We start from the raw sequence: 51773 nt of genomic DNA, 5'->3' as shown, positions 1-51773 counted from the left end.
CGAAGCCCGCGGAGACGCCGGAGGTGAGGACCTGGTCGCTCCAGGGGGGTGGGAGCTGGCCGGTTTTGGCGAACTGGGCCTTCTCCAGCGGGCCCATCGACACCGACGACGACACCTCGAAGCGGCCCACCCTGGACGCCTTCCGGAAGCGGACCGGGATCTCCGTCCGGTACACCGAGGAGATCAACGACAACGACGAGTTCTTCGGCAAGATCAGCCCGTCCCTGATGAACCACCAGGAGACCGGCCGCGACCTGATCGTCGTCAGCGACTGGATGGCCGCCCGCTTCGTCCGCCTCGGCTGGGTCCAGGAGATGGACCGCGCCGCCCAGCCGAACGTCGCGAAGCACCTCAACCCCCAGCTGCGCGAGCCCGCCTTCGACCCCGGCCGGCTGCACAGCGTGCCCTGGCAGTCCGGGATCACCGGCATCGCGTACAACCGGAGGAAGCTCGGCCGGGAACTGCGCTCCACCAAGGAGCTGTGGGCCGACGACCTGCGGGGCAAGGTCACCCTGCTGTCGGGGCTCGACGAGTCCTTCGCCCTGCTCATGCTGGGCGAGGGCGTCGACGTGACGCGGTGGACCGGCGACGACTTCCACGCCCTGTGCGAGCGGATCGAGGGACTCGTCCGGAACAAGCACATCCGGCGCTTCACCGGGAACGACTACATCAAGGACCTGTCCACCGGCGACGTCCTCGCCTGCCAGGCGTACTCCGGCGACGTCATCCAGCTCCAGGCCGACAACCCGGACATCGAGTTCGTCGTCCCCGAGGAGGGCGCCGAACTGTGGGCCGAGTCCCTCATGGTGCCCAACCTCGCCCGGCACAAGTCCAACGCCGAGAAGCTCGTCGACTACTACTACGAGCCCGAGGTCGCCGCCGAACTCGCCGCCTGGGTCAACTACGTCTGTCCCGTCCCGGCCGCCCAGGACGTCCTGGCGAACTCCGGCGACGAGGAGCTCGTCGCGCTCGCCGAGGACCCGCTGATCTTCCCGGACGCCGACATGAGCGGCCGGCTCGCCATCGCCCGGGACATCACCACCGAGGAGCGCCAGGAGTTCGCGAAGCGGTGGAACTCGATCGTCGGGCTGTGAGACCCCTCCTCTTGAACGCGCTCAAAAAACACCGCCCTGACTTCTGAACGCGTTCAAGAGGGGCGTACGCTGACCCCATGAGCGACACGAACGGGCCGAGAGCCCTTCTCACACGCATCCGCGTCTGGCTGATCGTCTTCGTCGTCTGCCTGGTCCTGAGCGGGGCCACCGCCTTCCCGCTCGTCACCGAACTCCGGCTCCTCGACTCCGCACTGGCCGGCTGGGCCTCGCCCGCGGCCGACCTGCTCCCCGGCCTCGCCGAATGGATCCACCGGGTACGGGAGGGAGTCGCGGCCGCCGACGCGCAGGCCCCGTACCTGCTCTACGGCACCGACTGGCTGGCCTTCGCCCACCTCGTCATCGCGGTCGCCTTCCACGGCCTGTACCGCGACCCGGTCCGCAACATCTGGGTGATCGAGTTCGGCATGATCGCCTGCGTCGGCATCGTCCCCCTGGCCCTGATCTGCGGACCGATCCGGGACATCCCCTTCTGGTGGTCGGTCGTCGACATGTCCTTCGGCGTCATCGGCATCCTGCCGCTGCTCCACGTACGCCGGATGATCAAGCGCCTTGAGGCGCTCACTCCGACGGCGCTCCGAACGTCGCCAGCATGAGGCGCAGGGCCGTCGGGTTCATGTCCTGGCCCTTGGCGTCCGTGGAGTTGACGCTGTAGACGAGCGTGCGGGCGCCGTCGCGGGTCGAGGCGATGGCCGCGTTGTAGCCCCAGCGGCCACCCGTCTTGCCCCACACCTCCCGGCCGCCGAGCTTCTTCATCGACAGGCCGGCGGAGTACGCGGCCGGGTCGCCGGTCTTGAAGTCGGGAACCTTCGGGAGCGTGAACATCTCCTCCAGGAGCGGACCGCGCACCACACCGCCCGCGAACAGGACGCGGGTGAAGCGCTCCAGGTCCGCGGTGGTGGAGACGAGGTCCCCGGCCGCCCAGCCGTCCGTCGTCCCCCACACCGAGACGTCACGCAGCCCGGTCGAGCCGTCGTCGAGCCTCATCGTCTGGTAGCCGTGGTTGTACGGGCCGCGGATCTCCGGGTCCGCGCCCGGGAAGTACGTGTCGCGCAGCCCCAGCGGCCGCAGGATCCCCCGCTCCACCTGGTGCTCGTACGAGTCGCCCGTGACCCGCTCCACGATCAGGCCCGCGATCGTGTACCCGATGTTCAGGTAGTGCTGCCTCGTGCCCGGCCGGAACTCGCGCGGCTTCGCCGTCGCCGAGCGGACCATCTCCTCCGGGCTGTGGACGACGAAGCGGTTCGCGTACCACTCCTCGACCGTCTCGCCCGGCATGTCGGCGGCCGGGATGCCGTGGGTGTGGTTCAGGAGCTGACGCACGGTCACCCGGGCGTAGCGGCCGGGGATCAGGTCCGGGAGGTACGCGCGGGCCGGCCGGTCCAGATCGATCCGGCCCTCCGCGGCCAGCTGGAGGACGGTCGCCGCCGTGAACACCTTCGTCACCGAACCGGCCCGGAAGCGGGCGGCCGGGTCCGCCGGGGCGTTCGTCTCCAGGTCGTGCACGCCCGTGCTGCCCCGCCAGGAGCCCTCGGTGCCGCCGACCCGGACCAGCGCGGCCGTCGCGTCGGCGCGGGGGAGGCCCGCGATGACCGCGCTCAGGTCCGGCCCGGACGTCCGTGTCACGGCCGGGGAGGTGGCGGCGAAGGCGGGGGTGAGCGCGGGCCCGGCGGCGACGCCCAGGACCAGGGCGGCGGCGAGCAGGGCGCGGGTGGACTTCCGCATGGTCAACTCCGGTGGTGTGAGCCGTTGTTCTCGATGGCTCCATCCTGCTGACCGGCGGCGACCGGCGGATCGCCCGCACCGGCGGTCTTCGCCGGGTCAGTTCCTCCCCGGCGCGGGGGAGGAACCCCCGCCCCCGCCTCCCCCGGGCGGGGGAGAGCCCGCCGCGACCAGACCCGTCTCGTACGCGCAGATCACCGCCTGGATGCGGTCCCGCAGCCCCAGCTTGGCCAGCACGTTGCCCACGTGCGTCTTCACCGTGTGGTCGCTGACCACCAGCTCCGCCGCGATCTCCGCGTTCGACAGGCCCCGGGCGAGCAGCAGCAGGGTCTCGCGCTCCCGCCCGGTGAGGACGTCGAGCCGGGGATCGGTCCTGCGCGGTCCGCCCGACGTGTACTGCTCCACGAGCCGTCGCGCCACGGACGGCGCGAGCAACGAGTCGCCCGCCGCCACCACCCGTACGGCGTGCACGAGGTCGTCCCGCCGCACGTCCTTGAGGAGGAAACCGCTCGCGCCCGCGTGCAGCGCCTCGTACACGTACGCGTCGGTGTCGAAGGTCGTCAGCATCACCGTCCGGCAGCCGGACTCCGCGCTGATCGCCCGGCAGGCCTCGATGCCGTCCGTCCGGGGCATCCGGATGTCGAGCAGCGCCACGTCCGGCGCGAGCCGCCGCACCGCCTCGACGGCCTCCGCCCCGTCCCCGGCCTCCGCCACCACCTCGATGTCCGGCTGCGCGTCCAGGATCATCGCGAAGCCGCTGCGCACCAGTTCCTGGTCGTCCGCGACCACCACCCGGATCGTCATCCCTTCCCCTCCTGTACGGGCAGCAGGACCCGCACCTCGAAACCCCGGCCGCCGGGACCCGGGCCCGTCTCCGCCGTCCCGCCGTGCGCGGCGGCCCGCTCCCGGACGCCCATCAGGCCGTGCCCGCCCGGACCGCCCTGCGGGCCGCGCCCGTCGTCGGTCACCGTGACCCGCAGGACGCCGTCGGCGTGGGCGAGCCGGACGTCGACCGTACGGGCCTGCGCGTGCTTCACCACGTTCGTCAGCGCCTCCTGCACGATCCGGTAGACGCTCGCGCCGGTCGCCGCGGGCAGCGCCCGCACCCCGCCCTCCGTCGTGTACCCGACGGTCAGACCGCCGGCCCGCACCCGCTCCAGGAGGCCCGGGAGGTCGGCGAGGTCCGGCTGGGGCTCGCGGGGCGCCGCCTCCCCGCCCTCCCGCAGCAGTCCCAGCATCTGCCGCAGCTGGACCATCGCCTCCCGGCCCGTCTCCGAGATCGCCTCGAACGCGGCCTCCGCGCGCTCCGGCGCGGTCCGCACCGCCACCGGGCCCGCCTCCGCCTGCACCACCATCAGGCTCACCGCGTGCGACAGGACGTCGTGCATCTCCCGGGCGATCCTGGCCCGCTCCCGCGCCGCCGCCCGCTCGGCCTCCACCCGCTGCGCCCGCTGCCGGGCGTCCGTGAGCCTCCCGAAGACATAGGCGGCGCCGAACACGAAGAGGGAGAAGGTGAGTTCACGCGCCGACTGGGTGTTGAGCCACACGGAGGCCGGCACCGCCACCACCAGGAGCCCCGCCGTCGTGAACCGCTTCCACGCCGGCGACAGCGCGGCGATCGTGTAGACGCCGACGAGCCCGGTGTACGGCAGCGGCTGCCCGGGGCCCTCCAGGGCCAGCTTGTACAGCGCGCTCGCCGCCAGGATCGCGAGCAGCACGGCGAGCGGCGCGCGCCGCCGCCAGACCAGCGGCACCACGGTCAGCGTCGTCAGCCCGTACGCCGGCCAGGTCGCCGGTTCGAGCTCGGGCCCGCGCGGCACCACGAACGGCATCGTCATCGCCGCCTGCACGAGCAGCGCGATCCCGGTGTCCACCGCCCACGGGTTCGCCGCGCCCCAGGTCCGCGCCCGCTCCCACCCGCTGCGTACGTCCCCCCGTATGCCCATTACGGCTTGCGGCCCACCGCGCCGAACTGCGCCACCACGTGCGCCTCCTCGGAGGAGGGCCGCCAGCGCGAGCAGGAGACGATGCCCGGCTCCAGGAGGTCGAGGCCGTCGAAGAAGGAGGCGAACTCCTGCCGGGTGCGGGCGGTGATCGGCGGGGTCGCGTTCTCGTTCCAGAAGGCCATCGCGGCCTTGTTGCCCTCGCCGCCGAGCTCCGGCTCCAGCGTCGGATGGGTCATCACCAGATGGCTGCCGGAGGGCACGGCGGCCATCAGGGTCCGCACGATCGACCGGGCCTCGTCGGTGTCCAGGACGAAGTTGAGGATGCCGAGCATCATCACCGCGACCGGGCGGGACAGGTCCAGGGCCCCGGCGGCCGCCGCGACGATCCGCTCCGGGTCGTGGGCGTCGGCGTCCACGTACTCGGTGACGCCCTCCGGCGCGCCGGTCAGGAGGGCGCGGGCGTGCGCCAGGACGATCGGGTCGTTGTCGACGTAGACGATCCGGGCGTCGGGGGCGATCCGCTGCGCCACCTCATGGGTGTTGTCCGCGGTCGGCAGCCCCGTACCGATGTCCAGGAACTGGCGGACGCCCGCCTCGGCGACCAGATGGGTCACCGTCCGCCCGAGGAACGCCCGGTCAGCGCGTGCCACTTCGCCGATGCTCGGGTAGAAGCCGGTGACGGTGTCGCCGACCGCGCGGTCCACCGGATAGTTGTCCTTGCCGCCCAGCCAGTAGTTCCACACCCGGGCGTTGTGGGCGATGTCGGTCCTGATCCGGTCGTTCACGCGCGGGCCTTTCGCAACAGGGCGGCGAGGGTGTCGACCCGATTCGTGGTGATCGCGTCGACCCCGGTCAAGATCAGCTTACGCATGGTGCGCGCGGTGTCCGCCGTCCAGGTCGAGACGAGCAGCCCGTCCCGGTGGACCCGCTCGGTCAGCTCCCGGCTCACCAGACCGAAACGGTAGTTGAGCCACCGCGGCCGCACGGCGTCGAGCAGCACCGGCCGGGGCGGGGCGAGCGTGGTCCAGGTCAGGGCGATCTCGGCGGCCGGGTCGGCGGCCCGCACCTGGAGCATGGCGACGGCGCCCGCGCAGTAGTAGACGCGCTCCCCGGCCTCGCACTCGCGGACCGTGCCGACGATCCGGCGGACCGAGTCCTCGTTCCCGCCCGGCAGGTCCAGCATCAGCCGGCGGTCCCCGGCGACGAGCAGCGCGTCGCGGAGGGTCGGCACCTCGCCGCGCGTCAGCTCGCGCAGCCGCTCGTGCGTGAGGCCGGCGAGCGGCCGGTCGTGGCCCCACAGGCGCTTCAGGGTGTCGTCGTGGAGCAGGACGGGCACCCCGTCCTTCGTCAGCCGGACGTCGACCTCGACGGCGTCCGCCCCCCGCTCGATCGCCGAGGCGATCGAGGGGAGCGTGTTCTCGCGGACGCGGTACGGATCGCCGCGATGGCCTACGACAGTGACGGAGCGCATGGCCCCATTCTCGTCGCCGTCAGCGCGCCAGCCAGTCGTTCGTGTACGTGTCGATCTCGGCGGCGATCCGGGCCTTGCCGGCCGCGTCGAGGAACGAGGCCTCCACCGCGTTCTTGGCGAGGGCGGCGACACCGCGCTCGTCGAGGCCGAGGAGACGGGCGGCGACGGCGTACTCGGTGTTGAGGTCCGTGCCGAACATCGGCGGGTCGTCGCTGTTGATCGTGACGAGGACGCCGGCGTCGACGAACTGCCGGATCGGGTGCTCCTCCAGGGTGGCGACGGCCCGGGTCGCGATGTTCGACGTCGGGCAGACCTCCAGGGCGATGCGGTGCTCGGCGAGGTACGCGAGCAGTTCGGGGTCCTGGGCGGAGCTGGTGCCGTGGCCGATGCGCTCGGCGCCCAGCTCGCGGATCGCGTCCCAGACGGTCTCGGGCCCGGTCGTCTCGCCCGCGTGCGGGACGGAGTGCAGGCCGGCCGCGCGGGCCAGGTCGAAGTACGGCTTGAACTGCGGGCGCGGCACACCGATCTCCGGGCCGCCGAGACCGAAGGAGACCAGGCCCTCCGGGCGCAGCCCGTCGGTGGTGGCGAGCCGCGCGGTCTCCTCGGCGGCGACGAGGCCGGCCTCGCCGGGGATGTCGAAGCACCAACGCAGGATCGTGCCGAACTCGGCCTCGGCGGCCTTGCGGGCGTCCTCGATCGCCGCCATGAAGGCGCGCTCGTCGATGCCGCGGCGGGTGGAGGAGTACGGGGTGATGGTCAGCTCGGCGTAGCGGATGTTCTGCCGGGCCATGTCACGGGCGATCTCGAAGGTCAGCAGCCGGACGTCCTCGGGCGTGCGGACCAGGTCGACGACCGACAGGTAGACGTCGATGAAGTGCGCGAAGTCCGTGAACGTGAAGTAGTCGGTGAGGGCCTCCGGGTCCGTGGGGACCTTGGAGTCCGGGTGCCGGGCGGCGAGCTCGGCGACGATCCGGGGGGAGGCGGAGCCGACGTGGTGGACGTGCAGCTCGGCTTTGGGGAGGCCGGCGATGAAGGGGTGGAGATCGGTCATCGGGTCATCGTAGGCCGGGCGGTTCCCCCGCAGGGGTGAGGTCGTAACATGGCGTGACCATGATGGGGGAGGCCCATGTCTGACAACCGAGACCAGTCGCAGGGCGGTTACGACCCGACGGACCCCTGGGCTCCGCCGAACCGCGACGGGGTGGAACTGAGCAAGCCGGCGACGCCGTCGCCCTCGCCGGTGCACGACCAGCCGACCATGACGTCCTTCCCGGCCGCGCCGGGCGGAGACGTCCCGCCGCCCCCGGTCGCTCCCGGCGGCCCGGCGGCCACGCCGGGGTACGGCTATCCGGCGGCCACGTCCGGCGGCTACGGCTACCCGACGGCGGCCACGACCCCGCCGACCGCCCCGGGGTACGGCTACCCCGGGTATCCGGGATACGCCCAGTCGGGGCAGCCCGGTTGGGCGCAGCCCCCGTCCAACGGCATGGGCACGACGGCGATGGTGCTCGGCATCATCTCGGTCGCGGGCTTCTGCATGTACGGACTGGGGGTGATCCTCGGCATCCTGGCGCTGATCTTCGGCATCATCGGCATGAAGAAGGCGGGCCGGGGCGAGGCGACCAACCGGGGCATGGCGCTGGCCGGCGTCATCCTCGGCTCGATCGGCATCCTGGTCAGCGCCGTCTTCCTGGGCTTCATGATCTGGGCGATCTCCCAGGACTCCTCGTCCTTCGACGACTCCTACGACGAGGACCCCTTCGCGTCGAGCCTGGTGGTCGAGAGCGGCCGCTGACGTCCGCACGCGCGCGAAGGGCCCCGCACCCCCCCGAGGGGGTGCGGGGCCCTTCACGTGCCCTCATGCGCCGGAGGCGTCAGTCCACGGATTCCCGAGGCTCGTAGCTGCGGTTGTCCGTCGCCCACCGAAGGAGATCGGCGAAATCACCGAAGAACGAGCTGTCTCCTCCACCCGTCCACCAGAACCTCTCCGGTGCCGCCCCCTTCGAGTCGACCAGAAAGATCGCCTGGTCGCCTTCCGGTGTGACGGCCACGGGGAAGAGCGAGGACGACGCAGGAAGTCCGACATCCTGGAGGAACTCCGCGTCGTCGACGACGCGCAACAGGGCCAGCGCCCGGCCCGCACGAGACGAAGGCCTGTCGAACCAATCGCTACAGCCCAGGACGGAGAGGTTGAGATAGAACCCCTCCATGCCGTCCGAGAGGAGGAGGAACTCCTCGTATCGCGGCTCAAGGGGCTGAGCGGCACGCTCGGCCAGAGCGGCGATCTGCTCCGGAGTGGCCGGTGGACGGAGTGACGGCAGCGGCGAGGAGCCGATGGGGGAATCGGCCAGGTACTCCCGGATTCTCAGTGCCGTCAAGTCGGCCACCACATCACGCATGGTCATTCTTTGCTCCCGCTGTTCGTCAAGGCCGTTGTATCTGGCAGATTCCGTACGGTCCCCTGGAGACCGAACCGGACACCCGCTCCGTCGTATAAGTGCCAGGGGAATTTCTTACGCCGGCGTAGTAGAACCCGGTGGGTCGATAGCCTTGCAGATACTTGTTTGCATAGGCACCCACAAGGCTGTTCACAGCGCCGTCCTGCTGATGCCAGCAGAACGGACTCGCCTTGCCCGACCACGTGGTGTCCGGCAGGTGTCCCGCCACGTTGCCGCGGTACTCGTAGGGGGTCCCCTTCACGCTTCCGATGTGGAGATCCTTGTACTTCTCCGCGACCTCCTCCAGCGTGATGACCGAGCCATTGGGCTTCACGCCCATCGGCTCCCCCCGAGGAGAGACCCTTCCCTTGGGCGACCAGTACTGCGGCACCGCGTTGAGCGCCGCCACGTGGTCCCTCAGTTCTTCGATCTGCGCCGGGGTCGCACCGGCGGGTGCGCGGAAGCAGACGGGTCCTGACAGGCCTCGTTGGGGCCTGGTCTTGCGGAGGTGCTCCGTGCAGTCCTCGCTGTCGTCGTCCGTGTTCTGAGGCCGTCCCGTGCCCTGACCAGGTGCGGTTTCGAACCTGTCCAGTGCATCAGGGACGAACTGCTCTCCGTTGTCGACGAGCTGCAGCAGTTGCACGGCACCGAAGACGATGTTCCAGCCGTCTCCGGGCTTCCACCCGTTGTTCCTGAGCCCACCCCAGTCGATCTTCGGCGGCTTGAGAGTCGGGGCCGGCTTCGGGTGTGCGCCGTCGTTCGGGTTCTGGTCGATGGGAGGCTTCGGCGGGCGCACCACCACCTGCGCGAGGGCGCCACCGCCCGCGGCTGCAGCCGGGTACCAGCCGGCGCTGGAGGACGAGCCCCCGGTCGAACTGCTCCCCCCGGTTCGCAGACCGGCCGCCTGCGCCCTCAGTGCTCCGGACAGGCCCGTCGCCGAACCGGACAGCGTGCTGGTTCCCGAGTACGAGAAGGTCGTGGAGGTGGAGTCCGACCAGGACCAGTCGAACGACCAGTCCGACGTGTCCACCTGTTGCAGCTGGTACGACGCGTAGCCCGCGAGGAGTGCAGTGCCGGCGGCAAGGAGGTAGCCCTCACCCACACAGACGTCCCAGAAGCAGTGTCCGCTCGGGTCCGTGCCGTTCAGCGGCTGACCGTGCCCGTAGAGGTATCGATTCGCCTGGATCGACGGCACCGGGGACAGCTGCCATGTGTCCCGGGAGACGAAGCCGCCCGAGGCCGGCCGATACCAGCGCGATGCCATGTTGACGTCGCCCGACGCGGGGTCGGTCCAGCCCGACTGGAAACCCAGGGAAGCGCCGATGCCCGCCGTCGCCGTCACTTCACCGAACGGCGAGTAGGCCGTGGAGCCCAGAACGGTCCCGCCATCGGGGGAGAGGGTCGCCACCAGGTCGGTGTGACGGTCGGTGACCGCCCATCGCGCCGACGTGCCGGACTTCACAGCCTGAAGAGAGCCCTCAGGGTCGCGGGTGTACCGGTTCGTGCCATCACTGGTCACGTCATTGGACGTCCCGTCATAGGTGAGGACACTCCGATCAGCCCTCTGCACACGGTCCAGGGAGTCGTACGAGAGAACCGAGGAGCCGTCAGCCACCTTGCGCTCGAACGCGTCGAAGGACAGCGTGCGGGTGGCACCTTCCGCCGCAACCCCGGAGAGCGTGCCTCGTGGCGTGTACGTGTAAGTGGAGGACCCGTCCGTCATGAGTCGATTGCGGGCGTCATAGACGGATACGGCGTCTCCTGCCTTGACGCGGTTGCCCGCGGCGTCCCATTGGTAGGCGGTGGTCGTTCCGTTCCTCGACCATGAGGTCATCCGTCCCGAGCGGTCGTAACCGTAGGCGTTTTCCGCCGCTCCGGATGCCCCCTTGACGGACTTCTTGGTCAGCCGGTCTTCCAGATCGAACTCGTAGCTCGTCGAAGCGATCTCCGAGCGCTGAGCGGGATCGGTGATCCGGTCGGTCGTGAGCCGGCCCAGGGCGTCGTACCCGAAAGTCCGACGGGCGCTTTCGGTGAACCCCGTGGCGCCCTCGGGTTTCGTCGCGTAGCGCTCAAGGGTGGGGCGTCCGGCAGCGTCGAAGTCGTACCAGATGTCGCCGCCTGTCAGTGAGTCCCAAGTCCAGTCCAGCCTGCCCGCCTTGTCGTAGCCGTAGGAGGCGGTGCCTCCTGCCGTCGCACGTGAGGTCATGTTCCCGTCGGCGTCGTACGCGTAGGACGATTCGCCGCCTGGGCCGTTCGCCGATATGAGCAGACCTCGGTCGTTGTACGTGTACGTGTTCGATGACGCTGTGTCTTCCGCGCCCACGGCTGTGAGCCGACCTGCCAGGTCGTACTCGAGTCGGCGTTCGGAGGTCGACGCCTCGCTGCCCGTCCCGCTTTCCCTGACGAGACGTCCGAGCGAGTCGCGTACACGATCACGTCTGACACCACCGGGCATGAGTTCGGCGATGTCCTGGCCGACCGCGTCGTAGACGGTGGTCCAGGTCCTGTCACTCGCCGACGGATGGGCCTCGGTGGCCGGCTCGATCGTGGACTCCGGGAGATTCCAGGGCGTGTAGGTGTACACCGTGGAGTTGCCCCGACCGTCGGACAGCCGAGTCCGGTTCCCCGCGACGTCGTAGCCGAAGGACGTGGTGATCGACTGGGAGCCGTCGACCGGCTCGCGCTGCTCGGTGAGCCGGCCCAGTGCGTCGAAGGTGTACGTGGTACGCGCCTGGTTTGCCGAGGTCACAGCGACGCGATTGCCGTCCGCATCGAATTCCGCGGAGGTCGATCGCAGAGGGGTGTTCCCGGTGCCGTAGTCGCTCGACTCCGTGACGTTGCCCAAGGCGTCGTGGCGGTACGTCGTTCGGCGGCTGGTCGGATCAGTGTCCTCGACCAGCCGTCCGAGACCGTCGTAGCCGTAGCGGGCGGTGCCCCCGAGGGAGTCGGTGACGGACGTGAGTTCGCCCGCCGCGTTGTAGGTTCCGCTTGTGGCGCGACCCGCTGGAGTTGTCAGACCGATCTGATTTCCTGCGTCGTCCCAACGGAAGCGGGTCGTCAGGTTCTGGAGCGTGGGGCGGCGCTCGACCACGGTGTCCGTCACCTTGCGGCCGAGCTCGTCGTACGTGGATTCACGCCTCGCCCCCGTGGGGTCGGTGCTCGACAGGGGGAGTCCGGTCGGAGTCCACGAGTAGCGGGTGATCCCCCCGCCGTCCAGGGCGGTTTCCCCCGAACCGAGTGCCTGGAACTGGCTCTCGGCGAGTGTGGGGAGGGAGCCGCTGGTCACCACGGGATCCGTCTTCAGCGTGAGATGACCCAGCTGGTCGTAACCGAAACGGGTGGTACGGCCGAGTGGATCCGTGGTGGCAGAGATCCGGCCCGCATCGTCGTACTGGGTTCGGGTCACCGCCTTGATGACGCTGCCGCCGACGGGGACGTAGTCAGGGAGGGCGACGGAGGTGGTTCGACCCAGGTCATCGACCTGGACGTCGGTCACCCCACCCCGAGGGTCCTTGGTCTGGGTCACCTCTCCGAAGGTGTTGTAGCCCGTGAGGGTCCTCGGCCGAACCACCTGCGGCGTCCCGCCGCCCTCCTCAGCTGTGACGGGAGGGGCGATCTGCTCGACCTGTCTGCCCAGCGCGTCATAGCGGAGCATCGTGGTGAACGAGGCGGGGTCGGCTCCGGCGACGTTGCCGCGTGCGCTGACAACGGAGACGGGCAGCCCGCGATCGTCGTAGCTCCTGGTCGTGGTGCTGGTGGTGGTGTCGTCGGTGACGGTCGAGGTACGGGGATTGCCCGCCTCGTCGTATGCGGTGGACTGGACGACCTTGCGGCCGGAAGCGTCGACGGTGCGGGACTGCTGGGTCACCCGGTCGTCATTGTCGTAGCCGAAAGTGGTGACCCGATTCAGACCGGTGGGGTCCAACACGCTGCGCGTGATCCGGCCCGTCGCGTCCACGGTGTGGTTCACGGTGGTCAGACCGCCGTTGCTGACGCTCTGCGTCAGGTGACCCGCACCGTCGTACTGGCGAGACTCGAGAACGATGTCACGCTTCGTCCCGTCGGGCTGCGTCACTTCTCGAGCCGTCGTCGTGGCCGGCAGGCCGTCGTCGAAGTACGTGAACGATGTGGTGGCCCCCATCGCGTCCGTGGTCGATGCCAGCCGCCCTGCCGGGTCGTAGGCGTAGGACGCCAATACGAGAAGTCCGGAATCTTCCGAATCGCCCTTCCAGCCGGACAGGGTGGTTTCGTGATGTTGTCCGTTGGGAGTGTACGAGTAGAAGTAGAAATCGTTCATCGGGTTGACGAACGAACTGACGCGCCCGAGACCGTCGAAGTAGAAACGGAAACGTCGGCTCGTCGCATCGGTGATGACGGTGTTGAGCCCGTAGCTGTTGTACTCGTAGGTCGTGACCCGCTTCCGGTCGTTGCCGGTGACGTCTTCATGGGTCTCCGTGAGCAGCAAACCGTCGTCGTCGTAGGTTTTGCTCACCCGTGGCGCATGAGAGGCGCCGGTCACTTCGTTGGTGACGGTCGCGCCGGTCTCGGCCGTCGTCCGCGACATGGCGTCGTAGGCATAGGTGGTGGTGATGCCGCCCGGGAAGGTGTCGGACACCTGCGTCTCGGCTGTCTTTCGGCCAAGACCGTCAAAGGTGAACTTCGTGATCAAGCCGCTGGGAGACGTGATCTGTGCCAGGTCGCCGTTGGAGCGGTAGGCGTACACCGTGGTCGCACCGGCCGGCGTCTTCTCACTGGCCGTGAGGCCCGCGGGGACGGTTCCGCCTCCCACCGCGGCTTCGGTGCCGGCGGTGTAGGTCCTGCTCCGTATCCGCCCGTCGGCCAGCGTTGTCGTCGCGGGAAGTCCCTTGGAGGTGTATGTCGTCGTCGTGCGGTAGCGGTTGTCGGCCGGATGCGCGGAGCGCGCATCCCGGACCGCCACCGGCTTGTCGTTGCGGGGGTCGAGAGGGTCTGAGGCGTTGAGGTAGTACTCGGTGAACGCCGTCCAGCACGAGTCCGCGTCCCGGCACGTCGTACGAGAGACATTGTTTCCACGGGCATCATGCCCCGTGATCACTTTGTTTCCGTTGGGGTCCGTCACGGTGTTCAGGAAGCCACCGCTGTCGTACCCGTAGTGGGTGACTCCACCTTCGGCATCCGTTTCGGACACCTTGCGGTTGCCACGCAGGGAGTCGTACGTCGTCGACGTAGTGTCGTTTTCCGGGTTCGTGACCGCGACGGTAGCGCGCAGTGAGGTACTCGCCGAGTCGGTCTTGGCACGGTAGTGCGCCTTCACCTGCTGCTCGGTCAGCGCATGCTGGTAGACCGCGGGTTCGTCGATGCCGCCGGTGAGGTAGTAGGTGCCCTCGGTGACTCCCATCCAGCTCTGGCCTGCGTAACCCGCACCGAGATAGGCGAACGACATCCGCTGATCGGCTCGGGTGCCCGTGAGCGTCCCGACGAGAACGCCGTCGAGATAGAGGGACTGGGTGGTGCCGGCCGCCGACAACACGACGTGATGCCATTCGTCGTCCGTCACGACCTGCGGTGAGACGATGGGCGTGGCTTGGAGGGTGCCCGTGAGCCAGAACTCGCCCCGGAGTTTTCCGGCCTGATCGATGTTGAGTATCGGACGCCACGATGCCGGTGTCGTACCGACAGCGGTGCTCTGGGCGCCGAGCAGCACGCCGCGCGTCGCGGTCCTGAACCACATTTCTACGGCCAGGTCGGGAGCGCCTCCGAGCAGGGAACCCGGTATCTGCACGGACGTCTTGCCCTGGAACTGGACGGCGTTGCCGGAGGAAGGACCGAAGACACCCCCCGGCCAGCCGACACGGCCTGACGTCTCGTTCGTGCCCGCGGTGTCCTGGAACGTCGCGCTGCCTGGATTGACCGCCACACCACTGGAAAGCGTCGTTCCCTCTTCCTCGTCGAAGCGCCAGTAGGCGGCGGGAGCGTCACTCATGACACTGTCCCGGTACTGCTCGGCGTTGCCTTGGACGAGGCCGCTGCGGGCGCGGAAGTGCCGTCCCACGGTGTGACCACCGGCGAAGTGATCAGGGAGGGTCATCACGTAGTCAGGGGTCAACTGCATGAAGGTCACGAGCGACTTGTCGTAGAAGGCCACCTCGTCGATCTGACCGTCGAAGTTGCGTTCACCCGCAGATGCGCCGTCCCATCCGCTCGCGGACCATCCCCCTCCGATGTACATGTGCGGCAGCCGCTTGAGATCGGGATCGACCTGGGAGAGGCCCACCTGGACGCCGTCGAGGTACAGAGCTTGAGCGCCCTTCCCGCCGGTCAGGACCGCATGGTGCCACTTGTCGTCGGTGACGGTGTCGGCGGAGGTCATGATGACCGGGCCGCCGACGAGCTGTCCCCGCAGCTTGCCGGCCGCATCGACGTTCAGCATCGGTCGATAGTCGGTCGGCTGGGTTCCGAGAGGCGTGTTCTGCATCGAGACGAGGACGCCGGGGTGTGTCGTTTTGAACCAGAGCTCGATGGAGGGCGAGGTGGTCGTGCCGAGAGCCTCCTTCGGAACCTCGACCGCGGCGTCGACCGTGCCGTCGAAGGTGGCGGAGGTGTCGTCTCCGTCGGCGAAGGCTCCTGGACTTCCGAGGTGGGATCCGTCCATGTACGCGCCGTCCATGCCCTCCCCCACGGAGCTGAACGCCTCGACGCCAGTGCGCTCGCCGAGGCGCCAGTAGCTGAGTGGCCGGGAGACCTTCACGGCGGCGGCGTACAACGACGAGGCAGAGGAATAGGAAGGAGCGGAGACCTTCCATGTGCCGCCGTTGTAGTCGGTGGTCTGGGTGACACGGCCGGTGCGGGGGTCGTAGGTGATGCGGGCGTGTACGCGACCCGACGGCTTCGTCACCTTGGTCATGCGGGGGGTCTGCACACGCGCTGCGTAGTGCTCCGCGACGGTCGCCCCGTCCAGTGCGTGGTGGTAGAGGGCTACCTCGTCGAGCTGCCCGTCGAGACGCCGCACCGCCCGAGTCGCATTGCCGTCCCAAGCGGAGGACGAGAAGCCGGCGCCGAGGTAGGCATTGATCTTCTCGTGGTGGTCGATGGGCCCGGTCAGCGAGCCGACGGACTCTCCGTCCAGATAGAGGGTCTGCTCCGTTCCCGCGCCCGTCAGGACCACGTGGTGCCACTTGCCGTCCGTGACGGCGGTGGGGGTCACCATCGGCGTCACCGGCTTGCCGGTCATCTCGAACTGACCTCTCAGCTTTCCGGCCGTGTCGATGGCCAGCGGACTGTAGTAGTTCGGTGTGCCGTCTTCCAGTTCACCACCCTGGAATCCGACGAGTACGCCAGGGGACGTGGTCTTGAACCACAGTTCGAGCGAGAGGAAGGTCGAGGCCTGCAGCGCGGTCTCGGGGAGAACGGTCGAGGAGTCGCTGCCGTCGAAGGCGGCCGCCGTGTCCGTCGTCCCCGCGAGGGCGCCGGGCTGACCGAGCGTCACATCGCGGTGAAGGATCTCCTCCCTGCCGTTGGTGGACGCCGCCTCGCTGATGCCGGTCGATCCTTCGGATTCCCCCAGCCGCCAGTAGGAAACCGGGTTCTCATCGAGGACCAGACTTCGGTAGGCGGACCCCGCCTCGTATTCGTAGGTCGTGCAGGCAGTGGCGGAGGTGGGCGGACAGACCTTGGTGAGTTGGTCGCCGGCATAGGTGTACGACCACGTGTAGCCGGGGGTGGCGGCGTCGATCGCGCTAGTCGTCACGCTTGTGACGTGGCTGCCGTTCCAAGCGAAGTTCAGACGCCTGCCGGAGAGCATGTCGATCACCCCGCTCAGGGGTCCGTCGTTGTCGTGGCCGTACTGGAGGTGCTGCTCGCGTCCAGCGCTGTCCCTGATCGACCGCAGCAAGTGGTCGTAGCTGAACGAGTACGTGGTGCCGCTACGGTCGCGGAGGGTCCAGCCGCTGAACTCGGTCTCGCCGTCCTTGCTGAACGTCATTCCGCTGCCGAGGGGGCCGGCGTATCCGCCGCCGGGGTTGCCCGAGAACCGAACGCGCGAGCCGTTGCCCAGGGTGAGGAGGACTGATTGTCCGTACCCCTCCACCTGCATGCGCATGTCCCATGGGGTGGACCATCCTGCGCCGAAGAGGGTGTCCTGACGTGGGTCGAGCGCGTTATAGGTGCGCTTGACGGACAGTTCCGGTCCGACGGTGGCTATGGAGGCGTCACTGGCGACGGTTGAGTAGTTGCCGGTGAGCGAGGTGAATTCGCGCCCCCCGTCTCCACCGAGGTGACTCGTCAGAGCCGGCTGCGGTACCTGAGTGGTGAACAGTGCGGGGTACGGCCTGGCGGATGTGCCTTGACCGTCCCACACATACGAATACCAGGCGTAGTTCTTGTTCCAGGAAATCCAGCCGGCAGGGACCGCCCATTGTCGGGCCGTGCCTCGTACGCCGGACCTGCAGTTCTTACGAGTGTCCTTTCCGTCGACCTCGCAGACCTCGAACGTGTACTGAAGAGCACTCCCGGGAAAGTGGTCGGCATCCTTCCCCTCGGCCCACAGGGTGGGCGTGAGGGAGTTGAATACGGCTCCGCTGGAGGGTGATTCGCGGGTCAGCTGCGGAGGGACGTTGACGGCGGAGAACTTGATCGCGACACCGGGGACGCCCTCGGCGGTGAACTTGCGGACACCGTACTCTTCCATCGACCACTGCAGCGTGTAGGTCGCGGGAGCGAGCGGGGCTATCTTCGCGTCGAGCGTCACGCTGCCACCGGGCGGTACGTCCACCGGCATCGGCGTCCAGCGGATCTTGGCGGTGTCGGAAATCGCCTTGCCGGCGGAGTCGAACAGGCTGTAGCCGAGTTTGTAGCTTCCCCCCTTGACCCAGGTCTGCTGTCCTTGATTGGTGACGGTGACCTTGATGGTGCCTTCGGCTGTGGCCGTTACTGGCGTGACGAACCCTCCCACCTTGTAGGTCGCGCCGTACTTGGTCCAGGTGACATCCAGCCGCGGCTTCCCGTTGGGGTAGTCGTCCGAACCGAACTCCTTCCAGGCCATCGAGTCGGAGGTCGACGCCTTGACGGCCAGTCCGTAGTTCTTCTGCCGCCCGTGCGTCCAGTCATCCACCAGCTTGCGTCCGGCAGCGCCGAGCTGAAGCGACTCCCAGGCCCCGCCACAGGCCCAGGTCTCCGTGCCGGCAGGCCTCCAGCCGTGGGCGAAGCTCTTGGACACGAGTGACGCTCCGGTCGGCGGGCCGGGGTAGTTCTCGGTGGTGCTCTCCGACCAGTTGGAGGTGATCTGGTGAATGGTGACCGGACGGGGGTTGCACGAGTACGACCACGAGTTGTACAGATTCAGATTCGTGTTGAGAACCCACGCGTTCTTGAGGGTCGTCTCCAATCCGGCAAAACGTAGGAAACTCGCAGCCTTGCTGCCGCCGCCGTTGTATGTGCCGACCTTGAGAACCGTGTCCGCCGAGAAGTTCTGGTTGTAGGGGTACTCCACGTAGGTGCCGGACGTGGAACTGATACCGACCACGGAGGGGTCGACGCGGACGGGAAAGACGCGTTCAGGAGCGTTGAGCCAGGCCTTGTCCAGCGTGACGACAAGAGTCTGGCGGTCCCCGTCCTCGGCCAAGCCGAAGCGGACTCCCGATGAGACAGCCCCCTCGTTGGAGCTCTCGGACTGGTGGGAGTCCTCCATCCAGCCCGGGGGGATCCAGGCACGCTGCTGCCCCGCGCCGTCGACGAAGCTGACACCGGTTCCGCTGATGCGAGCGGTGAGGCCTTGCAGGGTGAGGGGGAAACGCCACTCTGTCGGTGCCTGAGGGCTGTGCAGCACGAGGGTCTCCTTGACCGATGTGCTGCCAGACACCAGTTCGAGATCCGCTCCTTCGCGAATGTCGCGATAGGTGATGGTGCTTCCAGCGACCTCGCCCCGAGACCGGGCCGCATCTTCCAGCGCGTATCCGACGGACTCGCTGTCACCCGTTTCCATGAGGACAAGGGGACTTGCGTCCGCGTACTCGGCGAACGCGAGCCCTGATTCCACGGCGAGGGGAGACCAGCTGTCGCCCTCGCTCATCGTCTGCATTCCGGAAGCCCGAACGAGCGTGGTGTCGATCGCGCTCCAATCGCCGTTACGACTGCGGAAGTTGACGGGTTCGTCGTACAGCTGTGTCGTGCGCGTGCCATCCGGATTCAGAAACGTCCGACTTCTGGCCTTGCGCTCGCGAAGGAGCTCCTTGCTCCGGGCCCGGTCGAACCCGCTGACTCGCGAGGGGGAGGCTACGGTTGCGGTACTGGCCTTGCCCATTACCGGCTGCTTCGCCGGCGCCAACTCAGCGTCGACGATGTGAGGCTCGGCCGGCAACTCTCCAGGGGCTCGGAGTTCGCCATGGCCGCCGGACGCCGGAGCGTCCGTGGCGGACGCGGGCGCGCGGGAATCGCGATGTGCGGCGGACTCCGTGTATTGCTGCGGTGCGTCGAGGCTGCGGAGGGCGGGAGGTGGGCTCCCTCGCTCCGCAGCCAAGGCGCCTTGTTCGCCAGCGGTCACGATGGCCATCAGAAAGGCCATCGCGATGACGAGTGGGCGCGGGGTGCGCATGTGTGTCCCCCCAAAGTGATCAAAAGAGGAACACTGTTTAACTCCCGCCACATGAACCTCACAAGTTATTCACAGGGTGAGAGGGTCATGCGTGATCAAGGTCATGTGCATTTCAGGCCATTCGGTCCTTCCCGTGTCAGTCGCCCCGCAGCCGCTCCCGCGCCTCCATCAGGGCGAAGCCCAGCAGGTTGAGGCCGCGCCAGCGGGCCGGGTCGTGGGCGCGGGGGTCGTCGGCGGCGAGCCCGATGCCCCAGACGCGGTCCAGCGGACTGGCCTCCACCAGCACGCGCTCTCCCGTGCCCAGGAGGTACGCCCGCAGCGCCTCGTCCGAGGAGAACTTGTGGACGCTGCCCTCCACGACGATCCCGAAGCGCTCCCGCTCCCAGACGGCGTCGTCGAAGCCGCGCACCAGCCGGCCCGCCTTCTTGGCCTCTGCCGGGGTACGGGCGGTCAGCGCCGCCCGCTCGGCGTCCGCGTCCTGGAAGAGGCGGGCCTTGGCGGCCATCATCCAGTGCTCGGCGGTCGCGTAGGCCACGCCGTCGACCGTGAAGGGCGCCGGCCACCACTGGCTCAGACAGCTGGCCGAGAGACGCCCGTCGGGGTGCGGACGGTGGCCCCAGAAGTGCAGCCACTTCACTCGGTCACCCCTCGTGACCTGCTGCGTCAGCTCTTCGATCTTGCTCATACATGCGAGTCTGGCATCCGCCACGGACACTCCGTACGGAGATTTTCCGGGCCCCTCGACACATGGTCGACCGATTCCGTCGCGTAACCAAAAGGCAACAACGGAATCACTTGTTGGGCGGTCGTCCCTCTGTCAGGATCGGCACTCAATTCGAGCTGGGACAACGGAGAGCGTCATGACCAACCGCTTCCAGGTGACGGACCGCTTCGCGGACGGCGCGCAGTACATCGGCGGAAGGCTCCGCGCCGGAACCTCAGGTCAGGAACACAGCGTGATCGACCCGGCGACGGGCGAGAGCGTCTACACGTACGCGCTCGCCTCCACCGCCGACGTGGACGAGGCCGTCGCCGCGGCCAAGGCCGCCTTCCCGGCCTGGGCGGGGGCCACCCCGGGCGAGCGCTCCGACGCGCTGCACCGTCTCGCCGGCGTCCTCGCCGAGTGGGCGGAGGACATCGCCCGGGTCGAGTCCCTCCAGTGCGGCAAGCCGCTCAAGCTCACCACCGAGTTCGACGTGCCCGGCACGATCGACAACACCGCCTTCTTCGCGGGGGCCGCCCGCCACCTCCAGGGCCAGTCGGCCGCCGAGTACACCGGCGACCACACCTCGTACATCCGGCGCGAGCCGATCGGCGTCGTCGGCTCCATCGCCCCCTGGAACTACCCGCTCCAGATGGCCGCCTGGAAGATCCTCCCGGCGATCGCCGCCGGCAACACGATCGTCCTGAAGCCCGCCGAGCTCACCCCGCTGACCTCGCTGATGTTCGCGCAGGCGGCGAAGGAGGCCGGCATCCCCGACGGTGTCGTCAACGTCGTCAGCGGCTCCGGGCGGGTCGTCGGCGAGCACCTCGTCGGCCACCCCGACGTCGTCATGACCTCCTTCACCGGCTCCACCCCGGTCGGCAAGCGGGTCGCCGAGGTCGCCACCGCCACCGTGAAGCGGCTCCACCTCGAACTCGGCGGCAAGGCGCCCTTCCTCGTCTTCGACGACGCCGACCTGGAGGCCGCCGCCCAGGGCGCCGTCGCCGCCTCCCTCATCAACAGCGGCCAGGACTGCACCGCCGCCACGCGCGCGTACGTCCAGCGCCCGCTCTTCGACGCCTTCGTCGCCCGGGTCGCCGAGCTCATGGAGACCGTCCGCGTCGGCGACCCCTTCGCGCCGGACACCGACCTCGGGCCGCTCGTCAGCCACCGCCACCGCGACAGCGTCGCCGGCTTCGTCGAGCGCGCCCGCGGCTACGCCACGGTCGTCACCGGCGGCGAAGCCCCTGGTGGAGAGCTCAAGAACGGCGCATACTACCGTCCCACCCTGATCACCGGCGCCGCACAGGACAGCGAGGTCGTGCAGTCGGAGATCTTCGGTCCGGTCCTGGTGGCCCTGCCCTTCGACGGCGACGACGAGGGCATCCGGCTCGCCAACGACACCCCCTACGGCCTCGCCGCCTCCGCGTGGAGCCGTGACGTCTACCGGGCCAACCGTGCCACCCGGGAGATCAAGGCGGGATGCGTGTGGGTCAACGACCACATCCCGATCATCAGCGAGATGCCCCACGGCGGCACCAAGGCCTCCGGCTACGGAAAGGACATGTCGGCCTACTCCTTCGAGGAGTACACGCAGGTCAAGCACGTGATGTTCGACAACACCGCGGTGGCGGCGAAGGACTGGCACCGCACGATCTTCGGGGACCGATAGCCATTAGCCGCCCGACCAGCGGCCCACCCATCCCGAAAGGGCACAGCGCATGGAGCAGTACGAGCCCGACAGCCTGTCCGCCGCGCAGCTGGCGGCGATAAGGCGCAGCATGACGAGCGGCCGGGGCGCCCTCAGCCGCCGTTCGATGCTGCGAGCGGGCGGCGTCGGAGCGCTCACGGTCGGCGGTCTCGCCGGTCTGAGCGCCTGTGGCATCCCGCCGGCCAAGCGGGAGGGCCAGGGGCCGGCGTCCATCGACGTGTCGGCCAAGGAGAAGACCGTCGCCTTCTCCAACTGGACCGAGTACATGGACGTCAGCGAGGACGAGAAGTCCCGCCCGACCCTGGAGGCGTTCGCCAAGCGCACCGGGATCAAGGTCAAGTACACCGAGGACATCAACGACAACGTCGAGTTCTTCGGCAAGATCAAGCCGCAGCTCGCGGCAGGCCAGGACACCGGCCGCGACCTGATCTGCGTCACCGACTGGCTCGCCGCCCGCATCATCCGGCTCGGCTGGGCGCAGAAGCTCGACCCGGCCAACCTCCCCAACGCGTACGCGAACCTCTCCGCCCAGTTCCGCCGCCCCGACTGGGACCCGGGCCGGTCCTACTCGTACCCGTGGACGGGCATCTCGACCGTCATCGCCTACAACGCCAAGGCGACCGGAGGCAAGAAGGTCGACTCGGTCACCCAGCTCCTCGACGACCCCTCGCTCAAGGGCCGGGTCGGCTTCCTCACCGAGATGCGCGACTCCGTCGGCATGACCCTGCTCGACATGGGCAAGGACCCGGGGAAGTTCACGGACGCCGACTACGACGCGGCGATCGGGCGCCTCCAGAAGGGCGTCGACAAGAAGCAGATCCGCCGCTTCACCGGCAACGACTACACCTCCGACCTCGACAAGGGCGACATCGCGGCCTGCCTCGCCTGGGCCGGAGACATCATCCAGCTCCAGGCGGACAACCCGGACATCAAGTTCTCCATCCCGTCCGCCGGTTACATCACGTCCAGCGACAACCTGCTCGTCCCCGCGCAGGCCCGGCACAAGACGAACGCCGAGAAGCTCATCGACTACTACTACGAGCTTCCCGTCGCCGCCCAGCTCGCCGCGTACATCAACTACGTCTGCCCCGTCGACGGGGTGAAGGACGAGCTCGCCAAGATCGACCCCGAGCTCGCGAACAACACGCTGATCCTCCCGGACAAGGCCATGGCCAAGAAGTCCCACGCCTTCCGCTCGCTCAGCAGCGCGGAGGAGACGGCGTACGAGGAGAAGTTCGCCAAGCTCATCGGCGCCTGAGTCCGGCCTCGTCCACCTCTCTCACTCCCTGGGACAGCAACCCATGACTGACAAGACTGCTCACACCGGAAAGAACACTGGCGGCGGCGACGTCCGTCTCACCGGGATCAGCAAGTCGTACGGCTCGTTCACCGCCGTCCACCCGCTCGACCTGACCGTCCCGCAGGGCTCCTTCTTCGCCCTGCTCGGCGCCTCCGGCTGCGGCAAGACCACCACCCTGCGCATGATCGCCGGCCTGGAGGACCCGACGACGGGCACCGTCTTCCTCGGCGACCAGGACGTCACCGACCTCCCGCCCTACAAGCGGCCGGTCAACACCGTCTTCCAGTCCTACGCGCTCTTCCCGCACATGGACATCTCCGAGAACATCGCCTTCGGCCTGCGCCGCCGCGGCATCAAATCGGTGAAGAAGCAGGTCGACGAGATGATCGACCTCGTCCAGCTCGGCGAGCACGCCCACAAGAAGCCGCACCAGCTCTCCGGCGGCCAGCAGCAGCGCGTCGCCGTGGCCCGCGCGCTCATCAACCACCCGCAGGTCCTCCTCCTCGACGAGCCGCTCGGCGCGCTCGACCTCAAGCTGCGCCGCCAGATGCAGCTGGAGCTCAAGCGGATCCAGACCGAGGTCGGCATCACCTTCGTGCACGTCACCCACGACCAGGAGGAGGCCATGACGATGGCCGACCAGGTCGCGGTGATGAACGGCGGCCGGGTCGAGCAGCTCGGCGCCCCCGCCGACCTGTACGAGAACCCGCAGACCACCTTCGTCGCCAACTTCCTCGGCACCTCGAACCTCATCGAGGCCGAGGTCCTGGAGACGGGCTCCGAGGTGGTGGTCACGGCGGGCGGCGGCAAGCTCCGGCTCCCCGGCGGCCGCTGTACCCCGGCCGTCCGCCAGGGCGGCAAGGTGCTCGTGGGCGTCCGCCCCGAGAAGATCTCGCTCGCGCACGCCGACGACGCGGGGAAGATCGCCGACGGCCGCAACCGGGTGACCGGCCGGATCGTCGACTCCTCCTTCATCGGCGTCTCCACCCAGTACGTGGTGAACTCGCCGGCGGGCGCGGAGCTCCAGGTGTACGAGCAGAACATCGAGCGCGACACGCGGCTCGTCCCGGGCGCCCAGGTCGTCCTGCACTGGAACCCGGCCCACACCTTCGGCCTCGACGCGACGCAGGACATCGACGCGGGCGTGGAGACGGTGGAGGACGCCTCGTGACCGCAACCCTGGCGAAAGAGGTTCCTCCGATAGAGGAACCGGCTCTGCGCAAGCCCTCCGCCCGCAAACGGCTCGTCCCGTACTGGCTGCTGCTGCCCGGCATCATCTGGCTGCTCGTCTTCTTCGCGCTGCCGATGGTCTACCAGGCCTCGACCTCGGTGCAGACCGGCTCCCTGGAGAAGGGCTTCGAGGTCACCTGGCACTTCCAGACCTACTGGGACGCCTTCCAGGAGTACTGGCCGCAGTTCGTCCGCTCCCTGCTGTACGCCGGGACCGCGACCCTGCTCTGCCTGCTGCTCGGCTACCCGCTCGCGTACCTCATCGCCTTCAAGGCCGGCCGCTGGCGGAACCTGCTCCTCGTCCTCGTCATCGCGCCGTTCTTCACCAGCTTCCTCATCCGCACGCTCGCGTGGAAGACGATCCTGGCCGACGACAGCGTCGTGGTCGAGGCGCTGAACGCCCTGCACTTCCTGGACGTGACCAGCTGGCTCGGCTGGACCGAGGGCGACCGCGTCCTCGCCACCCCGATGGCGGTGGTCACCGGTCTCACGTACAACTTCCTGCCCTTCATGATCCTGCCCCTCTACACCTCCCTGGAGCGGATCGACGGCCGGCTGCACGAGGCCGCGCAGGACCTGTACGCCTCCCCGGCGACCACCTTCCGCAAGGTGACCTTCCCGCTGTCGATGCCCGGCGTCGTCTCGGGCACCCTGCTCACCTTCATCCCGGCGAGCGGCGACTACGTCAACGCCGAACTGCTCGGCTCGACCGACACCAAGATGGTCGGAAACGTCATCCAGTCGCAGTTCCTGCGGGTGCTCGACTACCCGACGGCCGCCGCGCTCTCCTTCATCCTCATGGCGATCGTGCTGGGCATGGTCACCGTGTACATCCGCCGCGCCGGAACGGAGGACCTGGTCTGATGCGCTGGTTGCGGAAGAACCTCGTCGTCATCGCGGGCCTGCTGACGCTCGCGTACATGATCCTGCCGAACCTCGTCGTGATGGCGTTCTCCTTCAACAGGCCGAAGGGACGCTTCAACTACTCCTGGCAGGAGTTCTCGCTCGACGCCTGGAAGGACCCCTGCGGCGTCGCCGACATGTGCGAGTCGCTCTCGCTCTCGCTCCAGCTCGCCGCCTGGGCGACGGTCGGAGCGGTCCTCCTCGGCACGATGATCGCCTTCGCGCTGGTCCGCTACCGCTTCCGGGCGCGCGGCGCGATCAACTCGCTGATCTTCCTGCCGATGGCGATGCCCGAGGTCGTCATGGCCGCGTCCCTGCTCACGCTCTTCCTCAACATGGGGATCGAGCTGGGCTTCTGGACGGTCCTGATCGCCCACATCATGTTCTGTCTGTCGTTCGTCGTGACGGCGGTCAAGGCCCGGGTCATGTCCATGGACCCGCGCCTGGAGGAGGCCGCGCGCGACCTCTACGCGGGCCCGACGCAGACCTTCCTGCGGGTGACCCTGCCGATCGCCGCGCCCGGCATCGCGGCCGGCGCGCTGCTCGCCTTCGCGCTCTCGTTCGACGACTTCATCATCACCAACTTCAACGCGGGCTCCACCGTCACCTTCCCCATGTTCGTCTGGGGCTCGGCGCAGCGCGGAACCCCCGTTCAGATCAACGTCATCGGCACGGCGATGTTCGTCATCGCGGTACTGATGGTCATGGCCGGACAGATCATCACGAACCGGCGCAAGAAAACAGCAACAGCCTGAGCAACGGCCTGAGCGAAGGCCGTCTCAGGCACCGAAGGAGTTGGAAACCATGGCCCCAGTCGCCATGCGTCTCGCTGCACAATCTCTCTCCGACGCCCAGCCCGTCCCCTTCTGGCTGGAAGACCCCGGCAAGCCCGGAGCCCTGCCCGCCCTCACCGGCACCGAGAAGTGCGATCTCCTCGTGGTCGGCGGCGGATACAGCGGACTGTGGACCGCGCTCCTCGCCAAGGAGCGCGACCCCTCCCGGGATGTCGTACTGATCGAGGGCCGCGAGGTGGGCTGGGCCGCCTCGGGCCGCAACGGAGGCTTCTGCGCGGCCTCCCTCACCCACGGCTTCGGCAACGGGCTCGCCCGCTGGCCGGGCGAGCTGCCGAAGCTGGAGCGGATGGGCGGGCGGAACCTCGACGCCATCGAGGAGACCGTCGCCCGCTACTCCCTGGACTGCGACTTCGAGCGCACCGGCGAGATCGACGTCGCCACCGAGCCGTACCAGGTGGAGGAGCTCCACGAGTGGTACGAGGAGGCCGGGCGGCTCGGTCTCGCCGAGGGCCTGGAGTTCCTGGACCAAGGCGCCGTACGGGCCGAGGTCGACTCGCCGACCTTCCTCGGCGGCCTGTGGGACAAGCGCGGCGTCGCCATGCTCCACCCCGCCAAGCTGGCCTGGGGCCTGAAGCGGGCCTGCCTCGACCTGGGCGTACGGATCTACGAGAACACGCCCGGTCTGCAACTGGTCCCGGTGGGCGCCGGCATGGGCGTCCGCACCCCGTACGGCAGGGTGGTCGCCCGCCGGGTCGCGCTCGGCACCAACGTCTTCCCCTCGCTGGTCCGGCGCGTGAGGGCGTACACCGTCCCGGTCTACGACTACGCCCTGATGACCGAGCCGCTCAGCCCCGAGCAGCTCGCCTCGGTCGGCTGGAAGAACCGGCAGGGACTCGGCGACTCCGCGAACCAGTTCCACTACTTCCGGATCACCGCCGACCACCGCATCCTGTGGGGCGGCTACGACGCGGTCTACCCGTACGGCGGCAAGGTCAGCGCCGAGATGGACCACCGCCCGGAGACGTACCTCAAGCTCGCCGAGCACTTCTTCCGCTGCTTCCCGCAGCTGGAGGGGCTCCGCTTCAGCCACGCCTGGGGCGGCGCGATCGACACCTGCTCGCGCTTCTCGGCCTTCTTCGGCACGGCGCACCAGGGGAAGGTGGCGTACGCGGCCGGGTTCACCGGCCTCGGCGTCGGCGCCACCCGCTTCGGCGGGGACGTGATGCTCGACCTGCTCGCGGGGGAGCGCACCGAACGCACCGAGCTGGAGATGGTCCGCTCCAAGCCGCTGCCGTTCCCGCCCGAGCCGGTCGCCTGGGCCGGCATCGGCATCACCAAGTGGTCGCTCGCCCGCGCCGACGAGAACGGCGGGCGGCGCAACCTGTGGCTGAAGGCCATGGACCGGCTCGGCCTCGGCTTCGACAGCTGAGCCGGGATGTGACGCAGATCACTTCCGGCGCGTAGGCGAAGCCGCGTAAGAGAAGCCCCCGTACCCGCTCTCTCCGTGTGGACACCGCGTCCACACGGAAGGAGATCGTCGCGATGACTGGTACGGGGGCTTCTGGCACCAGGGCCGCTGTGGAGTGGCTGGCCTCGGTCGCACCGGATCCCGACGCCTGCCGCTGGGAGTGGGAGCGCAACCCCCACGGGGTCGCGCTGCTGCCCGCCGGCAGGCGCTGGGACGTGCTGATCCTGCCGGGAGAGCTCGGCCATCCCGCCCTCGACGTGCTGACCCGGCTCGTGGACCGGCCCGGACCGGTCCTGGCCGACTTCGGCGAGGCCCGGATGGGGTTCTTCGTCCCGCCGGGAACCGCCGCCCGCTGGCTCGGCACCGGCGTGCGGGGCGTGGGCTCCGGCACCTGGATCGTCGCCCCGTACCCCGGACGGGTCACCGGACGGGTGCGCTGGCTGGTGGCGCCGGACGGCCTGGGCACCCTCACCGACGCCTCCCTCCTGGAGCTGGCGATGCACGAGGCGGCGGGCCGACTGGGCGGGGAGCGGCCCGACGGGGGCGGCTGAGGGGCCTGGTGGCCGGATCCGAGGCGACGGGCCACGGGCTCGAACCGGGCCCTGCCCGGCGGGTCGCGCCTGGTCGGTCAACCGGTACCGGTACGGCCAGGGGGAGTTCAGCCGGAACTCCGACGCGTACGGCGGGAACCGGCGCCCAGGAGCAGCAGCGAGAGGCAGAGGCTGGCGAACACGTCCAGCGGCCAGTGGAAGCCCCGCAGGACCAGCCCGGCCCCCGTCACCGCCGTCAGCACGGCGGCGACGGGGAGCAGCCGGTTCGACACGAGGAGGGCCGCGCCGAAGTAGGCGACCGCGGCGGTCGCCGTGTGGCCCGAGGGGAAGTAGCCCTGGGCCCAGGGCTCCAGCGGGCCGGGGCGGGCCGTCCACTCCTTCAGCGGGACCACCAGAAGGGGGACCGCCGCCATCGCGAGGCCCGCGTGCAGGGCGGCGGAGCGGCGGCCCCGCCACACCGCGTACGCCATGGCGCAGGCGAGGACCGGAAGGGCGACCGTCATGTCGCCGAGATCGGAGGCGAGTTCGCTCAGGGGGCGGGGGACCGTGCCCACCAGGGACCGGGACACCCGCTCGTCGAGCCTGGCCAAGGGGCCGTGGACGAGCACCTGCCAGGTCACGACGGCGAGGGCGACGAGCGCCGAGAAGAGAGCCGGCCGCCCTGGAACAGGGGGGGTGGTTCCAGGGCGGCCGAGGGGATCGGGCTGCCGCGCGCCCCGGGGGGTGTGGGGCGGGCGGCCATCCGATCGGTGAGGAGTCCCGGAGCACGAGGCGCCGGCGGTGTGCTCGAAGGCACGGTGTGGGCGGGGCTGGGGAGGCTCCGCCCGGGGTGTTTCTCTCATCTGCAGAAACCGTACGTCACGGAACGGGGGGCCGACAGCGGGAAACGCGTCCCGCCATCGGCCCCCCACAGAGTCTTCACACCGTGTGCCGGATCGGTCCTCAGACGGTCGCGAGCGCGGCCTCGATGACGTCCAGGCCCTCGTTGAGCAGGTCCTCGCCGATGACCAGCGGCGGCAGGAAGCGCAGCACGTTGCCGTAGGTGCCACAGGTCAGGACGAGCACGCCCTCGTTGTGGCAGTACTTGGCGAGCGCGGCGGCGGCCTCGGCGTGCGGCTCCTTCGTCGCCGGGTCCTTCACCAGCTCGATGGCGATCATGGCGCCGCGACCGCGGATGTCACCGATGACCGGGAACTTCTCCTGCATGGCGGTGAGGCGGGTCTTCATGACCTCCTCGATGCGCTTGGCCTTGCCGTTGAGGTCGAGCTCCTTCATCGTCTCGATGGCGCCGAGCGCACCGGCGCAGGCCACCGGGTTGCCGCCGTAGGTGCCGCCCAGACCGCCGCCGTGGACGGAGTCCATGATCTCGGCGCGGCCGGTGACGGCGGCGAGCGGCAGACCGCCCGCGATGCCCTTGGCGGTGGTGATGAGGTCCGGGACGATGCCCTCGTCCTCGCAGGCGAACCACTGGCCGGTACGGCAGAAGCCGGCCTGGATCTCGTCCGCGACGAAGACGATGCCGTTGTCGTTGGCGAACTTCACGATCGCCGGCAGGAAGCCCTTGGCCGGCTCGATGAAGCCGCCCTCGCCGAGGACCGGCTCGATGACGATCGCGGCGACGTTCTCGGCGCCGATCTGCTTGGTGATGTTGTCGATCGCCTGGGCGGCGGCCTCGGGACCGCAGTTCTCGGCACCCGTGGGCCAGCGGTAGCCGTAGGCGACCGGCACGCGGTAGACCTCGGGCGCGAACGGGCCGAAGCCCTGCTTGTACGGCATGTTCTTCGCCGTCATGCCCATGGTGAGGTTGGTACGGCCGTGGTAGCCGTGGTCGAAGACGACGACGGCCTGGCGCTTGGTGTACGAGCGGGCGATCTTCACCGCGTTCTCGACGGCCTCGGCGCCCGAGTTGAACAGCGCGGACTTCTTGGCGTGGTCGCCCGGGGTCAGCTCGGCCAGCGCCTCGCAGACCTCCACGTAACCCTCGTACGGCGTCACCATGAAACAGGTGTGGGTGAAGTCCTGGAGCTGCGCGGAGGCGCGGCGCACGACGGCCTCGGCGGAGGCGCCGACGGAGGTCACGGCGATGCCGGAACCGAAGTCGATCAGACGGTTGCCGTCGACGTCCTCGATGATGCCGCCGCCGGCCCGCTTGGTGAAGACGGGCAGCGTCGAACCGACGCCACCGGCGACCGTGCCGAGACGGCGGGCCTGAAGCTCCTGCGACTTCGGACCGGGGATGGCGGTGACGACGCGCCGCTCCTGCGGGACAGCGTTCATGCGGGGCTCCTGGGGTGGTTCTGGACGCACTTGCGGGTTTCCTCCGCAGGCTAGGCGCGGGGGAGGGGGTCAGGCATGCGCCGATCGGGAGTGGTCGCGGGTGTGTCGTTGTCCGGGATGGACATGACGGCTCCGGTTCCGCACGGCGGCACGCCTCCGCGCGAGTCGGCCACCCCTCGGCCGCACGGGTGGTCGAATCCCCTCCGGGGGGCGCCGGGCCCACTAGATTGACGGTGGCACAGACGCGGCGACCTGGCTGGTCAGGGGGCAGGGGTTCATGGAGACCGACGGCACGTACGAGTCACGCGACACCAGGGGGGGCGCGGTCCCGCGCCCGGCGGCGCCGCCCGCCGGTGCACCGCCCATGCCTCCCGGCCCTCCGCCTCCGAGGCCGCCCTTCGTACCGCCATCGCCCGCCCATGCACCGTCTCGGACAGGGAGCGCCGAATGGCTTCGTATTCCCAGGCCTGCAGCCGCCCCCGGCGTCTGGCGACTTGCGCACCGGCCCCGCCCGGAGGAGGAGCCTGAGCAGGTGCCCGGGCGGAAACTCATCAGTGGCGCCTTGATCGCCTACCTCTGTGGATGGCTGCTCTGGTCACTGCTCAAGAACGGCTACCTCGACGGCTGGTGGATCTTCGTCGACGACTGGTGGGTCCTCCCCCTGCTTTGGGTGCTGCCCGATGAGTGGCGAAACACCAACAGCTCCCAGTTTGAGCTGTACATGTTCGCGACCTATCTCTGGAATGGAGTTGTCCTCGGGCTCATGGCCCTTGGCTTTGGGAGGGTCGGCAACTGGCGCGACGTTTGGCACCGCTACGGCGTGCCGGTGTGGCCGCTGTTCGTTCTCGTGCCGGGAGTCTGGCGCGAGCTGCCTCGCACGGTCACCTGGTTCACGTGGGTCTTCAACATCTACTACGTGCTGCTGGCCGCGGCCGTCGTCGCGGCCGTCGGGCGTGTGGGCACCTGGCCCGTCGTACGTCGACGCCTTGGGCTGGCTGTCGACGCCCCGCAGCCGCCACCGGCCGCAGACCCCGCCGACTGGCCCGACCTGCGTGACGCCGGACTGACCGAAGCGGCCGAGCGCCTCGCCGAGGCCACTCGCCAGGGAGTCCTCGGGGACGTCGACTATGCCCGGATCCGCCGAGCCTGGCAGGGCGCGCGGACGCGGCCGGAGCGCCTCGCCGCTTTCAACGAGGCCGTGCGCGCCCGGGGCGCCGCCGCCTGTGGCCACCCCTCGGGCCTGCGCGACCTGCCGGTCCGTACCGCCACCCACGACCTCGCCACCGGCCAGGTTCTCATCGGTACCGTCGCAGACCATCAGCGCAATCCCTATGCGCGGCGTACCACCGGCGTGGCCCTGGAGCCGGGCGTGCTCGGGACCTCGCTGCTCGCCGTCGGGCCCGCAGGGACCGGGAAGACCGTGCGGCTGGTGCGGCCCGCTGTCGAGGCGCTCTGTCTTCAGGCCCTCGCCAACCGCGCCGCAGTCGTCGCCATCACCGCCCGCGGCGCTCTGCTCGGCCCCGACGAGGCCTTCGACGTCGTCGTCTCCGTCGGCCAGCACAGGTCCACCCACGACCTTGACCTCTATGGTGGCGCCGACGATCCAGATGAGGCCGCCCGCGTACTTGCAGAGGCCCTGGTGGGGGACCTCGTCGTCGATAGCCGGCGAGCCGCCACCGCGCTCGCCCAGTTGATCGGGCCGTTCCTTGCCGCGTACGGCCGCTTCCCCGGTGTGCCCGAGCTACGAGAGCTGCTTGACGAGGCACCCGAGGCACTCGCTGCGCTCCGGGCCGCTGTCGCCGACCACCCCGCCCAGCTGCGAGAGCTGGCTGCACGACAGAGGCAGACCGAACGCGGCGACGAAGTCGGCGTCCTGCTCGCCGAGCGCATCGCCTTCCTGGACCGGCCCGCTTTCGCCGGCTTCTTCCGCACCGAGGGCAGCGCCGACGGGCCGGAGCGACCGCAGTTCTCGCTCCGGGCGCTCGAGCACCCGCTCCGTGTCCGCGTCGATCTGCCCGAGCGCGGCCACGCCGAGGCCTCCCGGATCGTTTCGCGGCTTCTGCTCGCCCAGTTCACAGAGGCCGCCCTTGCCCGCAGCGACCGTTCCCTCTTCGCCTGCTTGGTTCTGGACGACGCCACCCACACCGTCACGGGCGACTCCGTACGGGCTCTGCAGAGGCTGCGCTCCGCCAACGCCGGTGTCGTCCTCGCGCTGCGCAGCCTGGAGGACGTGCCGGAGGGGCTGCGCGGGCCGCTGCTCGGGGCCGTCGGCTGTCGCATGGCGTTCGCGGGGATCGCTTCCTCGGACGGCGGACGGTTCGCCGAGACCTGGGGCACCGAATGGGTGCAGACCCGGGACGTCACCAATCGGCAGATCATCTCGGACGAGCCGCTGACCAAGGCCCTGCACTTCATGCGGCGACTGGTGACCGGCAAAGCCGTGACTACGGAGGCCGTCACGGTGCGCGAGGTGGAGCGGCAGCGGTGGTCGGCCTCCGACCTCGCCCACGCGGTCCCGCCCGGCCATGCCGTCCTCTCGCTCAGCAATGTGCGCGGCGAGCACATGCCGCCCCTCCTCGTAGACCTGCGCAGCTGAGCCGTCTCACCCCTCGCGCGCCCGAGCGGGCTCCCGGCGGCCCTGGCACAATCGGGGGCGCCGCTCGGCTGAGCGGCGCCTCCCCGCTTCCGTGCACGGCTCCCCCCGTGCGCGGTCCTCGCTCAAAGGTCCGACGGTCCCCAATGCCGCCCACCCTCGCCTCGCTCGTGCAGCACTCCGCCCTCAAGCTCATCGTCCGCGCGGGTGAGGACCGCCTCGACACCCCCGTCCGCTGGGCCCACGTCAGCGAGCTCGCCGACCCCGTCCCCTACATGGAGGGCGGCGAACTCCTCCTCACGACCGCGCTCACGCTCGACGCGGAGGACCTGGGGGCGATGCGCCGCTATGTGCGGCGGCTGCTCGGCGCCGGGGTGGTCGGGCTCGGCTTCGCGGTGGGCGTCAACTACGAGGAGATCCCGCCGGCCCTGCTCGACGCGGCGCGCGAGGAGCACCTGCCGCTCCTGGAGGTGCCGCGCAGGACCCCGTTCCTGGCCATCAGCAAGGCCGTGTCGGCGGCCATCTCCGCCGACCAGTACCGGGCGGTCACGGCCGGTTTCGAGGCCCAGCGCGAGCTGACCCGCGCCGCGCTCGCCGAGGGCCCGGAGGCCGTCGTCGCCCGGCTCGCCGCGCACGTCGACGGCTGGGCCGCGCTGTACGACGCCTCCGGCACCGTCGTCGCCGTCTCGCCCGACTGGGCGGCGCGCCGGGCCGCCCGGCTCACCCCGGACGTGGAGCGGCTGCGCGAGCGGCCCGCGCCCGCCAGCGCGGTCGTCGGCGGTACGGACGACCGCGTCGAGCTCCAGTCGCTCGGCACCGGGCGCCGGGTGCGCGGCGCCCTCGCCGTCGGCACGGGCGCGCCCCTCGGCACGGCCGAGCGGTACGCGGTGCACTCGGCGATCGCCCTGCTCACCCTCACGACGGAACGTTCCCGCTCGCTCCAGGCGGCGGAGCAGCGGCTCGGCGCGGCGGTGCTGCGCCTGATGCTCGCGGGCCAGCCGGAGCCCGCCCGCGCGGTGGCCGGGGACCTGTACGGAGGGCTGCTCGACGCCCCCTACCGGCTGCTCGTCGCCGAGGCCGCCGGGGGAGAGCCGGCCGGGGAGCCGCCGCTGCCGGTGCTCGCCGAGGCCCTGGAGGCCGCCGCCGCCCGCGCGGGCGAGGCGGTGCTCACCGTCGCCGAGAGCGGGCAGCGGCTCGTCGTCCTCGCCGGGGACGGCGGCGCGGTCGTCGCCGCCTGCGAGGGGTACGCGGAGCGGGAGGCCGAGGACGCCGGCGTGGTGGTCGGGCTCTCCGCCCCGGCGGGCCCGAGCGGCGCGGCAGCCGCGTACAAGCAGGCCGAGCAGGCCCTCTCGGTCGCCCGGCGACGGGGGAGGGCGCTCGTCGAGCACGAGGACCTGGCGGCGGGCTCGGTGCTTCCGCTCCTCGCCGACGACGCCGTCCGCGCCTTCGCCGACGGGATGCTGCGCGCGCTGCGGGAGCACGACGCGACCGGCCGCGGCGATCTGGTGGCCTCGCTGCGCGCCTGGCTCTCCCGGCACGGCCAGTGGGACGCGGCGGCGGCGGACCTGGGCGTCCACCGGCACACGCTGCGCTACCGGATGCGCCGGGTGGAGGAGATCCTCGGCCGCTCGCTGGACGATCCGGACGTCCGGATGGAGCTGTGGCTGGCCCTGAAGGCGACGGGCGAGAGCGGGGAGTAGCCCGGGGCTCCCGGGGTCTCCGGGATCGCCGCCTTGACCTCAACCGCACTCGAGGTCCTAGCTTGGCGATCATGACGACCGCAAGCACCCCGCAGAACGGCACCACCACGCTCGGTCGGCGGCCCATCGCCCTGGTCGCCTGGGGCGCCACCGAGGCGATCCTGCGGCACTCGCAGGCTGCCCTGGCGCGCATCGACATGACCCAGCCGCAGTGGTGGGCGCTCAACAACATCGTCCGGGCCGAGCACGGCCTCACCATGGAGGAGATCCGCGCCCTGGCCGTGCCCTACGGCATGGGCGCCCAGGTGATGGTCCACGCCGCCGATGCCCTCGTGCACCGGGGCTGGCTCGGCATCGGCACGGACGGCCGGCTGACCCTCACGGAGCAGGGCCGCGAGGGCCTGGCGACGGCGAAGGAACACATGGACCGGGTGCGCGCGGACCTCCTCGGCGACATCACGGAGGAGGAGTACGCGACCGCGGTCTCCGTGCTCCAGCGCGTCACCGACAACCTCACCCGGGGGCTGGCGTGAAGGTGCTGGTCACAGCCGTTCGCCGATGGCCGCGACCGGCACGGTCGCCTCGTGGCGAACGGCGAGCCCGTCGCATCTCGTCGCCACCGCGCGGTGGCGCTTGAGCCGGTCGGTCCCACGGGCCGTATCGCTCCGGGAGATCACGCCACGGCGCGCCGGACAGGTCCTAGTCCGAGCCGCCGTCGTCGCCCCCGCCGCCGCGCACGCTCCGGCGCTGTCCGTCGCGGACCACCTCGCCGCCCAGCAGGGTGACGGTGGCGATCGCGCGGACCCAGCGGGGGCCGCCGCGTGCCGCCCAGACCACGGAGGCGCAGCCCGCGACGGCGAGGGCCAGGACGCCGATCAGTACGTAAAGGATCATGCTTACCCCCTGAGGTCATGCGGTCCCGGACATCCTCCCACCCCTCCGCAACGCCTCCGGGAGGCTCTCCGCCGTCCGAATTCCGCTAGTCCTGCCCGGATTCGGGCAGTTTTATTGGCTGTCCGGGCCCCCGCTCCCTACTCTCCTGCTCATGACAAGCCCCGCCGTCGACCCGGCCCCCGAGACCCGTCCGGCCGCCCCCGGACCCCGTACCGCCGCCCCCGCCCCCGCCCGCCGGATCACCGGCGCCGTCTGGGCCGCGCTCGGCATCGTGTACGTCGTCTGGGGGTCCACGTACCTCGGGATCCGGATCGTCGTCGAGACCCTCCCGCCGTTCCTCTCCGGCGGCGCCCGCTTCGTCACCGCCGGCCTGATCCTCGCCGCGATCGTCGCCTGGCGGCAGGGCCCCGCCGCCCTCAGGGTCACCCGCCGGGAACTCGGCTCCGCCGTCCTCGTCGGCCTGCTCCTGATCCTCGGCGGCAACGGCCTCGTCGTCCTCGCCGAGACCTCCATCCCCTCCGGCCTCGCCGCCCTCCTCGTCGCCGCCGTCCCCGTCTGGGTCGTCCTGCTCCGCACGGTCTTCGGCGACCGCCCCGGCCCCGGCGCCTACGGCGGCGTCCTGCTCGGCTTCGCCGGCCTCGGCGTCCTCACCGTCCCCGGCCTCAGCGGCGAGGTGAAGATCGGCGGCGTCCTGCTCGTCCTCGTCGCGGCCCTGCTGTGGTCCGTCGGCTCCGTCTCCTCCGCCCGGCTGCCCATGCCCGCCAACCCCTTCACGGCGAGCGCGTACGAGATGCTGGCCGGCGGCCTCGCCGCGCTCACCCTCGGTCTCCTGCGCGGCGAGCACCACGGCCTCGACCTGGGCGCCGTCTCCGGCCGCTCCTGGGCCGCCCTCGCGTACCTGATCGTCTTCGGCTCGCTCGTCGCCTTCACCGCGTACGCCTGGCTCCTCCAGACCGCGCCGGTCTCCCTCGCCGCCACCTACGCCTACGTGAACCCGGTCGTCGCCGTCCTGCTCGGCGCCCTCGTCCTGAACGAGGCCCTGACCTGGCCGATCCTCCTCGGCGGCGCGATCGTCGTCGGCGGGGTCTGCCTGATCGTCTCGACCGAGCGACGCGGATGATCACCCGTCCCCTGCCCTGAAGCGTTCTCGAAGCGCCGCATCAGGGCCGGGGGCCGCATGACGAACCGGGACGGGACGAGACCGAGCCTTCCGCGACCACGTGGTGGGCCACGCCGACGAACTCGGGGACATGTTCCCGTACGAGGACGGCGTCATCGCCGTGCGCCGGGGCGGCGAGCGGCCCCTCCCGGCGTACGGACGCCGGTGACCCCGGCAGGAGCGGACGCCGGCGACCCCGCTTCGGCCGAAGCGGACAGAGCCGCCACCCCCACTACTCCATACCGGACAAGCCCGCGCCCGCCGTCCCGGCCCTACGGTGTCACCAGAGCAACCGCTCGCACCCCGAAACGGAAAGGGCCGGGACGCAATGACGACCACCCACGCCTTCTGGCTCGCCGGCCGCGAGGCCACCGGCGACGCCACCTTCGACGTCACGAACTCGTACGACGGACGTCTGGTCGGCAAGGTCAGCGTGCCCACCGAGGCCCAGGTCGAGGAGGCCGTCGCCGCCGCGCACGCCGTCGTCGACGAGTTCGCCGCGACCCCGGCGCACGTCCGCGCCGCCGCCCTCGACCACGTGTCGAAGCGGCTCGCCGAGCGCACCGAGGAGATCGCCCAGCTGATCTCCGCCGAGAACGGCAAGCCCATCAAGTGGGCCCGCGGTGAGGTCGGCCGCGCCGTCTCCGTCTTCCGTTTCGCCGCCGAGGAGGCCCGCCGCTGGAACGCCGGCGAGGCCCAGCGCCTGGACACCGAGGCCGGCGGCGCGGGCCGCCTCGCCCTGACCCGCCGCATCCCCAAGGGCGTCGTCCTCGGCATCGCGCCGTTCAACTTCCCGCTGAACCTCAGCGCCCACAAGGTCGCCCCGGCCATCGCCGTCGGCGCCCCCATCATCCTCAAGCCGGCCCCGTCGACGCCGATCTCCTCCCTGATCCTGGGCGAGATCCTGGCCGAGACCGACCTGCCGGCCGGCTCCTGGTCGATCCTGACCGTGCCGAACGACCGCATGCCCGCCCTCGTCCAGGACGAGCGCCTCCCGGTCATCTCCTTCACCGGCTCCGACAAGGTCGGCTACGCCATCCAGCAGTCGGTGCCCCACAAGCACTGCACCCTGGAGCTCGGCGGCAACGCCGCGGCCGTCGTCCTGCCCGACTGGTCCTCCGAGGCCGACCTGGACTGGGCCGCGAGCCGCATCGCGACCTTCTCCAACTACCAGGGCGGCCAGTCCTGCATCTCCGTGCAGCGCGTGATCGCCGACGCCTCGGTCTACGACCGCCTGGTGCCGAAGATCGTCGCCGCCGTCGAGGCGCAGGTCACCGGCGACCCGGCGGACGACGCCACCGACGTCGGCCCGCTGGTCGACGAGGCCGCCGCCCAGCGCGTCGAGTCCTGGGTCGACGAGGCCGTCGCGGCCGGCGCCAAGCTCCTCGCCGGTGGCAAGCGCGAGGGCGCGACCTACGCCCCGACCGTCCTCACCGACCTCCCGGCCGACGTCACGCTGGCCCGCGCCGAGGTCTTCGGCCCGGTCCTGACCATCGCCAAGGTCGACGGCGAGGCCGAGGCCTTCGCCGCGGTCAACGACTCGGACTTCGGCCTCCAGGCCGGTGTCTTCACCCACGACCTGCAGACCGCCTTCCGCGCCCACCGCGCGCTGGAGGTCGGCGGCGTGATCGTCGGCGACGTCCCCTCGTACCGCGCCGACCAGATGCCGTACGGCGGCGCCAAGCGCTCCGGCGTCGGCCGCGAGGGCGTCAAGTACGCCATGGACGACTACACCTACGAGCGCGTGCTCGTCCTGACGGGCCTCGCCCTCTAAGGGGTACCGCCCCACCCGGATCAGGCGGTCCGAGCCCACTGTGCGGGGGCTCGGGCCGCCTTTCTCATGTTCCTCATGCGACGGGGGCGTCCACCAGACGGACGACCTCGGCGGGCCCCGCGCGGAACGCCTTGTTCGCGGCGTCGGCCGCGACCATGTGCGGGGCGACGTCGTGCGCGGCCAGCGCCTCGGCCGAGGCCCAGCGCTCGATCAGGGCGAAGCGGTCGGGATCGTCGGCCACCCGGTGGAGGTCGTACTGCAGGCAGCCGTCCTCCGCCCGTACCAGGGGCGCGAGCGCCTCGAAGGCGGCGACTTGTTCCGCGCCCCGGCCGGGCAGCGTGGCGACGAGGACGACGAGCTTGATCGGCTGAGACATGCCGCGGACCCTACGCGCGGCCGTCCCGTACGGGCGGAGCGTCTCACCAGGAGGACATACCCGGAAGGATCGCCTCCTCTTTCCGGACCCGCCGGTATCGGGTACGACGGACAGGAGCCCAAGGAGGCGTCCATGTCCGCACCCACGCAGCGGCCCAAGGTCACCGAGCGCGAGGCCCGGCAGGTCGCCGAGGCCGCGCGCGAGCAGCACTGGCACAGGCCGAGCTTCGCGAAGGAGCTGTTCCTCGGCCGGTTCCGCCTCGACCTCGTCCACCCGCACCCGCTCCCCGCCGCCGAGGACGTCCGGCGCGGCGAGGCCTTCCTCGCCGTCCTCCGCGACTTCTGCGAGACCCGGATCGACGGCGCCCGCATCGAACGCGAGGCCCGCATCCCCGACGAGACGATCACCGGACTCAAGGAGATCGGCGCCCTCGGGATGAAGATCGACCCGAAGTACGGCGGGCTCGGCCTCACCCAGCTGTACTACAACCGCGCCCTCGCCCTCGTGGGCTCCGCCAGCCCCGCTGTCGGCGCCCTGCTCTCCGCGCATCAGTCGATCGGCGTACCGCAGCCGCTGAAACTCTTCGGCACCCGGGAGCAGAAGGACGCCTTCCTGCCCCGGCTCGCCCGCACCGACCTCTCCGCCTTCCTGCTCACCGAGCCCGACGTCGGCTCCGACCCGGCCCGCCTCGCCACCACCGCCGTACCGGACGGGGACGACTACGTCCTCGACGGCGTGAAGCTGTGGACCACCAACGGCGTCGTCGCCGACCTCCTCGTCGTCATGGCCCGCGTCCCCGCCTCCGAAGGGCACCCCGGCGGCATCACCGCCTTCGTCGTCGAGGCCGACGCGCCCGGCATCACCGTCGAGCACCGCAACGCCTTCATGGGCCTGCGCGGCCTGGAGAACGGCGTCACCCGCTTCCACCGCGTCCGCGTCCCCGCCGGCAACCGCATCGGCCCCGAGGGCGCCGGCCTCAAGATCGCCCTCACCACCCTCAACACCGGCCGGCTCTCCCTCCCCGCCGCCTGCGCGGGCGCCGCCAAATGGTGCCTGAAGATCGCCCGCGAATGGTCCGGCGTCCGCGAGCAGTGGGGCAGGCCCGTCGGCCGCCACGAGGCCGTCGGCACCAAGATCTCCTTCATCGCGGCCACCGCCTTCGCCCTGGAGGCCGTCGTCGACCTCGCCTCCCAGATGGCCGACGAGGACCGCAACGACATCCGCATCGAGGCCGCCCTCGCCAAGCTGTACGGCTCCGAGAAGGCCTGGCTCATCGCCGACGAACTCGTCCAGATCCGGGGCGGCCGCGGCTACGAGACCGCCGACTCCCTCGCCGCCCGCGGCGAACGGGCGGTCCCCGCCGAGCAGTTGCTCCGCGACCTCCGTATCAACCGCATCTTCGAGGGCTCGACGGAGATCATGCACCTGCTGATCGCCCGCGAGGCCGTCGACGCGCACCTCTCCGTCGCCGGCGACCTCATCGACCCCGAGAAGTCGTGGGGGGACAAGGCGAGGGCCGGCGCCCGGGCGGGCGGCTTCTACGCCCGCTGGCTCCCGGGGCTGGTCACCGGTGCCGGACAGCTCCCCGGTTCGTACGGGGAGTTCGGCGCCCTCGCGGGCCACCTCCGGTACGTCGAGCGGACCTCCCGCAAGCTCGCCCGCTCCACCTTCTACGCGATGTCCCGCTGGCAGGGCCGCATGGAGCTCAAGCAGGCCTTCCTCGGGCGGATCGTCGACATCGGCGCGGAACTCTTCGCGATGAGCGCGGCGTGCGTCCGGGCCGAGCTCCTCCGCACCACGACGGACCACGGCCGTGAGGCGTACCAACTCGCCGACGCCTTCTGCCGGCAGGCCCGCCTCCGCACCGACGAACTCTTCACCCGCCTCTGGTCCAACACGGACGACCTCGACCGGCGGATCGTCGACGCGGTGCTCGCGGGGCGGTACGTCTGGCTGGAGTCGGGCGTCGTCGACCCGAGCGGCGAGGGGCCCTGGATCGCGGACGCGCCCCCGGGCCCGTCCCGGAAGGAGAACGTCCACCGCCGCCTCCCCTGACCGTCCGTCACGCCCTCCGCCCCACCGGGGCGGGGAGGCCCCTGGCCGGCTCGACGGCCTCCTCGCGGTCGGCCGCGTCGACGATGAACCAGCCGCCGAGGGTCTCCTCGCCGACGTGCGCGGGTCCGTCGGTCACGGCCGATGTCCCGTCGACCGCCTTGCGCACCGTCGCGGGCGGGTGCGCCGATCTCCAGCGCGGTCCACAGCGCGCCGTCGGGGCCGCCGCAGGAGGTGTACTCGCCCACGGTCCTGGCGAGACGTCAACGACTCTTCAGGGACGCGTCGTTCGACGTGGGGGTCGCCACTGGAGCGGTGGGACGTTCCGGCGCCGCGGAGCCTTCCGCGGACCTGGACCTCGCCAACCACAGGCCGGTGAACACGGCGGTGGCCAAGGTGACGGCGCCGGCCGCGACGAAGGCGCTGTCGAGGCCGGCCTCGAAGGAGGCGCCGCCGGACTGCCGGGTGCGGACGACGGATCCCAGTACCGCCACGCCCAGCACCGCGCCGATCTGCCGGGTGGTACTGCTGATGCCGGAGGCGAGGCCGCCTTCCTGTGGGCCGACCGCTTGGACGGCCGCTCCCGTCAGCGGGGACATGGTCAGGGCGAAGCCGATGCCGACGACTCCCAGCCGCCACCACACGTTCCCGTAGCCGGTGTCCGCGTGCACCGTGCCCAGCGCGAGCAGTCCCAGGCCGGCCAGGGCCAGGCCGACGGTGACCACGACCCGGAAGCCGTACCGGGCGGCGAGCCGGCCCGCGTACGGGCTGACGATCACCATGGCGAGGGACATCGGCAAGGTCTGCAGGCCGGCGCGCAGGATCGAGCTGCCCTGCACGTACACGAAGAACTGGGAGAAGAAGAACGACGAACCCATGAGCGCGAACCCCACCACGACCATGGCGGTGTTGGACACGGTGAACAGCCGCTGCCGGAACAGCCGCAGCGGCAGCATCGGGGCGGGACGACGCGCTTCGACGGCGACGAAGGCGGCGAGGAGGACCACCGCGGCGGTGAGGGCGCCCAGGATCACCGGCGACGTCCAGCCGCGGGCACCCCCCTCGATCAGCCCGTACGTCAGCACCCCCACCCCCAGAACGGACAGCACCGTGCCCGGCACGTCGATCGCGGGGGCGCTCGGATTGCGGGTCTCTTCGAGGCAGCGCAGGCCGGCCAGCAGAAGGACCACGCCGATGGGCAGGTTCACCAGGAAGATGGCGGGCCAGCCGAAGGCGTCCGTCAGCACGCCGCCGGCCACGGGGCCCGCGGCCAGACCGATTCCGCTGAATCCGGCCCACAGCCCGATCGCCCTGAGTCGTTCCTGCGGCACGGGATGGGCGGCGGTGAGCAGGGCGAGCGAGGCGGGGCTCAGTGCCGCGGCCCCGACGCCCTGCAGCACCCGGCCGACGACCAGCCAGCCGAGCGAGGGCGCGAGGCTGCACAGCACCGATGCCGCGGTGAACACCGCCACGCCGGTCAGGTACACCCGCTTGCGGCCGAACCGGTCGGCGAAGACACCGCCGGACAGCAGCAGCATGGCGACCAGCAGGACGTACGCGTCGACGATCCACTGCAGACCGGTCAACCGGGTGTGCAGCCGGTGCTGCATGTCGGGCAGCGCCGCTCCGACGACCGTGTTGTCGAGCAGGACCATGAACTGGCCCAGGCAGGTCACCGCGAGCAGCACGGCCCGGTTCGGTCGACCGCCCGAGGCCGCACGCGACGCAGTCATGGGGATTCCTCTCAGCCGTTGGTGACGCCCGGACGCGGTCGACGCGGGTGGCGATGCGTCTGAGCGCTCTAACGCAGTCGATGACTGCGTTAAGCGACTGTAGGGAGGGTCGCTCCGTAAACGCAAGTCATGACTGCGTTAAGGTGGGGGCATGAACGAGCGACAGCGAGCCCGGCGGCCCGGCGGACGCAGCGCCCGCGTCGGCGCGGAGGTGCACCAGGCCGTCACCGACCTGATCGGCGAGCGCGGCTACGGCAACTTCACCGTCCGAGAGGTCGCGGCCCGCGCGGGCGTGGCCGACAGCAGCATCTACCGCCGGTGGGGGAACCTGGAGACCCTGCTCACCGACGTGGCGCTCACCCGTCTCAACGCGCGGTCGCCGATGCCCGACACCGGGAGCCTCGCCGACGACCTGCGCACTTACGCGGCCCAAGTGGCCCGCGAGATCACCGGACCCGACGGCCCGGCGGTGCTGCACCTCGCCGTCGCCCTGTCCAACAGCGGTCGGCAGGGACTGCGGGCCGGCGCCGACCTCCGCGCCGAACGCACCCGGCAACTGCAGTCCGTGCTCGATCGCGCCCGCGAACGCGGTGAGGCCGCACCCGACGCGCTCGAAGTGCTGGACCACGTCCTGGCCCCGATGTACATCCGCGTCCTGTTCGGCATGGGGCCGCTCACCCGGGACTACACCGACGGGCTGGTCGACCGATTGCTGTGACCGCGCCCCGGTCTCCGGGACCACCCCTCGGACGCGGCGCCCGGGCCCCCGCGTGAGCCCGCCGGTGCGGCGCCCCGCCAGGCGCGGGCCCGGAGGGTCCACGTGGCGGACCGCCCCGCCCCCGCGCCGCAGGTCGCGGCAGGATGGCCCCGTGACCGTCATCGACATCCCCGGCTCCAAGTCCGTCACCGCCCGCGCGCTCTTCCTCGCCGCCGCCGCGGAGGGCACCACCACCCTCCTGCGCCCGCTCGTCTCCGACGACACCGAGGGTTTCGCCGAGGGCCTCGCCGCCCTCGGCTACGGCGTCCGCCGCGAGCCGGACGCCTGGCACATCGAGGGCCGCCCCGCCGGGCCGGGCGCGGAAGAGGCCGACGTGTACTGCCGGGACGGCGCCACGACCGCCCGCTTCCTGCCGACCCTCGCGGCCGCGGGCCACGGCACGTACCGCTTCGACGCCTCGGCGCAGATGCGACGACGCCCCCTCGCCCCTCTGACGACCGCGTTGCGCACCCTGGGCGTCGATCTGCGGCACGGCGACAGGGAGGGCCATCACCCGCTCAGCGTCCACGCCGCCGGCGTGAAGGGCGGCGCGCTCACCCTCGACGCCGGGCAGTCCTCCCAGTACCTGACCGCCCTGCTCATGCTGGGCCCGCTCACGGCCGAGGGCCTCGACGTCACCGTCACGGACCTGGTCTCGGAGCCGTACGTCGAGATCACCCTGGCGATGATGCGGGCCTTCGGGGCCGAGGTCCGGCAGGAAGGCCGCACCTACCGGGTCGCCCCCACCGGCTACCGCGCCCGGACGTACGGCATCGAGCCCGACGCCTCCACCGCCAGCTACTTCTTCGCCGCGGCCGCCCTCCAACCGGGCCGTTCCGTCACCGTCCCCGGCCTCGGGACCGGCGCCCTCCAGGGCGATCTGGCCTTCGTCGACGTGCTGCGCCGCATGGGCGCCGACGTCGAGGTCACCGACACCGCCACCACCGTCCGCTCCACCGGCACCCTGCGCGGTCTCACCATCAACATGCGGGACATCTCGGACACGATGCCGACCCTCGCCGCGATCGCGCCGTTCGCCGACGGGCCCGTCCGCATCGAGGACGTCGCCAACACCCGGGTCAAGGAGTGCGACCGGCTCGACGCCTGCGCCGAGAACCTCCGCCGCCTCGGCGTCACCGTCACCACCGGCCCCGACTGGATCGAGATCCAGCCCGGGACCCCCGCCGGGCCCGTCGAGATCGCCACCCACGGCGACCACCGGATCGTCATGTCCTTCGCGGTCACCGCGCTGCGCACCCCCGGGATCACCTTCGACGACCCCGGCTGCGTGAAGAAGACCTTCCCCGACTTCCACCGGGCCTTCGACGCGTTCGTCCACACCCCGTGAAGACCGCGCGGTCTTTGCGGCAAGAATGGGGGGCATGAGCGACCGCCCCTCTCCTCTCGCCGACCCGCACAGCGTCTTCTCCCCCGTGGATGCAGACGCAGGACGCCGGGACATCGTCGTCCTCGGCTCGACCGGGTCCATCGGCACGCAGGCCATCGACCTGGTGCTGCGCAACCCCGACCGTTTCCGGGTCACCGCCCTGGCCGCCTCCGGCGGCCGGATCGGCCTGCTCGCCGAGCAGGCGCACCGGCTCGGGGTCGCCGCGGTCGCCGTGGCCCGCGAGGAGGCGCTGCCCGAGCTGCGGGAGGCGCTGAAGGCGCTGTACGGCTCCGAGCCCCTGCCCGAGCTCCTCGCGGGGCCGGACGCCGCCGCGCAGCTGGCCGCGTCGCCGTGCCACACCGTCCTCAACGGCATCACCGGCTCCATTGGCCTCGCGCCGACCCTCGCCGCCCTCGAAGCGGGCCGCACCCTCGCCCTCGCCAACAAGGAGTCGCTGATCGTCGGCGGCCCCCTGGTGAAGGCGCTCGCCAAGCCGGGCCAGATCATCCCGGTCGACTCCGAGCACGCGGCCCTCTTCCAGGCGCTCGCCGCCGGCACCCGCGCCGACGTCCGCAAGCTGGTCGTCACGGCCTCCGGCGGCCCCTTCCGCGGCCGGACCAGGGAGCAGCTGGCCGACGTCACCCGCGAGGACGCGCTCGCCCACCCCACCTGGGCCATGGGCCCGGTGATCACGGTCAACAGCGCGACCCTGGTGAACAAGGGCCTGGAGGTCATCGAGGCCCACCTGCTCTACGACATCCCCTTCGACCGCATCGAGGTCGTCGTCCACCCGCAGTCGTACGTCCACTCGATGGTCGAGTTCACGGACGGCTCCACGCTCGCCCAGGCCACCCCGCCGGACATGCGCGGCCCGATCGCCATCGGCATCGGCTGGCCCGAGCGGGTCCCGGACGCGGCCCCCGCCTTCGACTGGTCCAAGGCCTCCACCTGGGAGTTCTTCCCGCTCGACACCGAGGCCTTCCCCTCCGTCGGCCTGGCCCGGCACGTGGGCGAGCTGGGCGGCACCGCCCCCGCCGTCTTCAACGCCGCGAACGAGGAGTGCGTCGAGGCGTTCCTCGCCGGACGGCTGCCGTTCAACGGCATCATGGACACGGTCACCGCGGTCGTCACCGAGCACGGAAATCCCACTCGGGGAACCTCGCTCACGGTGTCGGACGTCCTCGAAGCGGAGACCTGGGCACGGGCCCGGGCCCGAGAGCTCGCAGCGAAGGCAACAGCGGAGGCCCGCGCATGACCGAAATGCTCCTGTACGCCCTGGGCATCGTGCTGTTCGCCCTCGGCCTCCTCGTCTCCATCGCGTGGCACGAGCTCGGCCACCTCTCCACGGCCAAGCTCTTCGGCATCCGCGTGCCGCAGTACATGGTCGGCTTCGGCCCCACGATCTGGTCGAAGAAGCGCGGCGACACCGAGTACGGCCTCAAGGCCATCCCGGCCGGCGGCTACATCCGCATGATCGGCATGTTCCCGCCGGGCAAGGACGGCAGGATCGAGGCCCGCTCCACCTCGCCCTGGCGCTCGATGATCGAGGACGCCCGCGAGGCCTCGTACGAGGAGATCCAGCCGGGCGACGAGACGCGGCTGTTCTACACGCGCAAGCCGTGGAAGCGCGTGATCGTGATGTTCGCCGGACCGTTCATGAACCTGGTCCTGGCGGCGGTGCTGTTCTTCGGCTCGATGATGACGCTGGGCGTCCAGGGGCCGACGACCGAGGTCGCGGGCGTCCAGAAGTGCGTCATCAAGCTCAGCGATAAGCGGCAGAAGTGCGCGGCGGGGGACCCCGTCTCCCCGGCGTTCGCGGCCGGCCTCAGGAACGGGGACAAGATCCTCGCCCTGAACGGCAAGGCGGTGGACGACTGGGACGCCCTCTCCGACAGCATCCGCGCCGCCGCCATCGGCCCCGCCACGCTCACCGTCGAGCGGGACGGGCAGCGGATCGACCTGCACCCCACCCTCGTCTCCAACGAGGTCGAGAAGAAGGACTCCCACGGCAACGTCGTCCGGCCGGTCGCGTACGTCAAGGCCGGCTACCTCGGCTTCCAGCCGAAGTCCGTGGTCGCGCCGCTCAGCTTCGGCGAGACCACGGAGCGGATGACCGACCTCGTGGAGAACGGCGTCCACTCGGTCATCGCCCTGCCCGGCAAGATCCCCGGCCTCTGGGACGCCACCTTCGGCGACGGCAAGCGCGCCGAGGACTCGCCCGTCGGCGTCCTGGGCGCCGCCCGCATCACCGGCGAGCTGATGACCATCGAGGCCCCGAAGACGACGATCCTCGTCAACTTCATGAGCCTGCTCGTGTACTTCAACGTCTCGCTGTTCCTGTTCAACATGCTCCCGCTGCTGCCGCTCGACGGCGGTCACATCGCGGGCGCCCTGTGGGAGTCCGTCCGCCGCCACGCGGCCCGGATCTTCAAGCGCCCCGACCCCGGCCCGTTCGACGTGGCCAAGCTGATGCCCGCCGCCTACGTGGTGGCCGGCGTCTTCGTCTGCTTCACGCTGCTCGTCCTCGCCGCCGACATCGTCAACCCGGTGAAACTGACGTAGTTCCCAGGGGGCCGCACCCGGTGGTGTCCGGCCCCCCGCCCCCGGGGCGGTAACCTCGGAACCCTGAGCCCGCCGACGCACAACCTTGAGGTTGCACTTCAGATGACCGCGATTTCTCTCGGTATCCCGACCGTTCCGACCCGGCTCGCCGAGCGGCGCAAGAGCCGCCAGATCCAGGTCGGCAGCGTGGCCGTCGGCGGTGACGCGCCCGTCTCCGTCCAGTCGATGACGACGACCCGCACCTCCGACATCGGAGCCACGCTCCAGCAGATCGCCGAGCTGACCGCCACCGGCTGCCAGATCGTCCGCGTGGCCTGCCCCACCCAGGACGACGCCGACGCGCTCGCCACGATCGCCCGGAAGTCCTCCATTCCGGTCATCGCCGACATCCACTTCCAGCCGAAGTACGTCTTCGCCGCGATCGACGCGGGCTGCGCCGCCGTCCGCGTCAACCCGGGCAACATCAAGCAGTTCGACGACAAGGTCAAGGAGATCGCCAGGGCCGCGAAGGACGCGGGCACCCCGATCCGCATCGGCGTCAACGCCGGTTCGCTCGACGCCCGCCTCCTGAAGAAGTACGGCAAGGCCACCCCCGAGGCGCTCGTCGAGTCCGCCCTCTGGGAGGCCTCCCTCTTCGAGGAGCACGACTTCCGCGACATCAAGATCTCGGTCAAGCACAACGACCCGGTCGTCATGGTCGAGGCCTACCGCCAGCTCGCCGCCCAGTGCGACTACCCGCTGCACCTCGGCGTCACCGAGGCGGGCCCGGCCTTCCAGGGCACCATCAAGTCGGCCGTCGCCTTCGGCGCCCTGCTCTCCCAGGGCATCGGCGACACCATCCGCGTCTCGCTCTCCGCGCCGCCGGCCGAGGAGATCAAGGTCGGCATCCAGATCCTGGAGTCGCTCAACCTGCGCCAGCGCCGTCTGGAGATCGTCTCCTGCCCGTCCTGCGGCCGTGCCCAGGTCGACGTCTACAAGCTCGCCGAGGAGGTCACCGCCGGCCTCGACGGCATGACCGTCCCCCTGCGCGTCGCCGTCATGGGCTGCGTCGTCAACGGCCCCGGCGAGGCCCGCGAGGCCGACCTCGGCGTCGCCTCCGGCAACGGCAAGGGCCAGATCTTCGTCAAGGGCGAGGTCATCAAGACCGTCCCCGAGTCGAAGATCGTCGAGACCCTCATCGAAGAGGCCCTCAAGATCGCTGAGCAGATGGAGAAGGACGGCGTCGCCAGCGGCGAGCCGACGGTCGCCATCGCCGGCTGACCCGTCCCGGAACCACTCGTGAAGCCCTTCCGCCCTGCCCGGCGGAGGGGCTTCACGGGCGTGACGGGACCCGCCCCAGGACACGGGGGTACAGTGCGGAGACCAGCAGATCCGTCCCGTGAGGCCCCCTCGTGCTGACAGAGACCACCACTCGGGTCCTCGAACCCGCCGACCTCGGCGCCGCCCTCGCCGTCCTGGAGAGCGCCCCCGTCGAGAACGCCTTCGTGACCGCCCGCGTCCAGGTCGCCGGACTCGATCCCTGGCGCCTCGGCGGCGAGATGTGGGGCTGGTACACCGAGGGCAGACTGCGCTCGCTCTGCTACTCCGGCGCCAACCTGGTCCCCGTCTGCGCCACCCCCCAGGCCGTCCGCGCCTTCGCCGACCGGGCCCGCAGGATCGGCCGCCGCTGCTCCTCGATCGTCGGCCCCGCCGAGGCCACCGGCGAACTGTGGCGGCTCCTGGAGCCCAGCTGGGGCCCCGCCAGGGACGTCAGGGCCCGCCAGCCGCTGATGGTCGCCGAGGAGCCCTCCGCCACGGTCGCGCCCGATCCGCTGGTCCGCCGCGTCCGCAAGGACGAGATGGAGGTGATCATGCCCGCCTGCGTGGCCATGTTCACCGAGGAGGTCGGCATCTCCCCGCTTGCCAACGACGGCGGACTGCTCTACCAGGCCCGCGTCGCCGAACTCGTCGGCTCCGGCCGCTCCTTCGCCCGCATCGAGGACGGCAAGGTCGTCTTCAAGGCCGAGATCGGCGCCGCCACCCGCCAGGCCTGCCAGATCCAGGGCGTCTGGGTCGCCCCCGAGCACCGCGGCAAGGGCCTCTCCGAGACGGGCATGGCCGCCGTCCTCAAGTACGCCCTCGCCGACGTCGCCCCCGTCGTCAGCCTGTACGTCAACGACTACAACACCCCGGCGAGGGCCGCGTACCGCCGCGTCGGCTTCCGCGAGACCGGCGCCTTCATGAGCGTCCTGTTCTGACGCGCTGTCCTGAGACGGGCGGGCACTTGTAGGGTGCGCCGCATGGATGACGCAGAGATCGAGATCGGTCCGGTCAATCTCGCCGCCCGGGTGGACGAGGCCCTCGCCGTGCAGGCCGTCGCCTTCGGCCTGGACGCGGGCGAGGTCGCCGTACGCCGCCACATCGTGCTGCGCCACCTCCTCTGCCCCGGCGCCCGCGCCCACGGGGCCACCACCCCCGACGGACGGCTCGTCGGCTTCGTGTACGGGATGCCCAACGACCGCACCCACTGGTGGTCCACCGTCGTCGAGACGTACCTGCGGGCCACCGGCACCGCCGACTGGCTCGACGACTCCTTCGTCATCACCGAACTCCACGTCCACCCCGACTTCCAGGGCCGGGGCGTCGGCCGCGAGCTGATCACCACCATCACCGACGGCGCCGCGGAGCCGCGCTCCATCCTCTCCGCGATCGACATCGACAGCCCCGCCCGCGCCCTCTACCGGGCCCTCGGCTACGTCGACCTCGCCCGCCAGGTCCACTTCCCGAGCGCCCCCCGCCCGTACGCCGTCATGGGCGCATCCCTGCCGCTCAAGCGCCGGAACTGATTTCACCTGCCAGGGGCGGCCCGGTTAACCTCGGGGCCATCACTGTCCGTCCCTTCAGGAGTACGAGAACCATGGCCAACGCACCGGTCCAGCGCATGTCCCAGTTGATGGCGAAGACGCTGCGCGACGACCCGGCGGACGCCGAGGTCCTCAGCCACAAGCTCCTCGTCCGCGCCGGCTACGTCCGCCGCACCGCCGCCGGCATCTGGAGCTGGCTGCCCCTGGGCAAGAAGGTCCTCTCCAACGTCGAGCGCATCGTCCGCGAGGAGATGGACGCCATCGGCGCCCAGGAGGTCTCCCTGCCCGCGCTGCTGCCCCGCGAGCCCTACGAGGCCACCGGCCGCTGGGACGAGTACGGCGCCGAGCTCTTCCGCCTCCAGGACCGCAAGGGCGGCGACTACCTCCTCGGCCCCACCCACGAGGAGATCTTCACCCTCCTGGTCAAGGACCAGTGCTCGTCCTACAAGGACCTGCCGGTCATCCTGTACCAGATCCAGACCAAGTTCCGCGACGAGGCCCGCCCCCGCGCCGGCATCCTGCGCGGCCGCGAGTTCCTCATGAAGGACTCCTACTCCTTCGACACCGAGGACGAGGGCCTCGCGCAGTCCTACGCCCTGCACCGCCAGGCCTACCAGCGCGTCTTCGAGCGCCTCGGCCTCGACTACCGCATCGTCGCCGCCACCGCCGGCGCCATGGGCGGCTCGAAGTCCGAGGAGTTCCTCGCCCCCGCCGAGGCCGGCGAGGACACCTTCGCCGACTGCCCGAACTGCGACTTCGCGGCGAACACGGAAGCGGTGTACCAGGCGGTGAAGCCGGTCGACGGCTCCGCGGTCCCCGCCGCCGAGGAGATCCCGACCCCCGACACCCCCACCATCGAGACGCTCGCCGCCTCGCTGGGCGTGCCCGCCTCCGCGACCCTGAAGAACCTCCTGGTGAAGGTCGACGGCGAGATCGTCGCCATCGGCGTCCCCGGCGACCGCGAGGTCGACATGGACAAGGTCGAGGAGCACTTCGGCCCGACCGCCACGGTCGAGCTGGTGACGGAGGAGGACTTCGCGCAGCGCGCCGACCTCGTCCGCGGCTACGTCGGCCCCCAGGGCCTGGAGAAGGTCACCTACCTCGCCGACCCGCGCGTGGCGCCCGGCACCGCGTGGATCACGGGTGCCAACAAGGAGGGCATGCACGCGAAGAACGTCGTCGCGGGCCGTGACTTCGAGGTCTCCGAGTACGTCGACGTCGTCGTCGTCCAGGAGGGCGACCCGTGCCCCAAGTGCGGCACCGGCCTCAAGCTGGACCGCGCCATCGAGATCGGCCACATCTTCCAGCTGGGCCGCAAGTACGCCGACGCCCTCAAGCTCGACGTCCTCGGCCAGAACGGCAAGCCGGTCCGCGTGACCATGGGCTCGTACGGCATCGGCGTCTCCCGAGCGGTCGCGGCCCTCGCCGAGCAGACCGCCGACGAGAAGGGCCTGTGCTGGCCGGCCGAGGTCGCCCCCGCCGACGTCCACGTCGTCGCCGCCGGCAAGGCGCTCCAGACCGAGCTGGCCCTGGAGGTCTCCGACAAGCTGGCCGCCGCCGGTCTGCGCGTCCTCGTCGACGACCGCGCGGGCGTCTCCCCGGGCGTCAAGTTCACCGACGCGGAGCTCATGGGCGTCCCGAAGATCCTCGTCGCGGGCCGGACGGCGGCTGCGCGCGATCTGGACGCCCGGCCACACCCCCGGGCACGTCTGCCTCCACCTGGAGGAGGAGCACCCCTCCCGGCTGCCCG

General features: G+C 70.6%; 39 protein-coding genes. 24 read left to right on the top strand and 15 right to left on the bottom strand.

Translation table 11 applies throughout. From position 1 onward, the window contains the following. The first annotated feature begins 65 nt into the window (after positions 1-65). Together ABZ318_RS16700 and ABZ318_RS16695 are read left to right on the top strand one after the other, a co-directional pair. Positions 66-1094: a spermidine/putrescine ABC transporter substrate-binding protein gene (locus ABZ318_RS16700; protein ID WP_356903192.1), complete on the top strand. Its 1029-nt coding sequence runs from the start codon at positions 66-68 to the stop codon at positions 1092-1094. A 77-nt stretch (positions 1095-1171) separates the two neighbouring features. Further along, complete coding sequence (locus ABZ318_RS16695; RefSeq protein WP_356903190.1) at positions 1172-1708, top strand: hypothetical protein; 537 nt, start codon at positions 1172-1174, stop codon at positions 1706-1708. Here ABZ318_RS16695 and ABZ318_RS16690 read toward each other — a convergent pair. From ABZ318_RS16690 to ABZ318_RS16665, 6 genes are all read right to left on the bottom strand, one after another. Next, positions 1674-2837, bottom strand: a complete 1164-nt coding sequence (locus ABZ318_RS16690; protein WP_356903189.1) for a serine hydrolase domain-containing protein — start codon at positions 2835-2837, stop codon at positions 1674-1676. The genes ABZ318_RS16695 and ABZ318_RS16690 overlap by 35 nt on opposite strands. A gap of 96 nt (positions 2838-2933) precedes the next feature. Continuing rightward, positions 2934-3638: a response regulator transcription factor gene (locus tag ABZ318_RS16685; protein ID WP_356903188.1), complete on the bottom strand. Its 705-nt coding sequence runs from the start codon at positions 3636-3638 to the stop codon at positions 2934-2936. Beyond that, positions 3635-4780, bottom strand: a complete 1146-nt coding sequence (locus ABZ318_RS16680) for a histidine kinase (protein ID WP_356903187.1) — start codon at positions 4778-4780, stop codon at positions 3635-3637. Before ABZ318_RS16680 ends, ABZ318_RS16685 begins: the two co-directional genes overlap by 4 nt. Then, positions 4780-5565, bottom strand: a complete 786-nt coding sequence (locus ABZ318_RS16675; protein WP_356903186.1) for an SAM-dependent methyltransferase — start codon at positions 5563-5565, stop codon at positions 4780-4782. The genes ABZ318_RS16680 and ABZ318_RS16675 overlap by 1 nt, the downstream gene beginning before the upstream one ends. Next, positions 5562-6251, bottom strand: a complete 690-nt coding sequence (locus ABZ318_RS16670) for a glycerophosphodiester phosphodiesterase (RefSeq protein WP_356903185.1) — start codon at positions 6249-6251, stop codon at positions 5562-5564. Before ABZ318_RS16670 ends, ABZ318_RS16675 begins: the two co-directional genes overlap by 4 nt. A gap of 19 nt (positions 6252-6270) precedes the next feature. Then, a complete protein-coding gene (locus ABZ318_RS16665; RefSeq protein ID WP_356903184.1) occupies positions 6271-7302 on the bottom strand; it encodes an adenosine deaminase in 1032 nt (343 codons plus the stop codon). A 75-nt stretch (positions 7303-7377) separates the two neighbouring features. On the opposite strand from ABZ318_RS16665, the gene ABZ318_RS16660 reads away from it, so the two are divergent. Next, positions 7378-8046 carry a DUF4190 domain-containing protein gene (locus ABZ318_RS16660; protein WP_356903183.1) on the top strand — a complete coding sequence of 223 codons (669 nt, stop codon included), beginning with the start codon at positions 7378-7380 and terminating at the stop codon, positions 8044-8046. 79 nt (positions 8047-8125) lie between these two features. Here the strand turns inward: ABZ318_RS16660 and ABZ318_RS16655 are convergent, their stop codons facing one another. From ABZ318_RS16655 to ABZ318_RS16645, 3 genes are all read right to left on the bottom strand, one after another. Next, positions 8126-8656 carry an SMI1/KNR4 family protein gene (locus ABZ318_RS16655; protein WP_356903182.1) on the bottom strand — a complete coding sequence of 177 codons (531 nt, stop codon included), beginning with the start codon at positions 8654-8656 and terminating at the stop codon, positions 8126-8128. 19 nt (positions 8657-8675) lie between these two features. Next, positions 8676-19256: a LamG-like jellyroll fold domain-containing protein gene (locus ABZ318_RS16650; RefSeq protein ID WP_356903181.1), complete on the bottom strand. Its 10581-nt coding sequence runs from the start codon at positions 19254-19256 to the stop codon at positions 8676-8678. Between the two features lie 136 nt (positions 19257-19392). After that, a complete protein-coding gene (locus ABZ318_RS16645; protein ID WP_356903180.1) occupies positions 19393-19941 on the bottom strand; it encodes an NADAR family protein in 549 nt (182 codons plus the stop codon). Between the two features lie 175 nt (positions 19942-20116). Here ABZ318_RS16645 and ABZ318_RS16640 point away from each other — a divergent pair, with 175 nt between their 5' ends. The 7 genes from ABZ318_RS16640 to ABZ318_RS16610 all read left to right on the top strand — a co-directional run bounded on the left by ABZ318_RS16640 (position 20117) and on the right by ABZ318_RS16610 (position 27916). Further along, positions 20117-21631, top strand: coding sequence for a gamma-aminobutyraldehyde dehydrogenase (locus ABZ318_RS16640; RefSeq protein ID WP_356903179.1), 1515 nt, complete (start codon positions 20117-20119; stop codon positions 21629-21631). A 49-nt stretch (positions 21632-21680) separates the two neighbouring features. After that, the gene (locus tag ABZ318_RS16635; RefSeq protein WP_356903178.1) at positions 21681-22928 is read left to right on the top strand and encodes a spermidine/putrescine ABC transporter substrate-binding protein; all 1248 of its coding nucleotides are present in this window, start codon (positions 21681-21683) and stop codon (positions 22926-22928) included. A 43-nt stretch (positions 22929-22971) separates the two neighbouring features. Further along, positions 22972-24141, top strand: coding sequence for an ABC transporter ATP-binding protein (locus tag ABZ318_RS16630; protein WP_356903177.1), 1170 nt, complete (start codon positions 22972-22974; stop codon positions 24139-24141). Beyond that, entirely contained in the window at positions 24138-25064 is a 927-nt protein-coding gene (locus ABZ318_RS16625) for an ABC transporter permease (protein WP_356903176.1), read from the top strand. The genes ABZ318_RS16630 and ABZ318_RS16625 overlap by 4 nt, the downstream gene beginning before the upstream one ends. Beyond that, positions 25064-25858, top strand: coding sequence for an ABC transporter permease (locus tag ABZ318_RS16620; protein WP_356903175.1), 795 nt, complete (start codon positions 25064-25066; stop codon positions 25856-25858). The genes ABZ318_RS16625 and ABZ318_RS16620 overlap by 1 nt, the downstream gene beginning before the upstream one ends. A 49-nt stretch (positions 25859-25907) precedes the next feature. Next, positions 25908-27326, top strand: a complete 1419-nt coding sequence (locus ABZ318_RS16615) for an FAD-binding oxidoreductase (protein WP_356903174.1) — start codon at positions 25908-25910, stop codon at positions 27324-27326. 113 nt (positions 27327-27439) lie between these two features. Beyond that, positions 27440-27916 (top strand): hypothetical protein, encoded by a 477-nt coding sequence (locus ABZ318_RS16610; protein ID WP_356903173.1) that lies wholly within the window; start codon positions 27440-27442, stop codon positions 27914-27916. A gap of 107 nt (positions 27917-28023) precedes the next feature. Here the strand turns inward: ABZ318_RS16610 and ABZ318_RS16605 are convergent, their stop codons facing one another. Next, positions 28024-28758 carry a phosphatase PAP2 family protein gene (locus ABZ318_RS16605; protein WP_356903172.1) on the bottom strand — a complete coding sequence of 245 codons (735 nt, stop codon included), beginning with the start codon at positions 28756-28758 and terminating at the stop codon, positions 28024-28026. A 100-nt stretch (positions 28759-28858) separates the two neighbouring features. Beyond that, a complete protein-coding gene (gene gabT, locus ABZ318_RS16600) occupies positions 28859-30193 on the bottom strand; it encodes a 4-aminobutyrate--2-oxoglutarate transaminase (protein ID WP_356903171.1) in 1335 nt (444 codons plus the stop codon). 364 nt (positions 30194-30557) lie between these two features. Between gabT and ABZ318_RS16595 the strand changes: the two genes are divergently transcribed. From ABZ318_RS16595 to ABZ318_RS16585, 3 genes are all read left to right on the top strand, one after another. After that, on the top strand, positions 30558-32789 hold the full coding sequence (locus tag ABZ318_RS16595) for an ATP/GTP-binding protein (RefSeq protein ID WP_356903191.1): 2232 nt from the start codon (positions 30558-30560) through the stop codon (positions 32787-32789). A 143-nt stretch (positions 32790-32932) separates the two neighbouring features. Further along, the gene (locus ABZ318_RS16590) at positions 32933-34486 is read left to right on the top strand and encodes a PucR family transcriptional regulator (RefSeq protein ID WP_356903170.1); all 1554 of its coding nucleotides are present in this window, start codon (positions 32933-32935) and stop codon (positions 34484-34486) included. A gap of 71 nt (positions 34487-34557) precedes the next feature. Then, the gene (locus tag ABZ318_RS16585) at positions 34558-35019 is read left to right on the top strand and encodes a MarR family transcriptional regulator (RefSeq protein ID WP_356903169.1); all 462 of its coding nucleotides are present in this window, start codon (positions 34558-34560) and stop codon (positions 35017-35019) included. A gap of 166 nt (positions 35020-35185) precedes the next feature. Here the strand turns inward: ABZ318_RS16585 and ABZ318_RS16580 are convergent, their stop codons facing one another. Then, positions 35186-35380 (bottom strand): hypothetical protein, encoded by a 195-nt coding sequence (locus ABZ318_RS16580; protein WP_356903168.1) that lies wholly within the window; start codon positions 35378-35380, stop codon positions 35186-35188. 151 nt (positions 35381-35531) lie between these two features. Between ABZ318_RS16580 and ABZ318_RS16575 the strand changes: the two genes are divergently transcribed. Both ABZ318_RS16575 and ABZ318_RS16570 read left to right on the top strand, forming a co-directional pair. Continuing rightward, positions 35532-36500, top strand: coding sequence for an EamA family transporter (locus ABZ318_RS16575; RefSeq protein WP_356903167.1), 969 nt, complete (start codon positions 35532-35534; stop codon positions 36498-36500). Between the two features lie 367 nt (positions 36501-36867). Then, complete coding sequence (locus ABZ318_RS16570; RefSeq protein WP_356903166.1) at positions 36868-38313, top strand: aldehyde dehydrogenase family protein; 1446 nt, start codon at positions 36868-36870, stop codon at positions 38311-38313. 73 nt (positions 38314-38386) lie between these two features. Here ABZ318_RS16570 and ABZ318_RS16565 read toward each other — a convergent pair whose 3' ends face one another. Beyond that, a complete protein-coding gene (locus ABZ318_RS16565; RefSeq protein ID WP_356903165.1) occupies positions 38387-38689 on the bottom strand; it encodes a putative quinol monooxygenase in 303 nt (100 codons plus the stop codon). A gap of 132 nt (positions 38690-38821) precedes the next feature. Here ABZ318_RS16565 and ABZ318_RS16560 point away from each other — a divergent pair, with 132 nt between their 5' ends. Continuing rightward, on the top strand, positions 38822-40744 hold the full coding sequence (locus ABZ318_RS16560; protein ID WP_356903164.1) for an acyl-CoA dehydrogenase family protein: 1923 nt from the start codon (positions 38822-38824) through the stop codon (positions 40742-40744). Positions 40745-40751: 7 nt separating this feature from the next. Here the strand turns inward: ABZ318_RS16560 and ABZ318_RS16555 are convergent, their stop codons facing one another. Then, positions 40752-40880, bottom strand: a complete 129-nt coding sequence (locus ABZ318_RS16555; RefSeq protein ID WP_356903163.1) for a hypothetical protein — start codon at positions 40878-40880, stop codon at positions 40752-40754. Positions 40881-41004: 124 nt separating this feature from the next. Next, positions 41005-42474 (bottom strand): MFS transporter, encoded by a 1470-nt coding sequence (locus ABZ318_RS16550; protein ID WP_356903161.1) that lies wholly within the window; start codon positions 42472-42474, stop codon positions 41005-41007. Positions 42475-42625: 151 nt separating this feature from the next. Here ABZ318_RS16550 and ABZ318_RS16545 point away from each other — a divergent pair, with 151 nt between their 5' ends. The 8 genes from ABZ318_RS16545 to ABZ318_RS16510 all read left to right on the top strand — a co-directional run. After that, entirely contained in the window at positions 42626-43192 is a 567-nt protein-coding gene (locus ABZ318_RS16545; RefSeq protein ID WP_356903160.1) for a TetR/AcrR family transcriptional regulator, read from the top strand. A 151-nt stretch (positions 43193-43343) separates the two neighbouring features. Continuing rightward, on the top strand, positions 43344-44579 hold the full coding sequence (gene aroA, locus ABZ318_RS16540) for a 3-phosphoshikimate 1-carboxyvinyltransferase (RefSeq protein WP_356903159.1): 1236 nt from the start codon (positions 43344-43346) through the stop codon (positions 44577-44579). Between the two features lie 34 nt (positions 44580-44613). Next, positions 44614-45873 (top strand): 1-deoxy-D-xylulose-5-phosphate reductoisomerase, encoded by a 1260-nt coding sequence (gene dxr / locus ABZ318_RS16535; protein WP_356903158.1) that lies wholly within the window; start codon positions 44614-44616, stop codon positions 45871-45873. Beyond that, positions 45870-47180 carry a site-2 protease family protein gene (locus ABZ318_RS16530; protein ID WP_356903157.1) on the top strand — a complete coding sequence of 437 codons (1311 nt, stop codon included), beginning with the start codon at positions 45870-45872 and terminating at the stop codon, positions 47178-47180. Before dxr ends, ABZ318_RS16530 begins: the two co-directional genes overlap by 4 nt. 102 nt (positions 47181-47282) lie before the next feature. Then, on the top strand, positions 47283-48440 hold the full coding sequence (ispG, locus tag ABZ318_RS16525) for a flavodoxin-dependent (E)-4-hydroxy-3-methylbut-2-enyl-diphosphate synthase (RefSeq protein ID WP_356903156.1): 1158 nt from the start codon (positions 47283-47285) through the stop codon (positions 48438-48440). 131 nt (positions 48441-48571) lie between these two features. After that, entirely contained in the window at positions 48572-49417 is an 846-nt protein-coding gene (locus tag ABZ318_RS16520) for a GNAT family N-acetyltransferase (RefSeq protein ID WP_356903155.1), read from the top strand. A 42-nt stretch (positions 49418-49459) separates the two neighbouring features. Then, a complete protein-coding gene (locus tag ABZ318_RS16515; RefSeq protein ID WP_356903154.1) occupies positions 49460-50005 on the top strand; it encodes a GNAT family N-acetyltransferase in 546 nt (181 codons plus the stop codon). Positions 50006-50076: 71 nt separating this feature from the next. Continuing rightward, positions 50077-51773 (top strand): proline--tRNA ligase (locus ABZ318_RS16510; RefSeq protein ID WP_356903153.1); only part of this gene is annotated, 1697 nt, incomplete at its 3' end.

It is taken from the genome of Streptomyces sp. NPDC006197, from assembly GCF_040613865.1.
In the GTDB taxonomy this organism is placed as follows: domain Bacteria; phylum Actinomycetota; class Actinomycetes; order Streptomycetales; family Streptomycetaceae; genus Streptomyces.
This window is presented reverse-complemented; position numbering and strand designations above follow the sequence as displayed.

Coding starts and splice junctions, on each gene's coding strand:
- ABZ318_RS16695 (WP_356903190.1), top strand. CDS start 1,172: ATGAGCGACACGAACGGGCCGAGAGCCCTTCTCACACGCATCCGCGTC.
- ABZ318_RS16690 (WP_356903189.1), bottom strand. CDS start 2,837: ATGCGGAAGTCCACCCGCGCCCTGCTCGCCGCCGCCCTGGTCCTGGGC.
- ABZ318_RS16685 (WP_356903188.1), bottom strand. CDS start 3,638: ATGACGATCCGGGTGGTGGTCGCGGACGACCAGGAACTGGTGCGCAGC.
- ABZ318_RS16680 (WP_356903187.1), bottom strand. CDS start 4,780: ATGGGCATACGGGGGGACGTACGCAGCGGGTGGGAGCGGGCGCGGACC.
- ABZ318_RS16670 (WP_356903185.1), bottom strand. CDS start 6,251: ATGCGCTCCGTCACTGTCGTAGGCCATCGCGGCGATCCGTACCGCGTC.
- ABZ318_RS16665 (WP_356903184.1), bottom strand. CDS start 7,302: ATGACCGATCTCCACCCCTTCATCGCCGGCCTCCCCAAAGCCGAGCTG.
- ABZ318_RS16660 (WP_356903183.1), top strand. CDS start 7,378: ATGTCTGACAACCGAGACCAGTCGCAGGGCGGTTACGACCCGACGGAC.
- ABZ318_RS16655 (WP_356903182.1), bottom strand. CDS start 8,656: ATGACCATGCGTGATGTGGTGGCCGACTTGACGGCACTGAGAATCCGG.
- ABZ318_RS16650 (WP_356903181.1), bottom strand. CDS start 19,256: ATGCGCACCCCGCGCCCACTCGTCATCGCGATGGCCTTTCTGATGGCC.
- ABZ318_RS16645 (WP_356903180.1), bottom strand. CDS start 19,941: ATGAGCAAGATCGAAGAGCTGACGCAGCAGGTCACGAGGGGTGACCGA.
- ABZ318_RS16640 (WP_356903179.1), top strand. CDS start 20,117: ATGACCAACCGCTTCCAGGTGACGGACCGCTTCGCGGACGGCGCGCAG.
- ABZ318_RS16635 (WP_356903178.1), top strand. CDS start 21,681: ATGGAGCAGTACGAGCCCGACAGCCTGTCCGCCGCGCAGCTGGCGGCG.
- ABZ318_RS16630 (WP_356903177.1), top strand. CDS start 22,972: ATGACTGACAAGACTGCTCACACCGGAAAGAACACTGGCGGCGGCGAC.
- ABZ318_RS16620 (WP_356903175.1), top strand. CDS start 25,064: ATGCGCTGGTTGCGGAAGAACCTCGTCGTCATCGCGGGCCTGCTGACG.
- ABZ318_RS16615 (WP_356903174.1), top strand. CDS start 25,908: ATGGCCCCAGTCGCCATGCGTCTCGCTGCACAATCTCTCTCCGACGCC.
- ABZ318_RS16610 (WP_356903173.1), top strand. CDS start 27,440: ATGACTGGTACGGGGGCTTCTGGCACCAGGGCCGCTGTGGAGTGGCTG.
- ABZ318_RS16605 (WP_356903172.1), bottom strand. CDS start 28,758: ATGAGAGAAACACCCCGGGCGGAGCCTCCCCAGCCCCGCCCACACCGT.
- gabT (WP_356903171.1), bottom strand. CDS start 30,193: ATGAACGCTGTCCCGCAGGAGCGGCGCGTCGTCACCGCCATCCCCGGT.
- ABZ318_RS16595 (WP_356903191.1), top strand. CDS start 30,558: ATGCCTCCCGGCCCTCCGCCTCCGAGGCCGCCCTTCGTACCGCCATCG.
- ABZ318_RS16590 (WP_356903170.1), top strand. CDS start 32,933: ATGCCGCCCACCCTCGCCTCGCTCGTGCAGCACTCCGCCCTCAAGCTC.
- ABZ318_RS16585 (WP_356903169.1), top strand. CDS start 34,558: ATGACGACCGCAAGCACCCCGCAGAACGGCACCACCACGCTCGGTCGG.
- ABZ318_RS16580 (WP_356903168.1), bottom strand. CDS start 35,380: ATGATCCTTTACGTACTGATCGGCGTCCTGGCCCTCGCCGTCGCGGGC.
- ABZ318_RS16575 (WP_356903167.1), top strand. CDS start 35,532: ATGACAAGCCCCGCCGTCGACCCGGCCCCCGAGACCCGTCCGGCCGCC.
- ABZ318_RS16570 (WP_356903166.1), top strand. CDS start 36,868: ATGACGACCACCCACGCCTTCTGGCTCGCCGGCCGCGAGGCCACCGGC.
- ABZ318_RS16565 (WP_356903165.1), bottom strand. CDS start 38,689: ATGTCTCAGCCGATCAAGCTCGTCGTCCTCGTCGCCACGCTGCCCGGC.
- ABZ318_RS16560 (WP_356903164.1), top strand. CDS start 38,822: ATGTCCGCACCCACGCAGCGGCCCAAGGTCACCGAGCGCGAGGCCCGG.
- ABZ318_RS16550 (WP_356903161.1), bottom strand. CDS start 42,474: ATGACTGCGTCGCGTGCGGCCTCGGGCGGTCGACCGAACCGGGCCGTG.
- ABZ318_RS16545 (WP_356903160.1), top strand. CDS start 42,626: ATGAACGAGCGACAGCGAGCCCGGCGGCCCGGCGGACGCAGCGCCCGC.
- dxr (WP_356903158.1), top strand. CDS start 44,614: ATGAGCGACCGCCCCTCTCCTCTCGCCGACCCGCACAGCGTCTTCTCC.
- ABZ318_RS16530 (WP_356903157.1), top strand. CDS start 45,870: ATGACCGAAATGCTCCTGTACGCCCTGGGCATCGTGCTGTTCGCCCTC.
- ispG (WP_356903156.1), top strand. CDS start 47,283: ATGACCGCGATTTCTCTCGGTATCCCGACCGTTCCGACCCGGCTCGCC.
- ABZ318_RS16515 (WP_356903154.1), top strand. CDS start 49,460: ATGGATGACGCAGAGATCGAGATCGGTCCGGTCAATCTCGCCGCCCGG.